40 protein-coding genes (1 of these 40 running past the window's edge) are annotated in these 57,671 nt (G+C 47.9%); 25 read left to right on the forward strand and 15 right to left on the reverse strand.

Annotated features, from left to right (window positions below):
• Positions 1 to 2,376: ligand-binding sensor domain-containing protein (locus Q369_RS0122010; protein WP_031529894.1), on the reverse strand; the 2,376-nt coding region annotated here is incomplete at its 3' end.
• A gap of 737 nt (positions 2,377 to 3,113) precedes the next feature.
• Here Q369_RS0122010 and Q369_RS29120 point away from each other — a divergent pair.
• Positions 3,114 to 3,251, forward strand: a complete 138-nt coding sequence (locus Q369_RS29120) for a hypothetical protein (RefSeq protein WP_157488282.1) — start codon at positions 3,114 to 3,116, stop codon at positions 3,249 to 3,251.
• A gap of 244 nt (positions 3,252 to 3,495) precedes the next feature.
• On the opposite strand, the gene aqpZ is transcribed toward Q369_RS29120, so the two are convergent.
• A complete protein-coding gene (gene aqpZ, locus Q369_RS0122030; RefSeq protein ID WP_031529896.1) occupies positions 3,496 to 4,176 on the reverse strand; it encodes an aquaporin Z in 681 nt (226 codons plus the stop codon).
• 827 nt (positions 4,177 to 5,003) lie between these two features.
• Between aqpZ and Q369_RS0122035 the strand changes: the two genes are divergently transcribed.
• From Q369_RS0122035 to Q369_RS29605, 7 genes are all read left to right on the forward strand, one after another.
• A complete protein-coding gene (locus tag Q369_RS0122035) occupies positions 5,004 to 6,215 on the forward strand; it encodes a tail fiber domain-containing protein (RefSeq protein WP_084165819.1) in 1,212 nt (403 codons plus the stop codon).
• 86 nt (positions 6,216 to 6,301) lie between these two features.
• Positions 6,302 to 7,654, forward strand: a complete 1,353-nt coding sequence (locus tag Q369_RS28525) for a T9SS type A sorting domain-containing protein (RefSeq protein ID WP_051664215.1) — start codon at positions 6,302 to 6,304, stop codon at positions 7,652 to 7,654.
• 158 nt (positions 7,655 to 7,812) lie between these two features.
• Positions 7,813 to 9,153 (forward strand): tail fiber domain-containing protein, encoded by a 1,341-nt coding sequence (locus tag Q369_RS0122045; RefSeq protein ID WP_031529899.1) that lies wholly within the window; start codon positions 7,813 to 7,815, stop codon positions 9,151 to 9,153.
• A 40-nt stretch (positions 9,154 to 9,193) separates the two neighbouring features.
• Complete coding sequence (locus Q369_RS29340) at positions 9,194 to 10,543, forward strand: T9SS type A sorting domain-containing protein (RefSeq protein ID WP_051664216.1); 1,350 nt, start codon at positions 9,194 to 9,196, stop codon at positions 10,541 to 10,543.
• A 198-nt stretch (positions 10,544 to 10,741) separates the two neighbouring features.
• Positions 10,742 to 11,071 (forward strand): transposase, encoded by a 330-nt coding sequence (locus Q369_RS0122055; RefSeq protein ID WP_031529901.1) that lies wholly within the window; start codon positions 10,742 to 10,744, stop codon positions 11,069 to 11,071.
• A gap of 53 nt (positions 11,072 to 11,124) precedes the next feature.
• Complete coding sequence (locus Q369_RS29600) at positions 11,125 to 11,568, forward strand: IS3 family transposase (RefSeq protein ID WP_229206920.1); 444 nt, start codon at positions 11,125 to 11,127, stop codon at positions 11,566 to 11,568.
• A 4-nt stretch (positions 11,569 to 11,572) separates the two neighbouring features.
• Positions 11,573 to 11,764, forward strand: a complete 192-nt coding sequence (locus tag Q369_RS29605) for a DDE-type integrase/transposase/recombinase (protein ID WP_157488283.1) — start codon at positions 11,573 to 11,575, stop codon at positions 11,762 to 11,764.
• A 71-nt stretch (positions 11,765 to 11,835) separates the two neighbouring features.
• Here Q369_RS29605 and Q369_RS28535 read toward each other — a convergent pair whose 3' ends face one another.
• On the reverse strand, positions 11,836 to 14,187 hold the full coding sequence (locus Q369_RS28535; protein WP_051664217.1) for a PAS domain S-box protein: 2,352 nt from the start codon (positions 14,185 to 14,187) through the stop codon (positions 11,836 to 11,838).
• A gap of 841 nt (positions 14,188 to 15,028) precedes the next feature.
• Complete coding sequence (locus Q369_RS29135; RefSeq protein ID WP_157488284.1) at positions 15,029 to 15,196, reverse strand: hypothetical protein; 168 nt, start codon at positions 15,194 to 15,196, stop codon at positions 15,029 to 15,031.
• 438 nt (positions 15,197 to 15,634) lie between these two features.
• On the opposite strand from Q369_RS29135, the gene Q369_RS0122075 reads away from it, so the two are divergent.
• The 4 genes from Q369_RS0122075 (at position 15,635) to Q369_RS0122095 (ending at position 18,765) form a co-directional block, all read left to right on the forward strand.
• On the forward strand, positions 15,635 to 15,850 hold the full coding sequence (locus Q369_RS0122075; protein ID WP_031529904.1) for a helix-turn-helix domain-containing protein: 216 nt from the start codon (positions 15,635 to 15,637) through the stop codon (positions 15,848 to 15,850).
• Complete coding sequence (locus tag Q369_RS0122080) at positions 15,847 to 16,191, forward strand: HipA N-terminal domain-containing protein (RefSeq protein WP_031529905.1); 345 nt, start codon at positions 15,847 to 15,849, stop codon at positions 16,189 to 16,191. Before Q369_RS0122075 ends, Q369_RS0122080 begins: the two co-directional genes overlap by 4 nt.
• On the forward strand, positions 16,172 to 17,158 hold the full coding sequence (locus Q369_RS0122085; protein WP_031529906.1) for a type II toxin-antitoxin system HipA family toxin: 987 nt from the start codon (positions 16,172 to 16,174) through the stop codon (positions 17,156 to 17,158). Before Q369_RS0122080 ends, Q369_RS0122085 begins: the two co-directional genes overlap by 20 nt.
• A 692-nt stretch (positions 17,159 to 17,850) precedes the next feature.
• Positions 17,851 to 18,765: an SDR family oxidoreductase gene (locus Q369_RS0122095; protein WP_031529907.1), complete on the forward strand. Its 915-nt coding sequence runs from the start codon at positions 17,851 to 17,853 to the stop codon at positions 18,763 to 18,765.
• Positions 18,766 to 19,021: 256 nt separating this feature from the next.
• Here the strand turns inward: Q369_RS0122095 and Q369_RS0122100 are convergent, their stop codons facing one another.
• The 5 genes from Q369_RS0122100 to Q369_RS0122120 all read right to left on the reverse strand — a co-directional run bounded on the left by Q369_RS0122100 (position 19,022) and on the right by Q369_RS0122120 (position 26,969).
• Positions 19,022 to 20,443 carry an efflux transporter outer membrane subunit gene (locus Q369_RS0122100; RefSeq protein WP_031529908.1) on the reverse strand — a complete coding sequence of 474 codons (1,422 nt, stop codon included), beginning with the start codon at positions 20,441 to 20,443 and terminating at the stop codon, positions 19,022 to 19,024.
• Between the two features lie 49 nt (positions 20,444 to 20,492).
• Positions 20,493 to 23,651, reverse strand: a complete 3,159-nt coding sequence (locus Q369_RS0122105) for an efflux RND transporter permease subunit (protein ID WP_031529909.1) — start codon at positions 23,649 to 23,651, stop codon at positions 20,493 to 20,495.
• A gap of 127 nt (positions 23,652 to 23,778) precedes the next feature.
• The gene (locus Q369_RS0122110) at positions 23,779 to 24,957 is read right to left on the reverse strand and encodes an efflux RND transporter periplasmic adaptor subunit (RefSeq protein ID WP_031529910.1); all 1,179 of its coding nucleotides are present in this window, start codon (positions 24,955 to 24,957) and stop codon (positions 23,779 to 23,781) included.
• Between the two features lie 93 nt (positions 24,958 to 25,050).
• Complete coding sequence (locus Q369_RS0122115; RefSeq protein WP_229206921.1) at positions 25,051 to 25,611, reverse strand: TetR/AcrR family transcriptional regulator; 561 nt, start codon at positions 25,609 to 25,611, stop codon at positions 25,051 to 25,053.
• Positions 25,612 to 25,811: 200 nt separating this feature from the next.
• Positions 25,812 to 26,969 (reverse strand): acyltransferase family protein, encoded by a 1,158-nt coding sequence (locus tag Q369_RS0122120; protein WP_031529912.1) that lies wholly within the window; start codon positions 26,967 to 26,969, stop codon positions 25,812 to 25,814.
• A gap of 309 nt (positions 26,970 to 27,278) precedes the next feature.
• On the opposite strand from Q369_RS0122120, the gene Q369_RS0122125 reads away from it, so the two are divergent.
• On the forward strand, positions 27,279 to 28,175 hold the full coding sequence (locus Q369_RS0122125) for a helix-turn-helix domain-containing protein (protein ID WP_051664218.1): 897 nt from the start codon (positions 27,279 to 27,281) through the stop codon (positions 28,173 to 28,175).
• A gap of 95 nt (positions 28,176 to 28,270) precedes the next feature.
• Positions 28,271 to 29,092, forward strand: a complete 822-nt coding sequence (locus Q369_RS0122130; RefSeq protein ID WP_031529914.1) for an SDR family oxidoreductase — start codon at positions 28,271 to 28,273, stop codon at positions 29,090 to 29,092.
• Positions 29,093 to 29,112: 20 nt separating this feature from the next.
• On the opposite strand, the gene Q369_RS0122135 is transcribed toward Q369_RS0122130, so the two are convergent.
• The 4 genes from Q369_RS0122135 to Q369_RS0122150 form a co-directional block, all read right to left on the reverse strand.
• Complete coding sequence (locus Q369_RS0122135) at positions 29,113 to 32,733, reverse strand: ABC transporter permease/M1 family aminopeptidase (protein WP_035333766.1); 3,621 nt, start codon at positions 32,731 to 32,733, stop codon at positions 29,113 to 29,115.
• Entirely contained in the window at positions 32,730 to 33,653 is a 924-nt protein-coding gene (locus Q369_RS0122140; protein ID WP_031529916.1) for an ABC transporter ATP-binding protein, read from the reverse strand. Before Q369_RS0122140 ends, Q369_RS0122135 begins: the two co-directional genes overlap by 4 nt.
• Before the next feature lie 415 nt (positions 33,654 to 34,068).
• A complete protein-coding gene (locus tag Q369_RS0122145; protein WP_031529917.1) occupies positions 34,069 to 34,977 on the reverse strand; it encodes a helix-turn-helix domain-containing protein in 909 nt (302 codons plus the stop codon).
• 12 nt (positions 34,978 to 34,989) lie between these two features.
• Positions 34,990 to 35,343, reverse strand: a complete 354-nt coding sequence (locus Q369_RS0122150; protein WP_031529918.1) for a hypothetical protein — start codon at positions 35,341 to 35,343, stop codon at positions 34,990 to 34,992.
• A 955-nt stretch (positions 35,344 to 36,298) separates the two neighbouring features.
• On the opposite strand from Q369_RS0122150, the gene Q369_RS0122160 reads away from it, so the two are divergent.
• Entirely contained in the window at positions 36,299 to 36,940 is a 642-nt protein-coding gene (locus tag Q369_RS0122160; RefSeq protein ID WP_031529920.1) for a 3-keto-disaccharide hydrolase, read from the forward strand.
• Positions 36,941 to 36,956: 16 nt separating this feature from the next.
• The gene (locus tag Q369_RS0122165; protein ID WP_031529921.1) at positions 36,957 to 37,436 is read left to right on the forward strand and encodes a YdeI/OmpD-associated family protein; all 480 of its coding nucleotides are present in this window, start codon (positions 36,957 to 36,959) and stop codon (positions 37,434 to 37,436) included.
• 105 nt (positions 37,437 to 37,541) lie between these two features.
• Here the strand turns inward: Q369_RS0122165 and Q369_RS0122170 are convergent, their stop codons facing one another.
• Positions 37,542 to 38,306 carry a hypothetical protein gene (locus Q369_RS0122170; RefSeq protein WP_031529922.1) on the reverse strand — a complete coding sequence of 255 codons (765 nt, stop codon included), beginning with the start codon at positions 38,304 to 38,306 and terminating at the stop codon, positions 37,542 to 37,544.
• 200 nt (positions 38,307 to 38,506) lie between these two features.
• Between Q369_RS0122170 and Q369_RS28020 the strand changes: the two genes are divergently transcribed.
• From Q369_RS28020 to Q369_RS0122210, 7 genes are all read left to right on the forward strand, one after another.
• Positions 38,507 to 40,996: a PAS domain-containing sensor histidine kinase gene (locus Q369_RS28020; RefSeq protein ID WP_051664219.1), complete on the forward strand. Its 2,490-nt coding sequence runs from the start codon at positions 38,507 to 38,509 to the stop codon at positions 40,994 to 40,996.
• 138 nt (positions 40,997 to 41,134) lie between these two features.
• A complete protein-coding gene (locus Q369_RS0122180) occupies positions 41,135 to 45,289 on the forward strand; it encodes a hybrid sensor histidine kinase/response regulator transcription factor (RefSeq protein ID WP_031529924.1) in 4,155 nt (1,384 codons plus the stop codon).
• A 288-nt stretch (positions 45,290 to 45,577) separates the two neighbouring features.
• Positions 45,578 to 48,796, forward strand: a complete 3,219-nt coding sequence (locus Q369_RS0122190) for a SusC/RagA family TonB-linked outer membrane protein (protein WP_084165820.1) — start codon at positions 45,578 to 45,580, stop codon at positions 48,794 to 48,796.
• Between the two features lie 46 nt (positions 48,797 to 48,842).
• Entirely contained in the window at positions 48,843 to 50,468 is a 1,626-nt protein-coding gene (locus tag Q369_RS0122195) for a RagB/SusD family nutrient uptake outer membrane protein (protein WP_031529927.1), read from the forward strand.
• Positions 50,469 to 50,487: 19 nt separating this feature from the next.
• Positions 50,488 to 51,654, forward strand: coding sequence for a glycan-binding surface protein (locus Q369_RS0122200; protein ID WP_031529928.1), 1,167 nt, complete (start codon positions 50,488 to 50,490; stop codon positions 51,652 to 51,654).
• A gap of 135 nt (positions 51,655 to 51,789) precedes the next feature.
• Positions 51,790 to 53,673 carry a glycoside hydrolase family 44 protein gene (locus Q369_RS0122205; RefSeq protein WP_031529929.1) on the forward strand — a complete coding sequence of 628 codons (1,884 nt, stop codon included), beginning with the start codon at positions 51,790 to 51,792 and terminating at the stop codon, positions 53,671 to 53,673.
• A gap of 91 nt (positions 53,674 to 53,764) precedes the next feature.
• Positions 53,765 to 56,086 (forward strand): TIM-barrel domain-containing protein, encoded by a 2,322-nt coding sequence (locus Q369_RS0122210; RefSeq protein ID WP_229206922.1) that lies wholly within the window; start codon positions 53,765 to 53,767, stop codon positions 56,084 to 56,086.
• Here Q369_RS0122210 and Q369_RS0122215 read toward each other — a convergent pair.
• On the reverse strand, positions 56,067 to 56,588 hold the full coding sequence (locus Q369_RS0122215; protein WP_051664225.1) for a GNAT family N-acetyltransferase: 522 nt from the start codon (positions 56,586 to 56,588) through the stop codon (positions 56,067 to 56,069). The two genes, Q369_RS0122210 and Q369_RS0122215, sit on opposite strands and share 20 nt — an antisense overlap.
• Before the next feature lie 155 nt (positions 56,589 to 56,743).
• Here Q369_RS0122215 and Q369_RS0122220 point away from each other — a divergent pair, with 155 nt between their 5' ends.
• Both Q369_RS0122220 and Q369_RS0122225 read left to right on the forward strand, forming a co-directional pair.
• On the forward strand, positions 56,744 to 56,974 hold the full coding sequence (locus tag Q369_RS0122220; protein WP_031529932.1) for a DUF4287 domain-containing protein: 231 nt from the start codon (positions 56,744 to 56,746) through the stop codon (positions 56,972 to 56,974).
• Positions 56,975 to 57,065: 91 nt separating this feature from the next.
• Positions 57,066 to 57,671: the start of a hypothetical protein gene (locus Q369_RS0122225; protein ID WP_031529933.1), read on the forward strand. Its footprint extends 861 nt past the window's final position; the window shows 606 of its 1,467 coding nt (coding positions 1–606); it begins with the start codon at positions 57,066 to 57,068; the stop codon falls past the right edge of the window.

A 57,671-nucleotide genomic window follows, 5' to 3' on the forward strand; every position in this document is an offset into this window, starting at 1 on the left:
TTTCGTCCGATATTCAATCTGGCTTTCAAGGGCTAAATTTCTTCTTTTGACTGAGCTTACTCGTGCCTTTAGAATGGCAGAAACAATCAGGAAACTGCCGATTCCGCACAACAGAAAAAACCACCAAGTCTGATACCATAGTGGTGGGACCGTTATCTCTATACTCACGTACTCGTTATTGCCTCTTCCAAAGCCATTCTGCTTGCGAACATGTAAAACATACTTGCCGTGTTTCAACTGCAAAATGTTAATAACGTCACTGGAAGCTTCGATAGGCAACCATTCCTGGTGGCTGGGCGTAGTGTTCGGGGCAGTCAATGCGTAAGAAAAGTGGATATTTTCCGGACTTCCAAAATATGGTGTGGTTACAAAGACCCTTAACTCTCTTTGGTCCTGCCGGAAAGTGACGTTATTATCTTTTAGTGAAGCAGCCTTGCCATTTATTTCAATCCGGTCAACAATAATCCTTTTATCGGGCAACTCGGTAGAGATTTGCTCGGGTTTGAACCAAACCAAACCTTTGATCGAAGGTAAAGATACATACCCGTTGGCTAGTCGTACTGCACAGGGCGAGCAGCCACCATTAAATTCATTGGTGTAGAAGCCGTCGGCCTTGGAGTAATAATGATAATATGGTTTTACCTGTGTTTCCGAATAGTCTAAGAGGTCTTTTTTGAGTATTTGGAACAGGCCCCGGTTTGTGGAAATCCAGAAAAATCCTTTCTCATCTTCAACAATGCAGTGCGCATTGGCAAGGTGCCTGTTTCTATCGAGCGGAAAGCTCGTTAGTTTCCCATTTTTAAGCAGGAAAAAACCATCCTTATAAGTTGAGATCCAAATCTCATCGCTGTTACCTGGGATATGTAAGCTACGGATATGAGAGTTCTCCAAGCCTTTGATGTAAGATACCCTTCGGGTCGGAATATGTATCTTGTACAATCCCATGCCAGTCCCCACCCAAAGTATGTCTTCGGTTTGCTGCTGGATCCAGGAAGCGTGTGTCATGGGGCCTGCCAGGAAAAGCTTGGGCTCGGCGGCAGGGTCGGCGGGATCCAGCGTGTATAACCCGGCAGATCTTAGCCCAATCCAGATTCTTCCATCCCTTCCCTCGTACAGTTGGGTTATTTGCGCTGGCAAAGTCCACTTCCTTTTGACTCTACCACCTGGTTCCGTTTCAAAGATGGTGTAACGCTTTTCAGACCACATATTACCCCTGCTGTCAACGAGTAAAGCTGTAAGATCCGTCTTACTAAGACTTTCTATTTGACGGGCTGAGATCTCATCACTTGATTCATCGTAGGAAAACACGGTTCCGTAACTTGTAAAGACGCTGTTATTAATCGCCACCTGACTATAGAAGACATTATCTGCTCCTTCAAAACGTGCATAGACAGGCCGGAATGGCTTTTTCTTCAATACGAACAAGCCGTTTATTAAAGTTCCCAGGAAGATCCGGCCTGTTTGCTGATCGAAGTGTACCTTCGTAATTTGATTGGCCTCAAAGTCGAAACCTTCTAGTATGAGACTCGTTTTAAGTTCACCTCTTGATCCCTCATGTACCGTATACAGTGATTTCCCGAGCTGGATATATACTTGGTCTGTACAGTTATTCCAGTGAATCACGCCTTTGTTACCTTGGACATGCAAGGGATGATCGAGAATGTCACCTGAAAGGCTTACATACTCAGGGAAGGAAGGTGACGTATCTGCAAAGCGAGAAAACGCGCCGTTCTCGAAAAGGTATAAGTTGTTCTTCAATCGGAAAAACCCCCAGAAATCCCTATCTGCTAACGGAAAAGATTTGATTCGTCTTTTGCCCTTGAAGAACTCCACGTTCTTTTTGTCGTATATAAAGAAGTGATTATCACCAGTTGGAATGACGAGCTTCGAAAGGAAAATGTGGTCTCGTCCAAGACTAGGCAAACCTTCTGTCAAATAGAATTCAATGCCTTGCTGGTGGAGGGGTAGTGGTGCTATTCCTTCCTTGTACCAGCTGCTGTCCACAGTGGCTTGACCATTGATAATCCGGATATAGGTTCTCTCGTCATTGGCCGCAAAGAAGCTCCCGTCAGAATGTGCGGGATTTATATGAAAGGATGCGATACTCCGGTCGAAATGGCCTTTTCCGAAATTGTCGAAAATTTTAAATTTCCTCCCGTCAAACCTGGCCAGTCCACCGTCAGTCGCTAGCCAAACATTACCCTCAGCATCTGAGGTGATCGATTTGATACTATTTTGAGGCAAGCCATTCTCATCGGTATATTGACGCACCTCGTATGCAGAAAGACCGCCCACCTCTGCAAACTGAGCTTGGCTGATAAAGAATTGAAAAGACAACGCAAACGCTAAGAGATATGAACTAACGGTAAATTTCACTTTAACTACGATTTCAATTGTAAAGAATTCCGGAGACCAAATATAGAAAGCGTACTACAAGGGAATGTTATGAAAGCGAGAAATGTGACTCAAGATTGAGATCCGGGCAACAATTAAGCACCAGGTTTCTTGGGTAAATCTTATTTGGTAATTAACATTCGAGGCCTTGCTGCGGGACTTGGATTAATGATGAGCTTGAGGTAAAACGGTGGCGTTAAGTGCATCGTTTTTAAGCAATGATCTGGACATCAACATATTATAAATCCATTCCGAGCGGGATGAATGGCTTCAATTCCCAGTCAGCCGCTGTAAAGAAGCTTGCGAAAGGATTGAGGAATAAGTTTGAATAGAAGCTGAACGCATCACTAACTAATCCAGCTTTCCTACGCATTGGATACCGGCTATGAAGTGACGCATTGCGTTGGGATCCGTGAAGGTGCTGGCATGATGTCCCAGCGCGGTATGGAACATTCTTGCTTTTCCAGCCGCGTGCGGTGATAAGCCCCGCGCGTGGGTATGAACGGGAAAAAAAGTATGATTTCGAAATCTCGTCTCCAGCATCTGGCCTTACTAGTCCCAGTGATGCTCAGTATCGCAAGCCGAATGGGCCCGTTTCTGGGTGGCAGTCAGGATTTCTCCCGTTGTGGAAAGGAATACAACAACTTCAAGCTGTGTCAGGTATGTGGAATTGATCAGCGTGGCGAAAGCCGGCAGTTTTGCTGAAAATTAGTATGCTATTGGCTTTATCCACAGTTGGCAATGCAGATTCAGGCAGCAAGAGACACATGTACATCTCCGGGCACCCATCGCTGCACGGCAGGACATTGTTTGCCAATACATTGAAAGTGTGCAGCTTCCCGTCCATAGAGGTGTGAAAGGATCTCGATCTATTGCACAACTGGATTTGCAATCGCCGCCTTTTCGACGGCTTGCGAATCCAGTCGTGCAATAAATTCAAATCCGTGTAACCAGTATTCAGCCTGGTGCGGTGATGACGGAATTGTATGCCACATTTCTGACACGAAGTACCGCAATGACATGGATAAACTGGCTAAACAGATGACCTTTTGAACTGGTGAAGACATTGGCAACAGCAGCGTGCTCCGAAAAACGCAGGCTTCAATCTTTAGCCAGAACAAGCTTATAAAACGTTCCAGCCAGAAACGCACCCGCCAGGGGCGCCACTATAAAAAGCCAAAGCTGCTGTGTAGCCCAATCGCCCACGAAGAGTGCCTGACTGATGCTCCGCGCCGGGTTCACCGAGGTGTTGGTGACTGGGATGCTAATGAGGTGGATCAGCGTGAGACCAAGCCCGATCGCAATGCCGGCAAAGCCGAATGGTGCCGAAGGGTAAGTAGAACCCAAAATGATGATCAAAAACATAAAAGTCATTACGAATTCGGTAACAAGGGCAGCTGTCATACTGTACTTGCCGGGCGAGTGCTCACCATAGCCATTAGCAGCAAAATCGCCGATTTCGGCTCCGTTGCCGGTAACGATCACATAAAGCACGGCAGCACCGCCAATCGCACCTGTTACTTGTGCGATAATATAAGGCAAAAGCTTTTTGCCATCAAAGCGGCCTCCTGCCCAAAGGCCGAGTGAAACTGCGGGGTTCAGATGCGCCCCGGAAATATGGCCGAGCGAATAGGCAATGGTAAGTACCGTCAGGCCGAATGCCAGCGAGACCCCTAACAGGCCGATGCCAACCTGCGGGAATGTGGCCGACAAAGCGGCGCTTCCACAGCCACCTAAAACAAGCCAAAAAGTTCCGATAAATTCTGCAACGTAGTTTTTCATTCAAATATGGATGGTTAGGTACTAAAAGATAAATGTCTGGCGATAGCTATGTCCTGGACAGGTACACGAGCATGAGAAGAACAATGAATACCAAAGTATATGTCCAGTCTTTCCTGCCAAAACCAGGAGGATCTTCATGGGTCATTTTTTTGCGAGGTGTGCGATTCAAATAAAATAGTGCGGACTGGATTCCCGGTCGGGAGTGGTAAACGTTACTTGGTAACGGCTACTTCGTGTGTGCTGAGTGCGGTCAAGATCAATAAGATCGAAATCATCGCCTCTGAGATGTGCGAGCATTCTTTCAAAGATTAGTGGCTTCAAGGATCTGAGATTTGGGGTACAGGTCAATTATTACAAACTTCATCTTGGCGTGACCAGATAATGGTTCTGAACAATCAAAATCTTCGTCATAAGGTGATTTTCATAGGTACTAAGGATAGGGTCTGCACCCGTAAGAAGCTTATTTGGCGCAGATCAGATACATGCGGCAAAACTAGAAATAGTTTCTATGCGCTTCAAGAAAAAAGCCCTGAGTTGCAACTACTTTATTGTAGTATTTAATCTACATCTGGGCTTCATCATATAGCGGAATAGAACGGGCTAACTGGATCACTGCCAGGGTTCTCATACAGGGTATCCAGGTAAGTGCCCCGAGAACTTCTGTGTCGTCTTCCTAAAATTATTTCCTGCGCACGCCTGTGTAAGTGCAGTTTGAACTTTGTAGAAGTATCCCTACAAGTAGCGAAATATCGCGGCTCGAAATAGCAAAGTTAATTACCTTAGTAGGGTTAAATATCTCTAGTAGAATTCACTTAATCATCTTATCTATGAAACCAAAACAACTACTACCCACTACTCTTTTTGTTGTCCTTACGGCGTTGTCAACCTCTTTTGCCCAAGTGAAGATAGGCGCAAACCCGACGACTATCACCCCGAATGCAAACCTGGATGTAGAAGGCAACAATAACGAACACATGGTGGTATTGAATTCGGGTCATGTGGGTATCGGCCTCCAGGCGCCAAGTGCAAGTCTTCACGTTCAGGGCATCACGAATGTCAACAGGCCGCCATTTGCATCTAATGTTGTTGCGATTTTCGACCCAGCAGGAGGGAACAACGTAGGGACTCCGACTACCATTATGCTCAATGGCGGACGTGCGATGTTTGGTTACGAAATCGATAATCAGGTCAACAAATATCTTTTCTTGCGGGGCAATCAAGCAACAGACATTCGCTTGCAACCAATGAATGAAGTATCCATATTAGATTCGAATGCATTCGTTATGTCAGCTTCTAGCGGCAGGCATGGCTTCATAGGTCTTAACACAGAAGTCCCCCAATCACGGTTAGATGTTCGCGGAACGACTAAGGTGTTGGCTGGAACAGGGGTGCAAACCGGCAACGTTTGGAACGGAACTTCAAATATCAATGGATTTGAAGCGACCACTACGCCGACAGGGGATGCGTTTGTTGGTATACAGCGCTCCGGAAATGGTGCTCCCCTGCATCTTACTAAGCCTGCTGGCACCGTTGCAGGTCAGCAGTTGTTAGTTTTCGCAGTAGCTGGCACTTATATGGGAACAGTTACATACACTGGCGCAGGGGTACAATACAACACCACTTCTGATCAGCGTCTGAAAGAAAACATCAAGGCGACGAAATTCGGACTGGAATCCTTGAAAGCAATCAATGTGTACGACTACAATTTCAAATCGGATTCCAAAAAGGCGCTTTCTACTGGCGTTCTGGCTCAGGAGCTACACAAAGTGTACCCGCAGGCTGTTAGCGTTGGTGGTGCTGACGAAAAGACTTCTCCATGGCAGGTAGATTACAGTAAACTTGTTCCGATGCTGGTAAAATCAGTACAGGAGCTTAGCGATAAGGTAGAGTCCCTGGAAAGCGAAAAAGCACAGTTGAGCGCGGAAGTTGCAGCATTGAAAAAGGGAGTTAGTGGCCTTAATGAACAGGAAATACAGGCGTTGAGACAAATACTGGTTTCAAAAGAGGGGCAACATGGTGGAAAAACAGTGGCTAAATAAGTTTGAAAAGACTTATGACGGAAACGGCAAGTAATCACTGATGGCCGGCCATTAATTGTCTCATCATTCACTTTTTCAAATATGCTATGAAAGATATTCATGTAAATTCACTGTTAGCAAAGACCTGGGTAAACATCCTGTTGGCGCTGGCAGTCATATGTGCCCCGTGGGCCGCCCGAGCCCAAGAGGGCAGCCAGGGCAACACCACCATCTTCGGTGGCGCGCAGATGACCTTTTTCAGTAACCACAATTTTGCAACCGGCGGTGGGGGTGCACAGCCTGGGGTGATCCTTACCGAGCGTGCAGCAGGAAACTTTGGGGTCCTCAATTTTGCAGGTGCCAACCTTGTTTCCACAAACGCATCTGATGCGGGGTATGTGGACGGTTACGTCCGAAAGTATGGGACGGGACAATTTATCTTTCCCGTGGGTGATAATGGCAACCTGGGCCAGTTCGCTGCTTCCGGAGATGGAACTATGGGGGCATATTTTCATTCAGACCCTAATACTGCGACTACCAGTAACCTTTTCACAGGGTCAGATTATACGGCGCTTCCCTCGGGTGGACCATTTGCCACCAGCAGCATGGGGCCCAATGTCGATGTGGTAAGCACGGTAGAATACTGGGATATTGATGGGAGCAGCGCAACCCCGCTGACGCTGACCTGGGATGCAGGCAGCGCAATTGAGGCACTAACGAGCAGCCAGCTTAACAAACTGACCATCGTTGGCTGGAACGGGACGCAATGGGTGGCTATTGATTCTAAAATGGACACAACCTCTGTTTTAGGTGGCACAAGCGAGCTGACAGCCGGGTCGATTACGACAACAGCAGCTATTGTACCAAATACCTATACCGCTTATACGTTTGCCGCACTGACAATCCCGCTGCCTGTTACCTTGGTCAGCTTCAATGTTACAAAAGAAGGGCAGGCCGCACAGTTAAGATGGTCTACCACTGCTGAAACCAACAGTGACCGCTTCGAAGTAGAGCACAGCCTGAATGGCAAAACCTGGAACAAGATTGGGATCGTGAAATCTCATGGTGAAAGCAAGGTTTTGAGGGATTATCAATATACCGATTATGCGGCTGCAAGTGGCGGTCCGTCGCACGGAGAAAACCTGTACCGGTTAAGAATGGTGGACAATGACGGGACCTTTGCATATAGCCGTATCCGGAGTATTAGATTTGACGGTGGCGCCTCAGACTTGTCTATATACCCGAACCCTTCCTCTGATAAGCTCAACATCAGGGATTATGCCAATGTAAAGGAAATGGTTATAAGCGACCTGAATGGCCGCTCAGTATATCATTCCGCATCATTTTCAAAGGGCAATGGGACAGTCGATGTCAAGAACCTTGCGCAAGGAATGTACATTGTAAAGATAACCCGCCTAAACGGCGAATCTTCTACACATAAAGTTTTGGTTAACAAATAATCCGGCCGGCTATCCTGATCTAAATGCATCACGAGAACTAATGGAGCTAGGGTGTGCCAAGTGGTGCACCCTAGCAGTCGAAGTGTTTGTATTCATGCTATACCACGTCCTTTAAACAAGTAAGTAATCCACTTAAAATCCACTTAATCATCTTTTTTATGAAACCAAAACAACTACTAACCACCACTTTTTTTGTTGTGCTTACGGCGGTGTCAACCTCTTTTGCACAGGTGAAAATTGGAGCAAATCCCACGACAATTTCTGCTAATGCTAACCTTGATGTTGAAGACAACAGTGGGGGGCATATGGTGGTTTTAAAAAATGGAAATGTAGGTGTGGGTATTGCTGCACCTACCGTCAAATTAAACGTTCAGAATGGCAATCTTTCTGTCAACCAGGGGCCGGTCAACACATTCGGCACGGGCGTACAAGCTGCGGCATCCTTTGGAACAGGAAATGCCAATAATGGCTGGTACAGCATTAGTGTCGGACAAAATAACGTCGCCTCAGGACAGAATTCCTTGGTCATAGGCTTTGACAACTTCACAAGTGCAAATGGACGCAACGCTTTTACTTACGGCAGCAGCAACCAAGCCATTGCTGGTAATTCCTTAGCCGGAGGAACAAGTTCTTATGCAGCAGGTAACAATTCAGTGGCATTAGGACAAAGTACTCAGGCGACAGGCGCCGCAGCTATTACATTAGGGTATAATAATCTAGCTAGTGGAAATAACTCTGTCGCAATCGGGCATACAACACGCGCGTCAGGTGCCAGTGGTATTTCGATTGGATACAATACTACAGCATCCGGTGCTAATTCAATAGCATTTGGCCACAGCTCGACGGCCAGCGGGCCAGTGTCCTTTGCGGTTGGTTATCTCGCAGTAGCAGACGGAAATAACTCTTTTGCTATCGGACGTCAGGCACGAGCACTCCATGATGGAAGCATGGTAATTAGCGATGGGTACGTAACTGACGTCAATTCTTTTGCAAATAACAGCTTGCATATGCGTTTTGTCGGAGGCTATACACTCAGAACGGCCGCTAACAATGTCGGCGTCAGATTACAAAATGGTGATGTGACCTGGTCTAGTGTGTCCGACATTCGCGCTAAGAAAGATATCACCGATATTCAGGACGGATTGGCAGCAGTTATGAAATTACGTCCTAAAAAATACCATTACAAGGAAACAGATGAAAAGCACTATTCATTGGGTTTTATAGCGCAGGAAGCCATAAAAGTATTACCAGATGTAGTGAACACACCAGAAGACAAGAGTGATTTCATGTCGATCCGCTATACAGAGATCATACCTGTACTTACGAAGGCCATCCAGGAGCAGCAAGCAGAGATTGAAGCATTGAAGTTCGAAAATCAGGCGCTTAAAACTCAGGTTGAAAAAGTAGACAACCTGGCTGCAAAGCTGGTAGATATCGAAGCAAGACTACAGGGAATATCTGTTGTTAATGGGTCCACGACTCTGGAAAAATCAAAATGAAATCCGAGAGTGTGCTTATGAGCATTAAACAGACTTTACAATGAAACAAAAATATACCGCTTCATCCCAAAAAGGATGGATCAGCATGGCAGTTTCTGTGACGCTGCTTTTATTAGGGCATCTGGCCCAGGCGCAGGAGGGGTCTCAGGGCAATACCACCATTTTCGGCGGTGCGCAGATGACCTTTTTCGCCAACCACAATTTTGCAACCGGCGGTGGCGGTGCGCAGCCGGGGGTAATCCTGACCGAGCGTGCAACAGGCAACTTCGGCGTCCTCAATTTTGCAGGTGCCAACCTTGTTTCCACAAACGCATCTGATGCGGGGTATGTGGACGGTTACGTGCGAAAGTATGGGACCGGACAATTTATCTTTCCAGTGGGCGATAATGGCAACCTGGGCCAGTTCGCTGCTTCGGGGGATGGGACCATGGGGGCGTATTTTCATGCAGACGCTAATACTGCCACTACCAGTAATCTTTTTACTGGCAGCGATTATACGGCGCTGCCCACGGGCGGACCATTTGCCACCAGCAGCATGGGACCCAATGTCGATGTCGTAAGCACGGTGGAATACTGGGATATTGATGGGAGCAGCGCAACCCCGCTGACGCTGACCTGGGATGCAGGCAGCGCGATTGAGACACTAACGAGCAGCCAGCTTAACAAACTGACCATCGTCGGTTGGAACGGGACGCAATGGGTGGCCATTGATTCTAAAATGGACGCAACCTCGGTTTTAGGTGGCACAAGCGAGCTGACAGCCGGGTCCATTACGACAACAACAGCCATTGTACCTAATACTTATACCGCTTATACGTTTGCTGCACTGGCGGTGCCGCTGCCGGTTACCTTGGTCAGCTTCAATGTTACAAAAGAAGGACAGGCCGCGCAATTAAAATGGTCTACCACGGCTGAGACCAACAGTGACCGCTTCGAAGTAGAGCGCAGCCTGGATGGCAAAACCTGGAACAAGATTGGGATCGTGAAATCTCATGGTGAAAGCAAGGTTTTGAGGGATTATCAATATACCGATTATGCGCCTGCAAGTGGCGGTCCGTCGCACGGAGAAAACCTGTACCGGTTAAGAATGGTGGACAATGACGGGACATTTGCATATAGCCGTATCCGGAGTATTAGATTTGACGGTAGCCCATCGGATTTGTCTGTTTATCCAAACCCTTCTTCTGATAAGCTCAATATCAGGGATTATGCCAATGTAAAGGAAATGGTTATAAGCGACCTGAATGGCCGCTTAGTCTATCAGTCCGCATCACTTTCAAAGGGCAATGGGACAGTCGATATCAGGTACCTTGCACAAGGAATGTATATCGTAAGGTTAACATGTCTGAATGGCGAATCATCTACGTATAAGATATTGGTTAACAAATAATAAACTGGTTAACAAATAATAATTTGATAGCCTGGCTTTCGTGGTAGTGGAGTGAAGAGGGCACTGGTAATAGGTGCCTTCTTCATATAGCAATGTTTTTTGACATAGTATTAGGCTTATACAATTGTAAGCTCCTCCTGGATGATGGGTGAGGTGGCTCCGAAAAGCGGGACACATTTTTGCTCAACATGATGCAAAATGAAAGACCCAAAGTTCGTGAAAACTCGTCGGAGTTACGATCCTGAATTCAAACAAGAAGTGATCAGAATGCTCGTTTCGGGCAGAAGTGCTAGGGAAACTTCTGAGGCTTTTGGAATTGCCGAGAATGTTCTTTATCGTTGGAGAAGAATGGCAACGAAAAAGACAAAATCAAATAGCGGCGAAAGTGGCAACGAGAAAACAGCGAAGCTAGCTGCAGAAGTTGCTAAGCTCCGTGCTGAAAATGAGCGCCTGAAAACCGACCGTGAGATCTTAAAAAAGGCATTAGGTCTCTTGAGCCAGTCCGACTCAGGGACGTCTATGAGCTGATATACTCGCTTTCTCGGACGCACAAGACCAATTATTTATGCTCGCTCTTTGATGTGAGCAGGACGGCATACTATCGTTACCGTCAAGGGAAGAGCCACAACGCCGATAAAAAATACAACCGGCCGAAGCATGAAATTAGGAAAGAGTTTATTCAAAATTTCAAGCGATACGGTAGCAGGCGTATTAGAGAATCCTTGAAGCAAAAGGGGATAAAAATCGGCCGTAGGAAGATTGCTGAAATCATGCGTAAAGAAGGATTGAGAACTATTCAGCCCCCGAAATTTATTCCAAGGACGACAGATAGCAGTCATGGGAAACGGGTGTCTCCCAATCTTTTACTGGATCAGCCCAAGCCGAAGGCCCCAAATTGTGCATGGGTTTCCGACATCACGTATATGCCTCTTAAAGGGGGCAAATGGGCGTATTTATGCGTATGGATGGAGTGGTACGCCACCGCGGCTATTCTCTCGTCAGGTAGTTGGCTGGCAATTGGCTGATAATATGCAGGAAAGCCTTGTCCGGGAGCCATTGGAAAGGGCTCTTTTGAGGCGCAAGGTAAAGCCAGGGATGATCATACATTCTGATCGTGGTGGTCAATATCTGTCGCACAGAATGAAGAAATTAATAAAGACCTTCAAACTGAAACAGAGTATGTCCCGCGCGGATGATCCGTACGACAACGCCTGGGCTTAGTAACGCGGCTGCGTCACTAAGGTTTCAGTTCTAGTGCTATTTGTAACCCAAAGGGCAAGCACGTCCAGAACTTATTCTGGTAGGAACAGTTTAAAGGTTGCACCTTCTCCCGGTATCCCGTTTGCCTTTATGTATCCATTATGGTTTTCTATAATTTTTTTAACAATTGCAAGACCCAGGCCTGTGCCGGCAAACTCACTTCTGTTATGCAGCCTGCGGAACGGCTGAAAAATCTGGTCAGCATATTGTTGGTCGAACCCGATGCCATTATCCCTGACTTCAATCATTTGGAACCGTTTTTCGCCCTCACGACGGGATAAGCCTAAACCTTCCTGGTTACCTCTTACGATCTGCGATGAAACCTTTATGACGGACGTTCTGCCGGGGACAGTGAACTTTAAAGCGTTGCTAATCAAATTTTGAAACAACTGCCTGACTTGTGGCGCATAGCCATTGACAGGTAAAAGCTTGCCTACTTGTATATCTGCACCTTTTTCTTTGATGGCCGTTTCAAGGTCCATTAATACTCCTCTTACTTCCTCTTGTAAGTCCACCTGGATCTTCTGGTGTGCGCTCGATACATGGGAAAAGCTGAGCAAGTCATCAATTAACATTCCCATGCGTTCCGACGCAGACTGCATCCTTCTAATCAGATCCGCCCCGGCTTCCCCAATAGTGTCCCGATGTCTTTCTACGAGCAAGCTGCCCAATGATTTGATTTTCCTTAAGGGCTCTTGCAAATCGTGGCTTGCAACATATGCAAAGCCCTCCAACTCTTTATTAGACCTTTCCAGCTTGTCATTCGCATCCCGGAGCTGACGTGTCCTTTCCTGCACATGTTTTTCTAGTACCTGTTTACGCAGCCTTTGCTCGTGGATATCAATGACAGTGCCGATATAGCCCGCAAAATCACCGTCTGGGGTATACCGTGGCTTTCCCTGCGAATGTACCCAGCGATAATGACCTGTATGCCTGCGAAGCCGGTACTGGATTTTGTACTCCGATTTTGAAGCAAAAGCTGAGTCAATTACGTTTTCAACATAGTCAAAATCATCGGTGTGGATACCCTGCATCCAACCTGTGCCCGCCTGCTGCTCGGCACCGCGCCCGGTAAATTGAATCCAGCAGCTATTAAAAAAATCACGGTGCCTGGCTGTCTCTCCCATCCAAATCATTACGGGGGCCGTATCGGCTGCATTCCTAAAACGGTCTTCGCTCTCCCTGAGCGCTTGTTCAGCCTGTTTTAAAACCGTTATATCAACAAGCATATTGACCGCACCTGTCAAATGCCCGTCAGAAGTAAAAGTCGGACTTGGGTACGGCAGTACATGCTTTTTTAAACCGTCAGGCCTTTCTATGATGATCTCTTCACCGTAAACCGGCCTCTGTTCTTTTAGTGCTACGGCCATGGGGCAGCTGTCAAGCGGCATCGCTGAGCCGTCGGGACGGAAAATTTTCCATGACCCACACCAAAGGTCCTGACCAAGCACCGGCTGGCGCCCCCACAGGTCAACCGCTGCCCGGTTGAACATGTTTATATAACCGTTTGCATCTGTTGTGTAAAACGCTGCGGGCAAGCCCTCTACCAGCTGGCGGTAACGGTACTCACTATCCTGCAGTTGCAGAAAGAGCTGTTTGTTTGCCGTGACATCTACTGTAAAACACCTTGTGTGGATAAACTTTCCGTCAACGCGAAAAACATTGGAGCTGATATGAACAGTCCGTATACTGCCATCCTTACAAACCATTTCAGATTCATACTGGTTAAGTGCCTGGTCTGCCTTTAAACGTGTTAAGATATCGTCGATTTTGTGTGCATGCGCGTGGAACTCCGAAATGTGGTGGCCGATATATTCTTCTTTACTGTAACCGAGCATATTCAGCTCGGCCTGGTTCGCCCATTTTACAATACCGTCAGCATCAACCCAGTGAAGACCAACAGTTGCGTTTTCGAGATAGTCTTGCATCTCATCTGCATCTTTCTTCAAAGCATTCGAAGCAGTTTTTTGTAATGTTACGTCACTCAAGCAGTTGATCGCCCCTGTTATTTGCCCGCTCGGGTCATGGACAGGGACGACACTAGCGTTTACATGGATCAACGAACCATCTGGCCTTTCTATGATCATCTCCCACTGCTGAATGGGTTTCTCGTCTTCCAGGCAACGCGCAACTGGCGAGCTCGTGTGTGGAAGTAGCGATCCGTCGGAATTGTAAAGGCGGTACGACCCACAAAATTTTTGCAGGGGACTTTTCGGAGCATTTCTCCAAAGCTCTTGCGCTTTCCGGTTAAAGTAGGTAATCGTGCCATGCTGATCACAAATGCAAATCCCTACCGGCAAATGTTCCACCAAAGGCAGTTGGGCAGGATGCTGGCTATTCTCGACTTGAGTTGGTAAGGCAGACCATTGTTTTCTGTTATTCATCGCGAGCTTTTGGGGCGGTTAATGTTGTGTGCCGTCAACTTGAGAAGAGCTGACCGGCTAAGCAGACAACCGATCCGTTGACCGATATTACACAACAAAATTGAGCCGGGCAAGTAATGTAACAACAACATCACCTGATCTCTTACTTGATACGGAAAGCGGCCCGTGCAGAAAGGTACTTATTAGTTCTTTAAAGTATAATTATACCTTAATTTGTTATTTCTATACAATCTTCAAGTGTGGAAATGCTAGGTTGAGTAAAAGGAAGTTCATGTAAAAAGCCAAAATTAAAGAGGCTTAGAGCAGTCTGAGAAATATCCATCTTTCTAAGGCAAAGCATCATCACAGCGTCTGACCATGGTCAGGTGTGCCTTATAGCAGGCAGCGTAGCTGAGCGCGTCGCCTACAAAATCCATTGCGGCGTCTACTCATGCAATGCCCAATTGCCTCGAACTCGATGCATAACTAATAACCCGATAATTGGCCATCAATATTGGACTTGGGGAGAAGTCTCTTAGGGCCGAATACGTAAATATTACGTATTCGTTCAGCAATGAGCATATTCTTAGCACTACTTCTTCGTTGTCGGGTACTTCGGTCTTCGAAAGCAGACGAAGGGGTGGTCAGACTTTCTTGCGTCCATACCTTATTTTGGTATCTTTATGATGCTGTAACCGTATCAATCGAATTTGAGCAACTAAAAGCCGCTCGTCATCAGCCCGTCGATCTTTGCGTCTATGGCTTCATACCATGCCTGGCGGCCATACCCAATCGGACCGCCGACGCGGCAGCTCGCATAATGTTTTCATCGCCACTAGGGGACGCTGGTAGCTCAACTACGTTACTGCTTGGGCTCAGACTTTTTTCGGATTGGAACGTCAAACTGCTTTTCAGCGATATTGATCATAATTTCCAATCCTCCATTCTTCAATTTAAGTCGTTCGTTTTCCTTTTCAACAGCAGCCAGTTTGTGCTTTAATGCTAAGAGCTCATCAGATTCTTTTTTCATTGGAACACGTGGTTTACTCCTAAGCCAGCGGCCAAGGCGATAGCGCATGTTTGGACCATGAACCAGTATTTCTGCCGGAATCATTTTAAGTTATGATTGTTTCTGGCGCAATGCCCTCAAGCCACTCGTAGTCTGATCCAACAATAGGATCATACCAGTCTGCTCTCCTTCTGGCCCAATCAAGCCAGGCAGAGTTTTACTGATGCATCAACTTCAAAATCGTCTACTTTCCGATATGCGTATGTATCTAATACAGAACATGTCTTTTTTATCAGCTTAAAGATTGAGCCTTCCTCATTTCAGAAAGTACATTCAGGTGTACTTTCCTGTGCCATGCTTCATTACTACTAACCTTTTACGCAAAAAAGTATATTATAGAATACTTTTTCTTGGTACGTAGAATAAAAGCACTATTTTTGCGTCAAAAAGAACACTTTAATGGACTTTTTACCCATAATTAAGGCGATCAAAGCTAGGCGGGAATCTCTGCGGGTTACGCAACAAGGACTATCAGACTTATCTGGTGTAGCGCTGGGTGCTTTAAAGAAATTTGAGTCTGGCAAAGGCAATCCCACTTTATCAACATTAAAAAAACTGTGTGATGCCCTGGGCCTTGAAATTACCCTGAGTGTCAAAAAAACAATTAACCCATGAGAGCTGCAAAAGTTCTTTTTAGAGGAGAAGAGGCTGGCATTCTATCGCAGGATAACACAGGTAGGTTTGAATTTCAGTACCACAAAAAATGGGTAGAAGACAGTTCGAAACCTGCTATTAGTCTGACTTTACCAAAAACGATTCAGGCTTATCGGTCTGAATACCTATTTCCTTTTTTCTATAACATGCTACCCGAAGGCTCCAATAAACAATTGGTCTGTCACCTGAACCGAATAGATCGAAACGACTACTTCGGCTTGCTGCTCACGACTGCAAAAAGCGACACGATTGGAGCCGTTACAATTATTAAAATCCAAAACAATGAGCTTACCAGTTATTGAATTTTGCCCAGGCACATTGGCGCCCGGCTATGACACTTACAGCAAGAATTGCCTCAGACGGGTCTTTGATGGCAAGCGAGTAAGCCATATTCTAAGTTATGGTTCGCCGGCGACCAATCAGGATACTGATCAGCTTTTTGAAGAGAATCGCAGACGGATATCAATATCGGGTGTTCAGGAAAAGTTCTCGGTAACCCTTGACAAGAATAAATTGCGATTAATCCAAGAAGACGAGCAAGGTACTTATATCTTAAAGCCAATACCGGCCGCAGGCCGCAGGCCGGACCAGATGCCGGCCAACGAGCATCTGACTATGCAGATCGCCAGGCAGGTTTACGGTATTGAAACAGCGGAGAACGCCCTGATCTTTTTTGCTGACGGCGCGCAAGCCTATATTACGAAACGATTTGACAGGCATGCCAATGGCAGGAAACGTGCGCAGGATGATTTTGCATCATTGGCAGGACGTATGCCCCAAACCCATGGAGAACACTACAAATACTTGGGAAATTATTTAGAGATTTTTGAGCTGATGCAAAAGTATGTCCCTGCTTACACAGTCGAATCACCAAAGTTGCTCCGCATATTGATGTTCAACTATCTATTTTCTAACGGTGATGCCCATTTCAAAAACTTCTCGCTGCTTGAAACTGACCAAGGGGACTATCGACTGAGTCCAGCTTATGATTTGCTCAACAGCCGTATACATATTGGCGATAAAGAATTTGCTCTCGACGACGGGATTTTACCAAAAAAACTAACCCAGGGTAAGGTGATGCAGCAATTTACATTATTGGCTCAGATAGCAGGAATCAATTCGAAAGTATTTGAAGGAATAGTCTCACGTATGCTCAGCGGGTCCCAGCAAGTCGAGCAGCTAATCTCTGCTTCTTTCCTGGACCAGACAACAAAACGCAATTACCTACAGGCTTTTCAGGGCCGGCTGAGGCAGCTTATGAAAAACTAGTCATATCTGTGCATAGCTCAATTAACATGTATCTGCATCAACTTAAATGAAACTGTTGGAAAAACCTCGTGCGTCGGGCTATTAATATCATAGACTTCTGGTATCAAGGGAGGCAATCTAGGGACCTTAGCCACTGCCTGGTAATAATACTTCCCTTAGGCAACAGATGTCCAAGCAGCCTTCTTCAACCTGGATTGCTTGGCATATTTATGAGATTGGCAAATGACGGCGACCATCACCGTGAAAACAGAGACAAATAAACAAAGGAGTTTACCAACTCCCGATTTATTCAATCCTCGCCGATGCTCAATAAATTAACCAAAAAGAAAAATGACATTTCAGCTCGCTGCAGGGCACTGGATGGTTATTACCAATATCTATTTATCATGCGATTATTTTGGTAAAAGCTGTGCCTAAGTTGGCTTTCTGATATTCTGTGTTAATCATTGATTCCCTATTAAATTTTGCTTCGAAGCGATAGCTCGATGTATTAATTTATAAACATGTATTTTGTAGAGCGATTATTTGGTAGCCCATTTTGGTGTGTTTGTCTCCAACAAGCTGATCCGGCGGAGATAAGCGATCCTAGGAAACAAAGGACTTTTCACTACAGCAATACGACTTTCAGCTACATCTGTTTTTTTAATGTTACCCACCTTTGTATCAACAAAAAGCATTAAAAACAGACACAAATGAAAAATTGGACAACAGCTAATATTCCTCAAAGAAACGGTGGATTGGCTATCATTACAGGCAGCACAGAGGGTATCGGATATGAAGATGCACTGGCGCTTTCGTCAGCAGGATGGAACGTGATATTAATGGGACGGAATCCCAAAAAAGGGGCGGAATCAATTGCCAGGATTCATCAGTTTAACCCCATAGCCAAAGTGAGTTTCGAGCAAATAAACCTTGCGGACTTGTCATCGATCAGAGCCTTTGCTTCGAGAATGATTGCAAAAGGGCAAGCCATCGATCTTCTTATCAATAACGCTGGCGTAATGACGCCACCAAAGCGACTCGAAACGGCCGATGGCTTTGAATTACAGTTCGGCACAAACCACATTGGTCACTTTGCTCTGACCGCACAACTTCTTCCATTATTACGCAAATCGCCAAAATCCCGGGTTGTGACCGTTTCAAGTGTAGCAAATCGCGAGGGAAGAATCAATTTCGATGACCTTCAATCAAAATCTTCGTATTCTCCCGGGAAAGCCTACAGTCAGTCCAAACTCGCAAACCTGATGTTTGCCATTGAACTTCAGCGGCAAAGTGAAAAGCACGGTTGGGGTATCACAAGTATAGCTGCTCATCCGGGTGTTTCCAGAACAAATCTGCTTATTACAGGTGCAGGACGGTGGAGTGTCGCAGGAATGGCGCGGACTTTTCTTCCGTTTTTGTTTCAGCCGTCTGCACAGGGAGCCTTGCCAACACTATACGCGGCTACATCTCCGGACGCTAAGGGAAGCGCTTATTATGGGCCAGACAGAATGATGGAGACTCGGGGATTTCCGTCTGTCGCGAAAATACCTGCACAAGCAGAGGATGTAAGTGTTTCTTCGAAATTATGGGAGATATCCCAAGCGTTAGCCAAAGTTGAATTCTAACAAAAATAACACCTCTTATCAGAGTGCCTAATTTTATACCGATGAAAAATTCCAAACCACCGGCAATACAGCAGTTATTGTGGTGAAGTAAATGCAGAAAATATAGAGCGAGGGATAGAACGGGCAGCTCAATCCCTCGCCTGCTAATAAGTGTATGTTACAGATTCATATTCATCCAGGACCCCTTGTAATGCTAATGTTCGCAAAGGATCTGGATTGAACTCCCTCAGGGTTAATAAATGATCATCAATGCATATCATTTCCAGCCACCGCCCAGGCTGCGGTAAAGGTCTACGCGTGCAATGAGCGATTGGCTGCGTATAAATGCCAGGTTTAGCTCAGCTTGCAGCGCATTCCCTTGCGCCGTGATGACTTCCAGATAATTGGCCATATCGCTTTTGTAAAGCAGCTGCGCATTGGTAATAGCTGCCTGTAAGATGGTAACCTGGTTGTTGGCAATGGCTTCTTGTTCTTTTAATTTCTGGGTTTGGATCAAGGAATTGGAAACCTCCCCAACCGCATTCAGCACCGACTGACGGAATTCAATGACCGATTGTTCGCGCTGAATTTTTGCAACTTCCAGATTTGTCTTCAGCTCCCTTCTTGCCAGAATGGGGCGCGCTATGGTCCCCGCTGCAAGACCAAACAATGAACCGGGAATGTTGAACCAGTTGCTGGACTTGAAAGATTCAAGCCCGCCCCCAGCGGTGATAATCAACGACGGATACATACTCGCCTGCGCGACGCCAAGCTGCGCATTCGCAACCAGCACAGATAATTCGGCGGCGCGGACATCCGGACGACGGCTTAGCACCGCGGCAGGCACGCCCGTTGCCAGACTGTCGTTAGCACTAAAGTCAGACAGCTGGACCTTCCGCGCAATACTGTCGGGCATTTGTCCGGTGAGTATCTGGAGCGCATTTTCCTGGATGGCAATGTCCTGTTCCAATTGCGGTATCAGCAATGCAATCGATTCGCGCTGAGCTTCCGACTGCTGGATGGAGAGCGAGGTCACTTCACCGGCATCTTTCAGCAAGCGCGTCAGGCGCAATGTATTTTCACTTAGTTCCAGGTTGCTTTTGGCAATTGCAAGCTGTTTATCCAGCATTAACAAATTAAAAAATCCCTTCGCAATGTCCGCAACGAGCTTGGTCTGGACGGCTTTGGAGGCCTCAAACGTCTGCAAATATTGGCCGAGTGTAGCCTGTTGTTGCCTGCGGATCTTTCCCCAGATATCTGCTTCCCAGCTTACATCCACGGCGGCAATGTAGTTTTCAATGTGTTTTGAACCCAAAAAGCTGCTTGCGCTGATTCCGTTCAAACTGTTGCTGGAAGGGCGGTTGTAAGTGCCCGTTACCCGCAGGTTCAGCGCTGGGATTTGCAAAAACTTGGCTTGTCTAACTTGCTGCTGCGCAATGTCAATGCGTTTCAAAGCCAGTTGCAAATCATTGTTATAGGACAGCCCGCGCTGGATAAGTGCCTGCAATGTCGTATCCGGAAAGAATTTCCGCCATTCAATGTCCGCCGCCGTTGCCGTGTCAGCAAAAGCGACATTCCGGTATTGCGTCGGCACAGCAAGCTCCGGTCGCTGGTAATCTTTGCTTACCTTGCAGGATGCGATGAGCACCGACAATAGCAGTAAAAGCGGGATATATATGTGAGTTAATTTCAATTTCATAATTGTGGTTCTTTGTTAATAACAGTCGGTTTGGCAATTCAAAGACAGGTCAATGTTCCAGGCCTTCGCGCAGCTCTTTTGGCTTACCGACTACTTTTTCCTGCAAATATTGGAAAATTACATATAGCACGGGGATCACGAAAATACCGAAGATCACGCCCGTCAACATGCCGCCCACAGCACCCGTTCCGATAGAGCGGTTACCCAAAGCCGATCCGCCCGTGGCGCGCATCAATGGCACCAGACCAACGATAAATGCAAAAGAGGTCATCAAAATGGGTCTTAGCCGCAACCGAGAAGCTTCCATCGCCGACTCCACAATGCTCATTCCTGCCTTCCGTCGCTGCACCGCATATTCAATGATCAGAATGGCGTTTTTCGCAAGCAAACCAATGAGCATGATCAAACCAACCTGCACGTAAATGTTGTTTTCAATACCTGATAAATTGATAAACAGCATCACACCAAACACACCCAGCGGAATGGTCAGGATTACGGCAAACGGCAGGATATAGCTTTCATACTGAGCAGCCAGCAAGAAATAAACAAACACAAGGCTCAAAACGAAGATCAACAGGATCTGCGAACCGGCGTTGATTTCTTCGCGAGTCATACCCGTCCATTCCGTGCGGTAATTGTTGGGCAAAACTTCCGCCGCCGTTTCTTTCACTGCGCGAATGGCATCTCCCGTGCTGTAACCGGGCTTAGGCGTTCCGTTGATCGCAACCGCGTTATACAAGTTATTTCTCGTCACTGTCTCAGGGCCGAAGACGCGTTTCAATGTCACCAGCTGGTTGGCCGGCACCATTTCGCCTTCCGTATTTTTGACATGAATGTTATTGAGGGAGGCAGGATTGGCTCGGTAAGAAGCATCTGCCTGTGCCATTACACGGTAATATTTACCGAAACGGTTGAAGTCGGACACAAAGCTGCTGCCGTAGTAGATCTGCAAGGTTTGCAAAAGCTCATTCACCGGCACATTCAACTGCTTGGCTTGGGCATTATCAACTTCGAGCATATACTGCGGATTACCCGTTGCAAAGGTTGTGAATGCATAAGCGATCTCTTTTTTCTTCATCAATGCTGCCAGGAACTGGTTGGTGGTCGCACTCAATTTTTCAAGAGAACCATTTCCACGGTCTTGTAACATGAATTCAAAACCGCTGACATTACCAAAACCATCTACGGTCGGGAAGGTGAAGAAAAACGCATTCGCATCATTAACAGCCCGCACTTTCTGCGACATCATGGCCACGATCTGATCGAAATTCTTCACATCACCGCGTTCAGCCTGCGGTTTCATGCGGATGAACCCGACACCATAAGGCGATGCATTTGAATTGGAGATAATGTTCATCCCTTCTACGATATAGCGCTGCTCGGCAATTGGTGAGCTCTTTACAATGCTATCCACCTGTGCCATAGCTTTTTGGGTACGATCCAACGAACTCCCCGGAGGTGTATTCAATGCGTATAGCAAGAAACCCTGGTCTTCTGTGGGAATAAAACCCGTTGGTGTTTTCAATGTGAGCCAAAGCGTTGAGCCTGTAAGCACCAGCAAGCCGACAATCGTGATCCATTTGCGTTTCACCAGGAATTGCAGACTGTTGATGTACTTGTTCGTCATCGTCTGGAAACCCGTATTGAACGCCGAGAAAAAGCGCGCCGAAAATCCTGCACGCACCAGATGGCCGTTATGCGATTGTTCTGCATGTGGGTTTTTCAAAAACAATGCGCATAAAGCAGGGCTCAATGTCAAGGCGTTAAGCGCTGATATTAAGATTGCAATAGCCAGCGTGAAGGCAAATTGCCGGTAAAAGACCCCGGCCGGACCTTGCATAAAACCAACCGGAACAAACACCGCCGCCATCACCAGCGTAATCGAAATGATCGCTCCCGAAATTTCGTTCATCGATTCCTTGGTCGCCGCAGCAGCAGGCAAATGTGTGAGCTCCATCTTGGAGTGGACGGCCTCGACGACAACAATGGCATCATCGACCACAATCCCGATTGCCAGCACAAGTGCAAAAAGCGTCAGGAAGTTGATTGTAAACCCGAAAAGCTGCATAAAGAAAAACGTTCCGACAATGGCCACGGGCACCGCAATGGCAGGGATCAATGTAGAGCGGAAGTCTTGCAAGAAAATAAATACAACAATGAAAACGAGAATGAATGCTTCGATCAAGGTCGTACGTACCTGCCCGATCGACTCGTCCAAAAAGTCTTTGGAGTTGTACATAATCGTCGTTTTCATGCCCTTAGGAAGGGTCTTTTCAAAATCCGCCAGCAACGCCTCTGCCTGGATCAGGATTTCGTTCGCATTTGTTCCGGCAGTCTGGAAAACGGCCACACCAGAGGATGCGTCACCATTCAGCTTACCATTGGATGAGTAAGTGTAAGATCCGAATTCCACCCGCGCCAGATCTTTCAGCCTGATTACCGAACCATCGCTGTTTGCTTTGATAATAATATTCTCATATTCAGCATTCTGCGTCAGTTTCCCTTTGTATTTCAAAACATATTCAAAAACCTCTTTGCTGCTTTCGCCCAAACGTCCCGGCGCAGCTTCCAGACTTTGTTCCCGAATGGCTGCAGTAACTTCCTGGGGAGACAATTTGTAAGCCGCAAGGCGATCGGGTTTCAGCCAGATCCGCATGGAATAATCACGTGTTCCGAAAGGCTGTGCCTGTCCGACCCCAGGTATACGTTGCAGCTGGGGCACCAAGTTGATTTTGATATAATTCAGCAAGAACGTTTCGTCATAAGTGCTGTCCTCGCTTGACAATGCCACAAACATGATAATGCTGTTCTGCTGCTTTTGCGTGGAAATTCCTGCCTGAACCACTTCCTGGGGAATCTGGCTTACCGCTTTTGAAACGCGGTTTTGCACGTTAACAGCCGCAATGTCCGGGTCGGTGCCTTGTTTGAAATAAACATTCAGCGCCATTGTGCCGTCATTGTTGGACGACGACGTCATATAAGTCATGTTTTCAACACCGTTCACGGCTTCTTCGATGGGCGTGGCCACCGCGCGGGCAACCACTTCGGCGTTCGCTCCCGGATATACGGCAGTAACCTGAACGGTGGGCGGGGCAATATCGGGGAACTTGGTAATGGGCAATGTTGTCAGCGCGATACCCCCCAGCAATAGTATAAGGATGGAGATAACGGTCGAAAGAACAGGCCTTTCTATAAATTTCTGAAACATAAAAATGCTGTTTTGCTCCGGAGTGTCAGAGCATGATAGGGTAAATTTGTTTTTGCATACGGATAGCGTTCCATAGCATGGGTAACGCTATGGCGCTATTCGTCAGCTGTAAGTTTATCAGTTCAACTTAGATAGGATTGGCAAGCAGCAGGCTGTCCATCGACATCTTTTGCGGGGCAATCGCCATTCCGTCACGCAGCCTGTCCAGGCCGTTGTAAACAATCTTTTCGCCCGGTTTTAAACCTTTGGAAATCAGATAGTATCGTCCGCTTCTGTCGGAAACAGTCACGGGGCGGCCTTCCACTTTATTGCTGTCCAGAACGGTGTAAACAAACACTTTGTCTTGCAGCTCAAATGTGGCTTCCTGCGGGATGAGGACAGATTTGGTAAGTTCTCTTGGAATCCTTACCCTGCCGGTGTTGCCTGAACGTAGCAGTCCGTTCACATTCGGGAATGTTGCCCGGAAGTTGATAGCGCCCATTGTTTTATCAAACTGGCCTTCCACAACTTCGACTTTTCCTTTTTGTGGGTAAATGCTGTTGTCGGCCAAAACCAGCTCAACTGGCGGAATTTGCTTGATCTTTTGCTCAACGGTGTTGCCGGGAAACTGATTTTTGAATTCCAGGAAGTCAAGCTCACTCATCGAAAAGTAAACGTGAATGTCCTTGGTTTCAGAAAGCACAGTAAGAGCTTCCATTGTTGCTTTGCCCACAAGACTCCCCGTTTTGAATGGAATGGTGCCTATGTAGCCGTCGGCAGGCGCTTTGATGGAAGTGTAGCCAATGTTGATCTTGGCAGCATCCACAGCAGCTTGTGCCTGCGCGACATTGCCTTTTGCAGCCTCGTATGCGGCTTTTGCTGATTTTAGCTGCACGTCAGAAATCACATTGTTGGCAACCAGCGGCGCAAGTTTGTCGACATTAATGGCTGCACTCTCCAAGGCCGCCTTTGCAGATTGCAGACTGGCGTTGGCCGTATTAAGCTGCTCGGCATAAGGGCGCGCATCAATGTGGAACAGCACCTGACCCTTTCTTACATACGCACCTTCGTCAACAGAGATTTTATCCAGGTAACCGTCTACTTGCGGGCGGATCTCGATGTCGCGGCTTCCTTCGATGGACGCTGTGAATTCCCTGTGCGCTGTAACCTGATGGTCACTGACGGTGAGTACGGGCAATGATTGAGCTGGCATTTCGGCCGGCGCGTTGGCTGTGGTGGATCCGCAGCTGTAAAGTGCGCCCGACAAAGTAGCTAAGAGTACAAATGGAGCAAGCTTTTTTGTTTTGGTTAAATGTTCGATTGTCATGGCCTTGAAGGTCGTTTTTTGTGGTGGAGATAGACTTTTATAAAAGATAGGGGAGTTATTATTACTAACAGTGTTAGCTTGTTCTGAAAAAAATTATAAGTTTTTAATGAATGCTTCCACAGAGTCGTCCATTACCTTTTTGTTCATTTCTGAGTCATCAATGTCGGCGCAGCGCATCATTACGATTGAGATAAGGCCATGCAGTACCGACCAGAACGCGTAGATTTTAAAGCAGGTTTCCTGGTCGGTCGATTTTTTTTCTTTTACAATTTTTTCAATGGCTTGTCCTATATAATCGCGGAACACATTGAACTCCGGCTTGATTTTTCCGGCTCCGGAGCAGGGCATTCCTAGTCCGTACATAAGCTGGTAGTATTCAGGATTCTTGAAAGCAAAGTTCCAGTAAGCCTCTGCGTGCGCTTTTAGCAGCTGCGTGGGGTCGGCGTGTTTCTTTTTGTTCTTTTCCAGCGTTCTTTCCAACAGCCGAAAACCATCTAAAGAAAGTTCAAACAGGATAGCCTCTTTGTTTTCAAAGTGGTCGTAAATCACCGGCACGCTGTACTCAATAGCATCAGCAATCTTGCGGATAGATAAAGATTGCCAGCCTTCATCCTTGACGAGCTGCAAAGCAACAGCCAGAATGTTAGTCCGCATGTTTTCTTTCTGTCTTATCCTTCGTTCAGCAATGCCCATTTCTCAAAAATAGCTAACGGTGTTAGCAAAGGTAGGGGCGTTTTCTGATTTAGTCAAGAAGTATTTCAGAATGTTGTTTATCGACGTGCCGGGCTTTATCTGCCGATGAAATATATGCGCTCTGCGTGCCAGCAGCTTTCTACTGGAATAAATATTCGTTTCTAGACAACTTTATTCACGCCTGGAATTTTCTGAATAAGGCGACCCAGCAAAAAGGTAGACAGGACGGCAAGTGGCGCAACGAACAGTAATTTAATCGCCGGATCGACGGCCCAGCTTTTTAGCGCAAGCGAGGACACCACTAGCATAAATGGATGCAAAATGTACACGGCAAAGGCACAACGCGACATTTTCTTCATGAAGTCGGACGAGGTATTCAGCTTCTTCTTCCCAAATGCAAGCAGTGCGGCCATGATGGAAATGCCCAGGATCTGTTCCCAGCATGCATAGAGAAATGCAGCGATATGCCAGCCTCCCACAAACCATTCAAGCGGCTGGCCAAAGACGATTTTAAGGGAAAAGATAAGCGGAAAGGCGATAACGATCATGCCAAGGATAAATACTCTCAGCCGCTGATAACGTTGCTGATCAACCTGCTCGATCCACTTGGCTTGGGCGGCAACCAATCCGAATATAAATGCAGCAATGTACTGTGGAAAATGCCCAAGCTGAAACCCCACCGGCTCTAACACCCAGCCCACCGGAAAAATCGTCCTGATTAAAAAAGTGGTCAATCCAAGCATAAAAGCGAAGACTAAGGTTTGTTTTATAGAAGGTAATTGATATTGTTTTAAATCCTGTTTGGCGAAAATTGTCCAAGCGACGTAACACAACGTGAACAATAACAACGCGACAACAAACCAAAGTACTCCGACATTTATCCAGCCATCATAACCCGACAAGAACTGCATAAACGAAATCTTGTGCTCTCCACCATAGCGGTAAACCAGATAATTCATAATCGTCGCCTGGACAAACGAATAGAATATCAGCGGAATGCCCAATCTGAAAAAACGGTCTTTGATAAAAACGGCAGTTCCTTTGCGTTTTAGAGATGCTGGAATAAAGAGCGCAGAAAGAAAAAAGAAGAAGCCCATAAAAAAGGACTGGTCTACGCTGACGACCATTGTCATCGGAATGACGGCGGCTTCCAATTCTGATTTCTCGTAATAGTACCAACCACCGGGCGCACCGTAAGTCACCAGCGCATGATGCACGATCACGACCGCAGTGAGCAGTACTTTCAGATTATCAATATAAAGGATTTTGCTTTTGGGAGATTCGGAAATCAATGCCGACTGAGTGCCAGGAAGAGCCATTTATTTCATAATTATAGCTAAAATACCAAATTACAAAAACCTGCTAATCTCTCGCAACCTCATTTCATCAGACGGATGCGCAAAAACCAAGGCAGCTACCGGTTCAGGCGGATGCCTTTTTACTTGATGTTTCAGGGCGATCATGGGCCGGTGGCGATTCGGGATATCAAGTACATATTGTCACGATAAAAGTAGAGTCGCAAAAGCCAGGAAGTCGGATCAGAACAAGCACCAGTGACTTTGAAGGATGTGAATTGTTTTATTTCAAAATGCGTTGGGAACAGGCACATTGTTTTTCATTAGCTGAAAATGATCGAAACACAACCTATACAACTATTTGCACCTGAACTTTCAGAGGTAAAAGATCCGACTGCCGGCTATTTTGTGGCCGTAAGGCTGGATGATTTTTCCGAAGAAAGCCTCGCTGCAAGCTTGGTTTACAGCCGAAAGGATTTTTATAAAATCACATTGGCCACCGGTCCCTCGGAATATCATCATCGGGGGCAGGTATACTCGATTGGTGGCGGGGAGTGGGCTTTGGTGTTTACGAACACGGAGGTGCCGTACAGATGGGAGTTGGCCCAGAAGAAATGTCAGGGTTATAGCTCTTTGTTTACAGCAGATTTTTTACCCTTACATACGCACCTGCGTCCCTCCGATTGGGGTGTTTTTAATGGGAGTTTAAAATCGGTTTTTAAATTGACAGAAAAAGAAAGATGCCTCTTTGAAAGTATTTTTCAGAAAATGCTTGACGAGCAAGCCTCCTCCTACCTGCATAAGTACGACCTGCTTTTCTTGTATGTTTTGGAATTTATTCATCATGCGATGAAGCTTCAACCGTCGTTAGAACATCTACCACAAAATGCCGCGGCTACGCTGGTTAAGTCTTTTAAGGATTTACTTTCAAGTCAGTTTCCAATAGCCTATATACACCAGCAGATAACCCTGAGAACCCCGCAGCAGTTTGCCGACAAGCTTTCGGTGCACACCAACTATCTCAATCGGGTCGTGAAAGAGGTGACTGGCAAAACGACATCACAACTGTTAGCGGAAAGGTTGATGCAGGAAGCACATACTTTAATTATTCATTCCAACTGGACTATAGCGCAGATCAGCCATAGTCTTGGATTCGACGAGCCCACCCATTTTTCCCGGGCATTTCGCAAGCACACGGCTGTAGCGCCATCCTCTCTTCGGACGGTATGAAGGTTTGATTCGGGTCAGCATTGGTTTGATCAGGGTTAATTCATTTTGTATTTCAGATATAGTTTTGCTCTCATTATTACAAATGCATTACTACTATGAAAACATGGTTCATCACAGGCTCATCAAAAGGCCTTGGCAGAGTACTTACCGAGAAGTTGTTGGAAAAAGGGGATCGGGTGGCAGCAACCATCCGGCAGGCCGATTCACTTGCTGATTTGAAATCGATCTATCCGAATCATTTACACATCTACGTGCTTGACGTTACTAATAATGCGCAAATAAAATCTGTTGCAGATCAGGTTTTTAGCGACCTTGGAAATGTAGACATCGTAGTGAACAATGCCGGATATGCGTTGTTCTGTGCAGTGGAAGAGGCGGCAGATGATCAGATCCGTCAGCAGATTGATACAAATGTAATTGGCTCGATTCAGGTAATCAGGGCTTTCTTGCCTTATTTCAGAGCCCAGGGGCATGGCCGCATTCTACAAATTTCATCAGCCGGCGGTCAGACGACTTACCCCAATTTTAGTTATTACCACACCACAAAATGGGCCATTGAAGGCTTTTGTGACACGATCGCCCAGGAGCTCAAACCACTCAATATCGGTGTGACGATTGTGGAGCCCGGCGCACACCCAACCTCTTTCGGGGCAGGAATGGTTACGGCTCCGGTCATGGAAGCCTATGATCAGACGCCGGCAGGAGACACAAGACGTGCCATCGCCGAAGGGGCATTTCCGATTAAGAATGATGTAGACATATCGGTTCAGGCAATTATCGATTGCGTTGAGCTGACGCCGGCACCGCTGAGGCTCGCGTTGGGCGGAGATGCATTCCGTGACGTCCGCGCATCCCTGTTGGCAAGATTGGAAGCACTTGAAGCGCAAAAAGAGATTGCATTAGCGAGCGAAAAGTAAGACTGACCCCGGGGCTCTTCTCAATTTGCAATTTCCCGGATGTTGTCACCAGGGCCCTGTTCCCAATCGAGCAAGTGGTTTGGGTCAATGCCTGCGCGTGCGGGTTTTTCCGGGACAATAATGGTAATTGTCTGGTGCCCGGAACGGATTCGGTGCATTTGCTTGTAAAGCGATTTACTCAAATCATCGCCCTTTGGAGAGTCGGCAAATACACTGATCTGTACGAAATCATTCATTTTCGGCTTAGTTACTACACCTGCGCTGTCGTAAACGGTCTTAGCTGCCTGCACGCTGAGTGTAACTTCCCATGCGCCGGATTTGGTCTTTCGGGAAGTAGCGTTTTCAGCTTTGAATTCCCAATAGGTGTTGACCTCAAAAAAATCGTGCAGCAGATACCTCAATGTGTCAGGCGTGACCGCTTTCAGCTCACGATAAAGGTCGAGGGTAGTAACCAGGGGGGCGGTGGGTGCGTCATGTTTTTTAATCAAATTCCGAAGTGCGCCATTTACATTGCCAGATCCCAGGTATTCACTTAGTGCATACATCGCGAAAGGTCCCCTGCGGTAACCAAGGTATGGATCAAGCGCACGTAGCAGTGGCTCGCCGCGACGTATCGGAGCGTGCGGATGGTGTTCGCGTAGCTGTTGCAGAAGCCGTTTGAGCTGATGTTCGCCGCGGGATGCTTTCACTGCCTGCATCCCCGAATAGGTAGCAAGTCCCTCACTGAGGAAGCTTAAACCTTCCACGATAGCATAGGGAAGTGTCCATTGGTGCGCCACTTCGTGGGCTATCACATAAGAAGGAAAATCCAGGCTACCTTGCTCATCTTTTGGTACCCAGTATTCAAAGCCCTGCCCATAAGAAATAATACTGGCGTCGGCATGGGCGCCAATACCTGGCGCCCCAGGATGTTCGACAAGTGTGAGGTGGCCGTACGGATATGGACCAAATTCTTTGGTGTAATAATTGAGTGAAGCCTGTACGCTTCGCGACACGCGGTTTACGTGTCCGGTGTGCGCGGGGTGATGGTAAATGCGGACCATTACATCGTTTTCAGAATCAGGATTGTTCCATTGCGCTTCATGGACAGCGAAATTGGCAGAGAAAAAAGCCCACTCGCTTCCAACAGGAGCATCTACCGCATAGTGAAAGTAGCTTCTGTCGCCTTTGGTCCAGCTTCGCAGCAATGCTCCCGGCGCAACGGCGACCTGACCTTTGTCGGTTCCGATTACCGCTTCAAAATCAATACCGCCACCCCGCGAGCCGGGCTCTTGTCCTTCCACTGCATAAAGTGATGCAATTACCGGGCGTGGTTTCAGCCCAAATTTGCGCCGGTCGCCAGAGGTGATCAGCTCACGCCGCCTCTGATAGCCGATAAAAGGAAGCAATTTGTCACTGGTAAAATAGCTGCTGGTTTCTGTCAGCGAAGGATCAATGCCGCGGTTGCCAAAGCCGCGGCGCTCTACACGTACGGTAAAGTTGAGGTTTAATGTATCGCCAGGCCCGAGCGGCTTAACCAGGGCGTAAATGCGGTAACCATGCTTGTTATCTTCCTGGATTGGCCGCGCTTTCCGGTCAAAGCGCAATGCGCGCATTTCAACATTTCCTAACGGGATCGATACATGGATTGAATCGATGGATCTTCTCGTATCATTGACCATAGCATACGAACCGTTGATCTCCAATGCCCGCTGGCCGGGATAAAGTTCGACGTGCAGCCTGGTTCCAATCAATTCAGGTTGCGAATGGGCTGCATATTGTCCGTAGCGCTGCTCGTATTCAGCTTGCAGCTGCTTGGTCTCCGCAGGCGTCATGTATTTGTTTAATATATTGGTATTGTAAAAGATAAATCCTCCGATTGCAATAACCATTGTGATTGCCAAACTACCCACCCAAAATGTAGGCTGGCTAAGACGAAGGCGCGCTATCTTCATCCTGACCTTAAACTGTTTCTCCAAGCCGCGAACCCAAAGCAGCTTTGCGGCCGCTGCAAGAAAAAGCGCCCAGGCTGCCCAGTAGAATTTAAACCATGACCAGGGCGCGATCGAAGCGCCAAATCCACTCATTTCGGTATACGACCATTCAGGACCAGCTCCATAAATGAGCAGCTTATGCTCAATTCCGAGCATTCCGGCGAGTAATGTGATAAATATAAAACAGAGGATCGCGACCAGATGCCCCATGTATTTTTGATTAACCACAACATGCACAACCAAAGCCAGCAATGCAAAAATCACGTATTCGGTCAATTGCAGACCGAATAGAATTCTGATGTATAAACCAATTTCAAAATGATGGTAATCCGACAAAATCTGAGATAGGACACCAGCCACAATCAACGAAGCCATAAACAAAGCAAGTGTCAAAACCAGCCCCAGGAATTTGCCCAGAATAGGAGCCCAGTCCGAGCCAGGCATCGTGTCCGTTAGCTCGCTAATTCCAGCATCGCGCTCGCGCCAGACCAGTTCACCGGCAAAGAAAATAATTAAGAATGGAATGATCACCCAGCGGTTTAACTCATCGGACATCGAGCCGGTTAGTTCTGTGATAACGCGGGAAGTGGTAGGTATAATCGGTGTTCCCATTGCGCCTATCTGGTCAGTGATAATGAGAATGGAGAGCATTGGGATACATACCAGCATGACCAGACCGGCCCGGCTGGTGGCGATGAACCGGAAGGATGTCCAAGCAAACGAGCAAATTTGTCTTGCCTGGAAAGTTAAACCAAAAGGGGAGGGCAGCTCTGCCACAGATAATGACTTGCCGGATACTGGGCTATCGTTAGTAGTTGACGAGTCGGCATTTGCTGAGCGCCTGCCGAACCAGCGACTACGAGGGGCACTAATTCGATGTGAAAACTGAAAGCCAAAGTACGTAGTTATGATAGCCAGCACGCCAATGCAGAGCCAGAGCAGCCGGTTTATCATTATCGGACCACTTAAGGCGAGTAAACGGGTATTTTTTTCAATCGGCGTCCACAAACGGGCGATGTCTTCTACAAGAAAACGAATCCCGATCGGATCTATGAGCGTCCCAAAGCTCTTCTTGAAAAACAACAATGAGGCTACAAAGAAACCCATGAAGAAGATAAAGAAACTCCCCAGGTAACCAGCCATAGACCGGCCGCTCCTTAATGCAAGACAGAACTGAATTGCGGTCGCAAAAAAGGCATTAATAAGCGAAATGAAGGCATAAGCAGTCAGAAACGCAGCCGGCCGGAACGGACCGATCAGTTCGGCATCGACCCCGGGCAAGTATACGCCCAGCAGAATGCCCGCCTGCACGGCCAGTAGAATACATGCATTTAAAATGAATGCAGCAAGAAATCGCCCTCCTAGGTAGTCGACCTTATGAATAGAAGTGGTATAAATCAGCGGATACATCCCAGTACTGGCATCCCGCGCGGCAGAATCCCCGGCTATTGATGCGGAAAGTAACAGCCATATTAAGGTGCCAAATACAGTTACCAGGGCAATCCAAAAAGGGGAATTAAGAAAATGTTCCGCATAAAGCACCTCTGAAACAGCACCGTCCCTGGTCAGCAGAAAAGAGAGTACAAGCATTACCAAGGAGAAAATCCAAGGCCAGGGACGGCGTACCTGATAGGCGAACTCAAAGCGAAAGATTTCCAAAAACTTCATGGTCGTGCATCTGGTTCTGGCGTGGATTTGCCATTAATATTTTTGGCCATTGTCGAAAAGTAAACGTCTTCGAGGTTGGGCTCCACGGGTTCAAAGCTGCTGCCGGGACGCTGATCGCTATGAACGTGCACCATTGTACGTCCGCTCAGTAATCTTGTCGAAATCACCTGATACTCTCTTTCCAGGGCCGGTAATGTATTCTTTTCAATCAGCTTTCGCCAGATTTTTCCTTTCAGCTCCGACACTGCCTGCAGCGGCTGCGCTTCAAGCAGAATCCTGCCTTTATTGATAATGGCCATATTGGTGCAAAGCTCAGATACGTCTTCCACAATGTGCGTGGACAGGATTACGACACTACTTTCGCCAAGCTCACTCAGCAAGTTCAAAAACCTGACCCTCTCGGCGGGGTCCAAGCCGGCGGTAGGCTCGTCTACGATCAATAGCTTCGGATTGCCGAGCAAAGCCACTGCTACGCCAAATCGCTGGCGCATACCACCCGAAAACCCGCCCAGCTTCTGTCTGCGTACCTCCCAAAGATTTGTTTTGCGTAGCAACGCCTCTACCACTTCTTTCCGCGAGGCTCGCTGTGAGAAACCTTTGAGTACGGCGAAATAATCCAGTAAATCTTCTGCCCGCGCTTTGGGATACACGCCAAATTCCTGGGGTAGGTAGCCCAGCGTCCGCCGCACCCGCTCCTTGTGATTGATCACATCTATGTCGCCCAAGCGCACGCTGCCCGTATCGGGCTCCTGCAGCGTTGCCAAAATGCGCATAAAGGAAGACTTGCCAGCGCCATTTGGCCCCAGCAGACCAAACATACCGTTGGGAACGGTGAGCGATACATCCGACAAAGCATGAACCTGGCCGGTTCGTCCGCCGTTTTGATACGTTTTAGAGAGATTGTTGACTTCCAGTACCATTTGTAAAATGATTGTCAGCTGTATTGATATTCTGAAAAGTACTTTGTGTCTCAAAGTAAAGGAACTGAACTTGCTTTTCCTAAGGGACTTCTAAAAACATTTTTAAGATGATCACCTACCTTCCAATTTTCTGGTAAATATTCGGATCTATGCCGGCCTTCGCTGGTGTTTTTGGGGCCGTCGCAGCCAGGTGATGGCTGTTGTATTCGGGGAATTCAATCCCTAGATTCGGCAATGTAGGGTGGTATTTGTTGACGCTAGATTTGCAGAACAAAAGATCTGTTTAGGTTAGTAAAAAGTTGCGACGTATATGGTTTATAGATCATCGCAGAAAATACTTCTTGACTATCGCATTTAGTATCAGATATGAGATCCCGTAATAATCATGTTTACCAGCGAGCCCGGTCTAATAATCTCATCTAAATGCCTGCCGGAATTCCAGCGGACTTTGGCTTGTTTTAGCCTTAAACAGTTTGTTAAAAGACTGAGCGTGTTCAAACCCTAAGCCGTAAGCAATCTCGCTCACAGACAGTTCGGTTGTCGATAACTTTTCCTTGGCCTTTTCTAATAATTTCTCGTGAATGTGCTGCTGGGTCGAAAGGCCGGTCAGCTGTTTTAACAAGCTGCCAAGATACTTGGCAGAAATGTGAAGCTCGTCGGCGACAAATTTGACGGTAGGTAAGCCTTTGGACAATAAATCATCATCATTAAAATACGTGGTCAATACTGTTTCCATACGTTCCAGGATTTTTGTGTTGGTTATTTTCCTGGTGATGAACTGGCGTTCATAGAACCTTTGTGCGTAGGTAAGCAATAATTCCAGTTGTGCGATAATTACATCTTGACTGAACTTGTCAATGTTTGAGCGATACTCATTTCTGATATTGTCAACGATTCCGTTGATTACCGCCTCTTCGTGGCTGGAAAGGAACAATGCTTCGTTAGCCGAATAACCAAAGTAGTCGTATCGCCTAATTTTTTTTGCCAGTGGGCTGTTCCATAAGAAGTCCGGATGAATGAAAAGCATCCAGCCCTCCAGGTTGTGGGGGACACCATTGTCCTCGCCGCGCAGAATTTGTCCTGGTGCCATAAAGGCCATCAGCCCTTCGTCGAAATCATACTTCTGCTGCCCGTACCATAATTTATCACATCCGCGCTTCATCGACACCACATATAGGTCAAATACTACTGCGTCAATGTCTGGATCATCTTTCAGCCCCGCTAAATCAACAAGGCCAATTAGCGGGTGATGTGGTTTTTCAAGACCCATCAAACGATGGATTTCTGTAATAGACTGTATTCTGTAAGGTTTTTTGTTTGCCATAATACCAGATTGTCAACTCTTAAATGGATATTTCAACCATATCATAATCAGGGGCATTGCCAAAAAGGGAATCTCCATGAGTGCGGTTTTATAGTTGCCGGCGTGGAGCGAGAATGCCATTATCAAAAGTATGGAAAACGCGCTAAGCAGATTACCTAGGAAAAATGTTTTAGGTATCGTCAGCAGGATACCTGTGAGAATAGTCAATGCCCCAAGCCACGGTATAGCCGGTTCGCTAATCCCCAAATCAGCCATTATTTTGGTTGACTGAGGATTGTTTTTATAATTAAACGTATCCCAGCCATGCTTGAAACTGAGTACCACAGAAACGACCAGCAACGTGAGGGCAATGACATTTTTGATCATAGCAGCTTGTATCTTTTAAATTGTTTAAAGTGATACCCGAACGGCGAAATACCGACATACCCAAAAAAGTCGCCATGATCAGGACGGTACTGTTTTTTGGATCCAGTTCTGACTAATGTTTTGTTGTTGCAAAGTTCATTAGCTATTACAAACCAGGTTTAGCCAAAAGTCGTACTCTCGTAGCCAAACAGGTGTATTTTACAATTGCAATGGCTCGTCTGTGGAATCAATGATCAGTTTAAGCTGAAAGAAATCCTGGAAAGTTTCACTTTATTAAGTGCTTATTTTTTATCCGATAAACCTCAAAACGAAGGCTTGCCTGCGGCAGCTTATTGCGCCGAAGCTTTGCATGTGTCACCCAAATATTTTGGTGACCTGGTAAAAAAAGAAACCGGCAGCCCCTCCAAAATCAGCCATAAAGTTGAGCTTTCTTCAATTGCAATTTCAATGCTTTCAGTTCTACTGCCTGCTTCAAGAGCAGTTCAGTTCGTTTTTTCTGCAACCGTACTTTGTACCGTGCCATTTGCAGGTGTTGTTTTCTGATTAGCAAGACCTTGTCTATGTAGCTAGCCCGGTCGGCTGTGGCTTCAAGTCGTTTAAAATGACGGTAAGATAACCTTTGTTTTCTCTCTTCTGCATCAGCATCATAGGCCGATATCTGTATTTGGTGCTTCCTTAATAATTCGACGATCTCGCGTTTTATATCTCCCTCGCTTAGCATTAGTTCTACATTAAATTAGTAACTATTTTATTTGTAACTAATTAATTATCAATGGGGTAAGTTCTCAGTTTGCCTGTCAGAAAAAATTGTGCCCGCATTTGCTGAAAGGTGGATAAGCTGGTCGGTCCGCTTGCCTAACTGCGCAAGTAATTTGGATCAGTAGTTTCCTATGGTCCTGGTGCTTTTTTGCAAAATCATTTATCTCACGTATTCAACTTGACAAGAATAACCAGTATGAAAAAAGGTACACATCTGCTTGGATTGACATTTGCATTATTTCTGTTCACCACCCTCGCCGCCCACGCCCAGGACGGCTGGATCTCGCTTTTTAACGGTAAAGACCTGACCGGCTGGAAAGTAGGAGCCAATGCGAGCTCTTTCACGATTGTCGACGGTACGATACAGGTTGCCGGGCCGCGTGCGCATTTGTTTTACGAGGGGCCTGTGAAAAACCACATGTTCAAAAATTTCGAGTTCAAAGCGACCGTGAAAACAAAGCCAGGATCTAACTCGGGTATTTTCATTCATACAGCTTACCAGGAAGACGGCTGGCCTTCACAAGGGTATGAAGTGCAGGTCAACCAGTCGCACACAGATTACAAGCGCACGGGAAGCTTATATAACGTTGTCGATGTGAAAGAAACCTACGTAAAAGACGACGAATGGTATACAGAGTACATCAAAGTGGAGGGTAAGCACATTACTATCAAGATCAACGACAAGGTGGTTGTTGATTATGAAGAGACGGATGTGGATAAAAGACAGGGTGATATGAAAAACAAATTCCTCAAATCCGGCACCTTTGCTTTGCAGGCGCATGATCCCAAGAGCATTGTTTTCTACAAGGATATCATGGTAAAACCTTTGACAGAGTAAATCATCCGCACAGGTTATGCCTGACTTTGTTCATTTCGAATCGGTACTTGATCGCCTCCCCAAAAAGGGAGGCGAATTTTATATGATCGTACCTGATGAAGTTGCATTGCAGTTCGTCGAGGGGCGCAAGCCGGCGCGTATAAGATGTTTGTTGAATGGGCAGATAGAATTTCAATGCGCTGTCAGGCCCAAAGGTGGGGGAGGTTTTTACATAAATATCGGTACACCGATCAGACAGGAGGCTAAGCTCCAACTTGGGCAGCCGCTTTTTGCCAAAATATGGAAAGACGAAAGTGAGTTTGGACGGGATATCCCGGAGGAACTTGCTGAGCTGCTTGAAATGGACCCGGAAGGGAAGAAGGCCTTTTACGACCAGCTTCCGAGTCACCAGCGCGGTATGATCTATTACATTGCCGGTGCCAAATCAATGCAAGTTCGTATAGACCGCGCAATCAAGATGATTAACCGGCTGAAAAACGGACGTATCTCACAATAAAATACACGCTCTTAATCTGTCTGCTCAGATAAAGAAATAGCCTGGCGGGTTGTTGATTCACGAACCGGCCAGGCCACTGTTGACTACGCAAGGTAACGAGACACCTCAGGAAGGTCTCTCCGAAAAACCGTCCGGTTTCTTTCCTTCATTATCAACAATATCGTTGATCATCGCGTCGCGCTCTTCAACTGTCTTGTTCAGGATTTCCTGGTTCTCCAAAGTATTGTCATGATCTGCTCCCGGTACCTGCGCGTTTGGCTGTGTGTTAATCCCGCTCTCAACCGGCTCGGTGAATTCGGTAGTACCAATGTGGTTCACGGGCATGGTGCCATAGCTGTTTTGCTGCTGGCGAAGGCGCAGACTTTCTTCAACTTTGCGCTCGACAATGCGGCTTCGTACCCGCGCGCTTGCCTCGCGCCGTTCGCTGTCACTTCCCCAGTCAGCAGCAGACACTCCTGCATCCTGTTGCTCTGAAACGCTCGGTGGGTTCACGATCGGATCTTCATACTGCTTACCGATATTCTGGCTTGCGTTTACGTCCTGCGCACCAAACTCGTCCATTATCGCAGCTGCGATCTCCGCCTGCTCAGCACTTGATGCGTGTACAGTTACAATAGTTCCACGCTTTCCGGCCTCTGTGTACCGCTCGGTTTCATGGCGGTCGCCATTGAAGAGATCCTGGAAGAAGTGTCCGAGGCGATCGAGCCAGTCTATTTCCGGCTCGGGAACCGATGTTTCATCCGGCGCAGTTTTGTAAGAAGCGGTTTTAATATCAACCTCTCCGTCTGTAAATCCGTTTGCCAGCAAATTATCCTGTGCATTTCTGGCATCACTTTCTGATTCGAATATTCCGATTACTGTTTTTGACATCTTGTTTCTTGTTTGCGTTTAGCTTTGCTGATGCTGCATTTGCATCAATATCTATGCCGGGCGTGTGAGCTGTTGCGGCGCAGTGATACGCAACGCCTGGCAGCAGTTTAAACAGCGCAATTGGCATGATACTTGCAGATGCGCGTTTGTGAAAACCTTCGGCGCATTGTTTATCTTGCCGCTCTTAATCAAGTATTCTTTTGGAAGAATTATCGAAAACTAATGCAAACGCGCTATCGGCTGGCGGAGGCCGGATGGGTGAGTTTATTCGAAGTTATAACTGGTCGGCTTCCGCATTGGGAACACCCGACCGCTGGCCGGTAAGTCTGAGGACACTGGTGCAAATGACATTAAATTCCCGCTTCCCCACGGTGTTATTTTGGGGGAAAGACCTGATTACTTTTTACAACGACGCTTTTCACGCCAGTTTTGCCGGTAAGGAAGGTTTACCAGTAATCGGAAAGCCGGGTCCGGTAAGTTTCAACGGCTCCTGGAATCGTATTGCAACGCAAATAGCGACGGTAATGGGCGGCGGCGAGGCGCTCTGGTTTGAAGACGAGGTCTTCCCGCTAGATCTCAATAAACAGGCTGATTCCAGCCACTGGACTTACAGCATAAGTGCAGTTCATGATGACAGCGGCGCGATCAATGGCGTGCTTTTCACCTGCCTGCAAACGACCAGAGCAGTCGAAACAGCGAACAGGCTCCGGTTTTCGGAGCAGCGCTTTCAGAATCTCGTGCGCGAAGCATCGGTCGGGATTATCATGCTCAGCGGACCTGAAATGCGGGTTGAGATTGTAAATGAAGCCTACGCGTCGCTCATCAACAGGAAAGCCAGCCAGTTGCAGGGGCAAAAGCTCTTTGACATTGTTCCCGAAGGCCGCGATCCTTTTTATGCCCTCATAAACAAAGTACGGCTTACCGGAGAACCATTGTACCTGTATGCGCAGCCCTATCACGTGCTTCTTGAAGAAGGCAGGAGAGAAGGCTTTCTTGACCTGGTATATCAGCCGTACAGAGAGCTCGACGGACAAATCACCGGGGTGATCATTCTTTGCCAGGATGTAACGCAGCAGGTATCCGCGCGCCGGCAGCTGGAAGAAAGTGAAGCCCGGCTCCGCAGCGTGGTAGAAAGCGCCCCTTTCCCGATCGGCCTGTATGTTGGTCCCGAAATGCGCATTCAGCTGGTTAACCAGTCGATTATAGATGTTTGGGGAAAAGGGCCCGACATTGTGGGCAAACGCTATGCCGAGGTACTGCCTGAACTGGCTGGAAAGGGAATATACGAGCAGCTCGACGGTGTTTACCGGACAGGTAAGACTTTCAACGCTTCCAATCAGCGGGTAGACCTGATGATTGAAGGAGAGCTGCGCCGGTTTTACTTCAAATATACTTTTACACCCCTGTTTGATTCTGACCGGAATGTTTACGGGGTCATGAATACGGCGGCAGATGTGACAGATCTTGTACTGGCGCAGGAGCAGCTGCAGGAGGCAGAGGCAAGCCTGAGAGGCGCCATTGAACTGGCCCAACTGGGTTCCTGGGAGCTCGATGTAGCCACAGGGAAGGTCAGCTACTCGGACACGATCAAATCATGGTTTGGTTTTGACGAGGACCAGATCGTGCTCGGAGAAGTTTACAACCCCATTCATCCCGATGATCGCGCTGCCGTAGCGGATGCTGTCAACCGGGCACTCGCATCTGGTTCTTCGGGCGTGTATGATGCCGAGTACCGGCTGATTGCATTCGGATCAGACCAGGAGCGCGTTGTGCATGCGCTGGGTAAGGTGATCTATGATGAGCACGGCCAGCCTTACAAAATGCTCGGTACCGCGCAGGATATCACATCGTCCCGCCAGCGGCAGGATGCGCTCGAACAGCTTGTGCAGCTGAGGACCGCCGAGCTTGCCGCGCAAAATGAGGAGTACTTCGCCATCAATGAAGAACTGGAAGAAGCCAACCAGCTGCTTTTACGTACCAATGAGAATCTGCAGCAATTTGCTTATGTCGCCAGCCACGATTTGCAGGAGCCTCTCCGCAAAATTCGCCAGTTCAGTGACCTTCTGAAGTCGCAGAATGCAACGGCCAGCGGTAACGACTGGCATTACCTCGACAGGATCCAGTCCGCTGCAAGCCGCATGTCGGTGCTGATCCGGGACCTGCTCGACTTTTCAAGTATTACCACAGAGCTCGAAACGGCACATTTTGTGTCATTGGATACCGTTGTCAATACAGTATTATCGGACCTGGAATTGGTAGTTATCGAAACAGGCGCTCAGGTTGAAATGGACCCATTACCTGGTATTCAGGGGAATGCGTTGCAGTTGGGCCAATTGTTTCAAAACCTGATCAGCAATGCATTGAAGTTCCGGAAGCCGGGCACAGCTCCGCTGATCCGCGTCACCAGTACCCAGGTTGCGCAGAGTGAGCTGCCCAGCGCTGTAAAGCCGGTGCGGAATTCCAGAATGTATCACCGCATTGAAGTGACGGATAACGGGATCGGGTTTGACGAAAAGTACCTCGACCGCATTTTCCAGGTATTCCAGCGGCTCCATTCCAAGCACGAATTCAATGGAACCGGCATTGGTCTGGCTATCTGCGAGAAAGTGGTGGCCAACCACGGCGGGGCGATCACGGCTGCAAGCCAGCCTGGCCAGGGCGCGTCATTCCAGATCTTTTTCCCGGTTTAGCCTAAATAGGATCCATTGATAATTGAGGCAGAAAACACAGCAGACTGGCCTGGAAAACAGAAGATAAATCTTGATAAACAGTAAAATTTGAACGAAAACAAGTTTAAATTAACTTACAGTAATGATTGTATTCCATTCATGCGAAGTTGGTTTGTAGCTTGTTTTCTGATTTTAGCCGGTTTATTGAGCGGGACGAGAATGGTAGTGGCGCAGTCGAGCGATTACCAGTTTTCGCGCTACAATGCAGAGAAAGGATTATCACATAATCAGGTCAATTGCTTTTTAAAAGATAGCCGCGGCTTTGTCTGGGTAGGCACGGCCGACGGGCTGAACCGTTTCGATGGTTATTCGTTCCGCGTCTTTAAGCATGATCCGGCCGACACAACCAGCCTTTCCGACCATTTTATCAACTCAATTTTTGAAGATCCGGAAGGTTATATCTGGATCAACACCCGCAAAGGGTTTAATATTTACGATCCTTCCACAGAGAGCATTGACCGCAATGCCAGCAAAGCTGCAAAGCGGCTCGGGCTGAGCGACGCCGACTTTGGCGCCATCATCAAAACGCATGCAGGTGATTACTGGATCAATCACAATAAACTCGGATTGACTAAATACCTGAGCAAGACTAAAAAACTACTCAGAATTCCATTAAAGCCGCTACTGGATCCTTTGAAGGGGATCACGCGGGCTATTACCGATTTCAATGAAGATGCCCGGGGAAATCTCTGGATCGTGTGCAACGACGGGCTGATTGCCCGCATTGATGCGCATTCCAACCAGGCTGGGTTTCAAAGCGCGTTGCTGAAAGTCAAAAATCTTGGTATATCTCCCAACTACCGCATTTTTGTGGACGAGCAGAGACAGCCTTGGGTGTATGTTGTCAAAGCCGTATTTGGCGCCTTCTATTTAGATACTGAACGCAATCGACTGCTGGTTGCAAGCACGACAGGGCCGGACTTCCGGCTGAGCAACAATGCAGTAAGCGCCATTGTGCAGGGCCCGGAAGGGAAGATCTGGATCGGGACAGATCATGGCGGCATTAATATCCTGGATAAACAGACCGGGAAGGTTTCAACGTTGCTGTCAAATGCAAATGATCCCCGCACGATCAGTCAAAACAGCATTCTTAGTCTTTACAAAGATCCGACGGGGATGATCTGGGCGGGTACTTTCAAAAAGGGCTTTTCGAGCTACCATCAGAATATCTTCAAGTTTTCGCTCATTCGTCACCTGCCCGCGGTGCCGGGAAGTTTGCCTTTTGAAGATGTAAATGTGTTTACGGAAGATCCTTCCGGCAATATCTGGCTGGGTACCAACGGAGGCGGACTGATTTACTACAACAGGAGCAAGAATACTTTCCGGCAATACAAGAACATCCCCGGCGACCCCAGTAGTCTGAGCAACAATGTGATCGTCAGTATGTTCTTGGATAAAAGCGGGTTGCTGTGGATAGGTACCTACTTTGGCGGGCTTAACAGTTTCGATGGAAATACTTTCACCCGTTACCTGCACAATCCGGCGGACTCGACAAGTTTGGTCGACGACAGGGTTTGGGAGATTTTCGAAGATTCCCAGCGGCGGCTTTGGGTGGGTACCCTCGCGGACGGCCTGGATTTGTTTGACAGAAACAAAAAAACTTTTAAACATTACCGCCGCCTGGCGCCTAACTCAGTTAGCTCCGACTATATTTCTGCTTTGCTCGAAGATAAAAACGGCGACCTGTGGATCGGGACCGCAAACGGGATTGATGTATTAAAACGAAGCACAGGGAAGTTTATCCATTACATGTACGCCGCCGGCGACCCGCTGAGCCTGAGTAGCGACGGCGTCACTTCTCTTGCATTGGACAGTCTGGACAACATTTGGGTAGGTACCTCGGAAGGGCTGAACCGCTATGACAGAAAGCGCAACGGATTTGTTTCATACAGCACAAGGCACGGTCTGCCCGATAATTCAATATTGACCATTGTAGTCGATAAAAAGCAGAATCTCTGGCTCGGAACGCCGAAGGGGCTTGTAAACCTCCGTGTTACCAAAAGAGTTGCCGGCATTCCGGCACGGTTTGAAGTGAGTACTTACAATGAGATAGACGGATTGCAGGGCAGGGGATTCAATGAGAATGCGGCATTGGTACTGCGTTCGGGTGAGCTGATCTTCGGCGGTGCAAACGGTTTTTCCATTTTCGATCCTGCCAAGATCCGCGATGAAGCGGTGCCTGCGCCGGTAACGCTCACCAATTTTCAGATTTTCAATCAAAGTGTGTTGCCCGGCGAGCTAGTTGCTGGTAAGCCGGTGCTGAGCAGGTCCATTTCCGAAACCGAACGGATCGTTCTCAAACACAGCCAGAATGTGTTTTCCATTGAATTTGCCGCATTGAATTTTTTACACCCGGAAAAAAACCGGTACCTCTACCAGCTCGCAGGCTTTAACAACCGGTGGTTTGAAGCAGACAATACAAGGAAAGTAACTTATACCAACCTGGACCCTGGAACCTATGTATTCAAGGTGAGAATGAAGGGCGGCGGCCCATCGTCAGAGCGTCGCCTGGAACTGGAAATTTTGCCGCCGCTCTGGCGTACATGGTGGGCTTATATGATCTATGTATTGCTGGTGATCGGTGCATTGCTGGTCGCGCGCTGGGTTTTGATCGAGCGGGAAAAAATGAACTTTGAGCTCGAACAGGAGCGGAGGCACGCACAACAAATGCACGAGCTGGATTTGATGAAGATCAGGTTTTTTACCAATGTCAGCCATGAATTCCGGACTCCGCTGACGCTGATGCTGACGCCGCTGGAAAATCTGCTGCACAACATCCAATCTGACCATTCTGTGCACAAACAGCTTTCGCTCATTCACCGCAACGCGAAACGCCTGCTGAACCTGGTAACCCAGATACTCGATTTCAAGAAGCTGGAAGTTGAAGAAACCCGCTTTAATGCAGAGTCCGGAGATATTGTACAGTTTATCAGGGAGATTGCCCATACATTTTCAGACCTGTCCGAGCACAAGCATATCAGCTACCTCTTCGAAAGTGAAGTTGATTCCCGCTACGCCGACTTTGATCAGGACAAGCTTTCCAAAATCATGTACAACCTGCTGTCCAATGCATTCAAGTTTACTCCTGAGAATGGCCAGGTAGCAGTGCGGCTGCGCCTCAACAGGGATAATGCGCCCGAGGAGCAGCTGGAAATCAGCGTGCAAGACTCCGGTATTGGCATTCCTGAACACGCTCAGCAGAAAGTTTTTGAGCGGTTTTACCAGCACCCGATGCCAGACCACATGATCAATCAGGGCAGCGGGATCGGTCTTTCCATTGCTGCGGAGTTTGTGAAAATGCATGGCGGCAGCATTGACCTGCAAAGCAGTGAAGGGCAGGGGAGCACTTTTACAGTCACATTACCACTACGGGAAAGCACGTCCAGGGTACTGCCGGTGGAAACACCTGAGCCTGACACAGCAGCCCGGCCCGGCATTGATGTGGCAGTGACACCAGGAACGCCCGCACGAAAAAGGCCGGTGGTACTGTTGGTGGAAGACAATGACGAATTCCGTAACTATCTCAGGGAAGTACTTGGCCAGGAATATCAGATCCTGGAAGCAGCCAATGGAAAGCTCGGGCTACAGGTAACTCTGGAAAACATCCCCGACCTGATCGTAAGTGACGTTATGATGCCCGAGATGGACGGGATCGAGCTTTGCAAAACCATTAAAACCGATCGCCGCATTTCACACATCCCGGTTGTCCTGCTGACTGCCAAAGCCGAAGAGGAGCAGCAGTTACAGGGTTATCAGACCGGCGCGGATGCTTACGTAACAAAACCTTTCAGGCTGGATATCCTGCAGGTGCGCATCCGTAACCTGATCCGGCAGCGTGAGCAGCTGCAAAAACAATTTCAGCAGCATATTCAGGTGCGGCCAAGTGAAGTTCAGGTACGCTCGCTTGATGAGGAGTTTATCAAAAAGGCCATTAAAGTGGTAGAGGATAATATCTCCAATCCGGAGTATACCGTCGAGGAGCTCAGCGACGCCATGTCAATGAGCAGGGTGTATCTGTATAAGAAAATCAATTCGCTGACAGGCAAAACACCCATTGAGTTCATCCGCATTATCCGCCTGAGAAGAGGCGCCGACCTGCTTGAAAAAAGCCAGCTTTCCGTGTCGGAGATCGCCTATCAGGTAGGCTTCAATAATCCCAAATACTTCGCCCGGTTATTCAAGGAAGAATATCAGGTACTACCCACAGAATACCGCAGGCAGGGCAGCCAGTTGGAGCGGAATAATTCAATTTAATGATCTGATGTTCTAAAAAGGGCAGACAATGCATTGGCCGCATTGCCTGCCCCTTTTTTGTTGCTGATCGGAGTTAAAACTGTAAAATACTACGAAAAATCAGCTGAAAGTACCTCATAGTTTACAAATGATCCCCCAACTGTAAACATTTGAATACCTCCGATCATGATTTTATAAGACACATTTGTCCAACTATTCATTCGATTTGTCCCATACACGCGGCCGCTTGAAGCAGTCACGGAATTGTCTAAATCGGGGTGAAGAGGCAGGCTTATAAAACCAAACAACATGCAACAAAATTTGTACGAAGACAGGCAGGTGAAGCAAAGCTTACGATTCTTGCCGGCATTATTTCAGTCCCTCCTCATGCTGGCGGCGGTCATCTGTTCAGCCGGTGGGGTATTGGCGCAGGCGGACGCAAAAAGAACAGTGACGGGTGTGGTGCTTTCCGATGATCGCGGTGACGGAATCCCGGGAGCGAGCGTGGTGATTAAGGGAACATCCAATGGTACAACCACCAACACCCAGGGCGAATTTACTATCGAAGCAGCAGCGGCAAATACGCTCGTGATCTCATTCATTGGTTACGAAAGCCAGGAGCTTCCGGTGGGGAACAGGACCAAGATCGAGGTGCGCTTAAAGGAGAGCATTTCCAGTCTGGATGAAGTAGTGGTAGTAGGATATGGAGAGATGAAGAAAACGGACGTGTCCAGCTCACAGGTAACGGTATCAGGAAAAGATCTGAGCAAGACCATTAATACGTCGCTGGAACAAGGCTTGCAGGGCCGCGCTGCCAACGTAATGGTACAGCAAAACTCGGGACAGCCCGGCGCAGCGCCTTCGGTACTGATCCGCGGATTGAGCTCGCTGACTGGTACTACGCAACCATTATATGTAATCGACGGTGTGCAGATCAAGCCGGACAACATGCGCGATGATCCGAATAACCGTCCAACGGGATTTTCCAACATCCTTTCCAGCATTAACCCCGACGATATCGAAACGATCAACGTTTTGCAGGGTCCATCTGCGACTGCTATTTATGGTGCGGTAGGTGCAAACGGCGTTGTTATGATCACCACCAAGCGCGGAAAGGCGGGAGAAGCAAAGGTTACCTTCAATTCACTGGTAACAATCCAGTCTGAGCCAAAGCACATTGATGTAATGAACCTGCGTGAATATGCGCAGTTCAGAAATGAAGCGGAGGCAGTGGGCGGAACCGCAACAGACCCGAGCTTTGCAGACCCTTCGGTATTGGGTGAAGGTACCAACTGGCAGAGCGCACTTTTCCGTCCTACTACATTACAGAAGTACTCAGTGGGACTGAGCGGCGGTACCGAGAAGTCAACGTACTATCTTTCAGGAGAATACTTCAATCAGAAAGGGATTGTGGAAGGCTCTGGGTTTAAGCGCTATAACGGGCGTTTAAACCTGGAAAACCAGACGCGTAACTGGTTGAAAATCGGTGCGAACATGAGCGTGGGTATCACCGAAGAGAAGGTAAATACCAACAATGGGGGCATTATCCAGCTTGCATTGGACCAGAACCCAAGCGTACCGGTGACCAACCCGGACGGAAGCTGGGGCGGGCCTACAACTACCCAGTTCCAGTTTACCAACCCGGTAATGATCTCGCGGATTTACAATGATTACAACCGCCGGACTTCCATCCTGGGAAGCTTGTTTGCAGATGTAAAACTGGCTAAAAACCTGGTTTGGCACACAGAGGCAAATGGAAGCGCAGAGTTCCTTAAATATTATTCATTCCACCCATCGTATACAATCGGCGGTTTCGTGGTGTCACAGGATGCAGCAACTTCAACCAGGTCGGTGAATACCAATACTTGGTGGAGCTTGCACAGCCGGCTTACCTATGATCTGAAACTGAACAAGCACGGTATCAACATCATGGCAGGCCACGAGGCGCAGGAGTTTACTTACGAGTCGCTGACTGGTACCCGCAAGAAATTTATCACCAATACCATTGAAGAGCTTTCCGGCGGCGACGGGTCGGTGATTTCCAATGTAAGTAACAACAGCGGCAAGGGCGCAGGTTCTCGCGAGTCGTATTTTGCCCGTGTGAATTATAGCTTTAACGAGCGCTACTTTTTGCAAGGTACTTACCGGATGGACGGTTCGTCGGCATTCCGCCAGGGACGTCGCTGGGGCAACTTCCCTGCTGTATCGGTTGCATGGAGAGTGTCGGAAGAGCCGTTCCTGAAAAGTGTCAACGAGATCAACGACCTGAAATTAAGATTTGAGATCGGTCGCTCAGGAAACCAGGGAAGTGGCGGAAACGCGGTATTCTCAACGCTGCAAAGCGTGCCGACGGGTTGGGGAACGGGCTTTCTCGCATCCAACTTCGCCAACGAGTTCCTGACCTGGGAAAAGGATGATGTAATCAATGCCGGACTTGACCTGCACATGTTCAGCAACCGTTTGGAACTGATCGTAGATGCTTATATCAAGAATATTACCAGTCTGATCACGGTAAACTCTTATCCGTTTACCTACGGCGGCGATATTGCTTACTCTCCGGGGTATCTGAGCTGGCCCGCTGTGAATGCAGGATCGATGAAAAACAGGGGCGTGGGGTTCACATTGAACACAGTCAACATCGATAAAGGCGGTTTTTACTGGAAAACAGGGCTCAACCTTTCCTTCGACCGTAACAAAGTAACCTCGCTTCTGAACCCGATCACACCGGTCTGGAATGCTACTTCGGTAGGTTTCAAAACAGAAGTAGGCCAGCCTGCCAGTATGATCACTGGCTACATTGCAGACGGTCTGTTCCAGGATGCCAACGATATCAGGAACCACGCTGTCCAAACCTCTAACAACGAGTTGACGATCAATCCGGCAACAGGTAGCTGGGTAGGGGATACCAAGTTCCGTGATTTGAACAACGACGGCGTGATCGATGCCGAAGACCGTACTGTGATCGGAAACCCATGGCCGAAGTTTACGCTGGGTTTCAACAACAACATGACTTACAGGAATTTCGAATTAAATGCATTCCTGACCGGAAGCTTCAAGAACGATATTCTGAACTATCCACGCTACCGTGCTGAAATCCCCGGTAATGGCGGGGTATTCGGTAACCAGTGGTCGTCAGTAGCGAACTACGCAAGACCAAGCAGCTACGAGCCGGCTGATGCTGAAAATGTAACCCTTACCAACCCGGGCTACGCAATCCCGCGTATTGCGCCTGGTGACCCGAATGGTAACAACAGGATGAATACCAACTTCATTGAAGACGGCAGCTACGTACGTTTGAAAAACATCACGATCAGCTACAACTTCCCAAAGAGCATTCTGAAAGACACTTTCGTAAGAGGGTTAAGAGCTTCGGTGGGTGCGCAAAACCTTTTTACAATTACCAAATACAAAGGGTATGATCCTGAAATCGGGATGGTTAACTACGGAGGTACTGTAATGGCAGGTATTGATACGGGACGTTATCCTTCGGTGCGCATGTACTCTTTCGGTCTGCTGGCTGATTTCTAACAAACCAGGTTTTTTGACTTAATACCCAGATTTTAAAATACTCAATATGCAATTCAAATTAAAACTCATAGCGGCAATAGGGGCATTAACGCTCATGCAGGGATGCAGTGAAGACTTCCTGGACCGTCCGCCGCTGGACGCGCTTACTTCCGGTAATTTCTATAAAACAGACGAAGAGATCCTGGCCGGCACTGCGCCGCTGTATAACATCGTTTGGTTTGATTTCAACGACAAAGCAGCGATGTCATTTCAGGAAGCACGGGCAGGAAACCTGAACTCCAATGACCGTACTGCTTACGTAAAGCACGCAATTCCGTCTACAGACGTGAATACGCTGTTGCCTGGTTATAAGTCTTTTTACAAAATCATCGCCCAAAGCAATAATGCTTACAAAGCGATTAAGGAGGCGACAGGAAGTACCGCTTCCGCTGCTGTAAAAGGGCAGGGATTGGGTGAATGCCGGTTTATGCGCGCAACAGCCTATTACTACCTGGTTACCAACTGGGGCGCTGTGCCGATCGTGTACGACAATGTGGCCCAGATCAATGAGCCGCCGGTTCGGAATAAAGTGGAAGATATATGGAAACTGGTTATCCAGGATTACCGTTTCGCGGCAGCAAACCTGCCTGCGACCACAGTACAAGGCCGTTTGACAAAATACTCGGCCGAAGGAATGCTGGCGCGGATGTACCTGATGCGTGCGGGTTTGAACCAGAATGGTACACGTAACCAATCTGACCTGGATAGCGCGAGATACTATGCAGAAAGTGTGATTACCAAAAGCGGACTTTCGCTTGCACCAACTTATGCTGAGCTTTTCGAAAGTGCAAACCACAATGCGACCAAGAACAATCCGGAAAGTCTGTTCTCTCTGCAATGGATGCCGATCAGCAATCCCTGGGGTATCAATAACTCTTTCCAGGCTTACTTCGCTTACGATGCCAATATTACCGGAACAGGTGACGGCTGGGGGGCAGCGCAGGGCGTTTCTGCGGATCTTGTAAAATATTTTACCGAAAACCCTGCGGATTCTTTGCGCAGAAAGGCGATCGGTATGTTTGACGGCGATGTTTATCCGAATATCAACAAAGCCAATGGTGGTCTGAGATATGTAAGACCGGCTGCATTGGCGGCAGTCAAGAAGTATATCGTAGGTTCGCCTGCGGATAATGGCGGACTGGGCGGATTTATGTCAGCCAACATCAATTCCTACATGCTGCGCCTCGCCGAAGTTTACCTGATCTACGCAGACGCCGTATTGGGCAACAATGCAACTACTGCCGATCCGAAAGCGCTCGAATATTTCAATGCAGTGAGGAGAAGAGCGGGCATGCCGCTGAAAACCTCCCTTACTTTTGAGGATATATTCAAAGAAAGAAGGATCGAGACTGTGTTTGAAGGTAACTCCTGGAACGAGATCGTGCGGTGGTACTACTTCAATCCTGCCAAAGCGATAGCTTACACAGCGTCGCAGCACAAGGAAAACTACACCATGAGCTATGTAGCGGGCTCTACCAATCCGCGGAAGTACACGGTAACCTATTCGCCAGCCGAGTATTATCCATTGTCGGACGCGACGTTGTACCTCCCGTTCCCGGAAGCTGAGATCATCAATGCGCCTTCCCTGAAAAACGAGCCGGTCGCTTTTGATTTTAGCAAATTGAAAGACTAACCTCTAATCTAATTAAGATATGAAATTCAAGGATTTATATAGAACAGGTCTGACAATATTGGCGGCCGCAGTGATGCTGGTTTCCTTTCAGAGCTGTAACAATGATGATATCGACGGCGCGCCTGTGATCAGTAACGTGCGTCTGCTGGACCCCACGAAGGCTGATAGCTCGCTGACAGCGGCGGAGCCTGGCAGCTTGATCGTGATCCAGGGTCAGAACCTGGGCAGTGTGTTGAAGGTGTACTTCAATGATTTTGAAGCTACATTCAACTCTGCCCTGGGCAGCAACTCTAATATCGTGATCGCGATACCTGCCAATGCACCTACCAAAGCGGTAGACGCTGGTGTTTCGAGCAAGATCAGGGTAGTTACCAATGGCGGAGAGGCTACTTACGATTTTGTACTCACTGCGCCGAGTCCTGTTATCACCGGCCTGTATTCAGAATTTATCAAGCCGGGCAACAATATCGTGATCAATGGCGACTACTTCTACAATGTCAAATCTGTGAAGGTAGGAGAGACCAGTCTGCAGATCGTGAGCAGCTCAGTTACGTCGATCACTGCCAAAATGCCCGCTACTGCGGCTGTTGGTGCAGTAACCGTCGAAGGAGAATTTGGCACAGCGAAAACAAACTTCAAGGTCAACGACAATGAAGGTAATATGATCAACTTCGACGTACCTGCGACGAGCTGGGGATCGGAAGTTTGCTGGGGCGCAGCGCCTATCATGCCTGCCAACGATCCTGGCGCTATTTCAGGCAAATATTCCCGCATTAAGTCTACCAAGCTGCCCGCTACCGGCTACAACGACGCCTGGGTATTCTCGACCTGTTCATTTGATTTCAAACTGGCTCCGGGAGCCGCTGCTGACAGACAGTTCAAATTCGAGCACAACATCGCAGAGCCCTGGAAAGCTGGTAAGTACGACATTACGATCACGGCAGATAAAAGCGAGTACAACTACTCATTTCAGCCTTGGAACTCAACAGAGTACGCCGCTACCGGCTACCAGACAAATGGTTGGAGAACTGCAGTAATAGAATTGTCCGAGTTTAAAAATGCAGCAGGTAACACCATTACTGACGTTTCCAAAATCACGGACCTGAAAGTACTGTTCAACACACCGGACGTCGTAATCGCATCTTTCAATGGCAGTGTGGATAATTTCCGGATCGTGAAGAAGTAACACTTCGACCGCCCGGCGGCCCGGTGCGCTCTACCGTTCGACTGCGCTCAGGGTGACAAGGCTAAGTTTGTCACCCTGAGCGCAGTCGAAGGGAGGGGGGCGCGGTCGAAGGGCAAATGCGATAACTACCTATCAATGCAAAAAACACTCGCATTCCTGCTCCTATATCTGCTTCCGCAGTACTTACCTGCGCAGATCGCGATTGACATCGATGCTGCTGCGGAGGTGAGGGAGGTCTCGCCTTACCTCTATGGACGGAACAATTCTTTCTCTTCCACGGACCCCAACTGGACTTTGCCTGGGGAAGAATTGATCCGCTTGCGTGATGGCGGCGTGCGGTTTTTTCGGGAGAGCGGCGGGAATAATTCCAGTAAGTACAACTGGCGCAAAAAACTCAGCAGCCACCCCGATTGGTACAACAATGTATATACCAACAATTGGGACCAGGTTGCCAAATCACTGCAAATGCATTTTCCGGCAGCGCAGGGGATGTGGGCTTTCCCGCTTTTGGGTCATGCGGCCAAAACCAATGAAGCCAACTTTGCCGATTGGGATTACAATCAGTCCAAATGGTGGGAGGGCGTTAATCAGAATCTTGCCGGCAATGGGATCCCCAATGCAGCTGGCGTGAAAGCCAAAAAGGAAGGCGACATTAACCTGTACCTTGAAAAGTGGGAAGCCGATTCGTCTGTGGCAATACTGGATCATTGGTTTGGAAATGGTGGCCTGGGTTTGGACCGGGATCAGATCCGCTACTGGAATATGGACAATGAGCCGGAGATCTGGTCGGGAACGCACGATGACGTCATGCGCCAGCAAATTTCGCCGCAGGCTTTTATGCAACGATACATCGAACTCGCCAAAAAAGCCCGCGCTAAATTCCCCGCCATTAAGCTTGTAGGTCCGGTCACTGCCAATGAATGGCAATGGTACAATTGGGACGGAAAGCCGGTTAGCGAGAATGGGAAGATTTACCCGTGGCTGGAATATTTTATCAAAACAATTGCTGAGGAACAGCAGAAAAGCGGAGTCAGGTTACTGGATGTGCTGGATATTCACTTTTATCCCGCTACAAAAAATACAGCCGAGGTTACTCAATTGCATCGCGTGTTTTTTGATAGAAATTACATTTTCCCCGAAGCGAATGGTGTCAAAACCATCTTTGGAGGTTACGACAACAGCATTAACAAAGAGTACATATTTGCGCGCTGCAACGATTGGCTCGACCAGTATCTGGGAGCGGGACACGGAGTGACACTCGGACTGACCGAAGCAGGAATTGACCAGAGTATATCAGCGCCCGTTACCGCGGTTTGGTATGCTTCAACAATTGGGGAGTTCATGAAAAACGGCGTGGAGATCTTTACGCCCTGGACCTGGAAGCCGGGTATGTGGGAAACGCTGCATTTGCTCAGCCGCTACAATCAGACGCGTTCGGTAAAAGGTACTTCTGCCAATGAAACGCTGGTATCTGCTTACCCGAGCATCAATGCTGCCGAAGATTCGCTTACCGTTATTCTGGTAAACCGGTCGCCGGAGCAAAGCCAGTCTGTGCGGATCAATGTAGCTAATTTCATTCCAGGTCAGGGGAATGCGCCGGTGTATACGCTTTCACAGTTGCCCGCTGCGGAAACTTTCCGGTCACATACACAAAATGCATTGAAAAAGTCCGAAATGGCCGTAACAGGAACCATGTTGAATGCGACTCTGCCTGCCATGTCAGTGACTGCCGTGGTGCTGCGCAGCGATGGACAAATTTTGGGTAACGGCCAGGTTAATGCATCTGAAATCAAAGTTTTCCCAAATCCTGCCTGGGAGCGCGCGACGGTTCAATGGACAGAAAAGGAATTCTCAAAACTTGAAATATTTAACCTGAATGGTACACAGGTTTTTAAACAAAACCTGCAAAAAACACAGCGGGAAGCTTCCATTAATCCCCGGCTCACTGCGGGAACATACCTGATCAAATTAACGGGTACAAATGGACAATCTGCTGTAAAACAAATTATAGTCCCTTGACAGAGGGCACCTAACTACTTTTATCGAAATGCATTTAACTTCTTTTTCGGGAAAATGGCGTGCTCTGCTGTTTTCTTTGGTACTGTGTCCAATGGGATTCAAAGTATTGGCGCAGCATTCCAAACTCGTCAACGAACCTGTTGATGTCAGCGGCGATTTTCGTGATTTTTCCAACACCATATTCTTTGCAGACAGTCTGGCCGCGTTTGATCCGCAAACAGGCGCGGGACAGATCAGGTGGAAGCGGCACGAAGCATTCTCCGCCCACAATTTTGACAACTCCATGCTGAGCTACAAGCGCGCTTACAGCAACGAGTTTCCTGCAACAGAATACGCACAGGACCCGGTGCTGCCGTTTTTCATTGAATTTACCTCACCGCGCACCATTCGAATCCGTGCCAAAACGAGTACACAGAAGCAGGTTTCAGAACCGTCGCTCATGCTCTTGGGCGAACCTGCGCAGGATAAGTCGTGGAAGTACAGCAAGATCAGCGGCGGGCATCAGTATACAGGCGCGCACGGTTCTGTGACGATTTATGAAAATCCATGGAAAGTGCTTGTTCAAGATGTAAATGGTAAGGTACTAACCCAGACCCGCAGTGCTGCTGACGGCAGGGCTTCATTTACACCTACATTGCCCTTTTCCTTTGTACGCCGCGCATCCGATTACTCACGCAGTGTAGCCGCCGTTTTCTCGATTTCTCCCGATGAAAAAATATATGGCTGTGGCGAGTCTTTTACCAAGCTGGACAAAAACGGCCAGAAGCTGGTGCTGTGGACCCACGACCCGAATGGGGTAGAGACGCAGACCATGTACAAGCCCATCCCTTTTTACATGAGCTCGCGCGGTTATGGAATGTTCATGCACACCAGCTCACCTATTACCTGCGATTTCGGAGCCACTTATGGTGAATCGAATGCCATGCAGATCGGAGATGAAAACCTGGACCTGTTTGTGTTCCTGGGCGAGCCGAAGGAAGTACTGGACGCGTACACGGACCTGACCGGAAAAGCGCCAATGCCGCCTTTGTGGTCGTTTGGATTGTGGATGAGCCGCATTACCTACTTTTCCGAAGCGGACGGGAGAAATGTAGCAGCGAAGCTGCGCCAGAACCGGATTCCGTCGGATGTAATCCATTTTGACACCGGCTGGTTTGAAACAGACTGGCGCTGCGACTACCGGTTTGCGCCAAAACGGTTCCAGGATCCTGCATTGATGATCACGGATCTGAAAAAGCAGGGTTTCCACACTTCACTCTGGCAGCTGCCCTATTTTGTTCCACAAAATGTGCTTTATCCCGAGATTGTTGAAAAAGGTCTTGCAGTAAAAAATGCGAACGGTACCATTCCCTACGAAGACGCGGTGCTTGATTTTTCCAATCCCAATACCATTCAATGGTATGAAGATAAAATCTCGGGCTTGCTGAAACTGGGTGTATCGGCAATTAAGGTGGATTTTGGCGAGGCAGCGCCGTTTTCGGGCGTTTATGCATCGGGGCGCACGGGGTTTTATGAGCATAACCTATATCCGTTGCGTTACAACAAGATCGTTTCTGATCTGACCCGCAAGCTGAATGGAGAAAACATCATTTGGGCGAGAAGTACATGGGCGGGCAGTCAGCGGTATCCCATTCACTGGGGCGGCGATGCCGAAACGACCAACAAAGGCATGGAGGCGCAGCTGCGGGGCGGATTATCTCTCGGCTTGTCGGGCTTTACTTTCTGGAGTCACGATATTGGCGGTTTTACAATGAAAACACCGGAGGACCTGTACCGCCGCTGGCTTCCGATGGGCTTGCTGAGCTCACACACGCGCACGCACGGGCAGGCCCCCAAAGAGCCGTGGGAGTATGGTACCGAATTCCAGGACTATTTCAGAAAAGCGGTGGAGCTTAAATACAAGCTGATGCCCTACATCTACACGCAGTCCAAGCTGGCTTCCGAAAAAGGACTGCCGATGATGCGTGCATTGCTGGTGGAGTTTCCTAATGATCCCGGCGCGTGGCTTGTAGATAACCAGTATATGCTCGGCTCGGATCTGCTGGTTGCGCCGTTTTTTGAGCATGGGAAAACGCGGCAGGTTTATTTGCCCAAAGGTACTTGGGTAGATTATCAGACCAAAAAAGTATATGCGGGCGGCTGGCACGAGATCGCGGCTGGCGAACTGGAAGTGATCCTGCTCGTCCGGGAAGGAGCAGTGCTGCCGCAGGTAAAGGTAGCGCAGTCCACGGGCGAGATCGACTGGAACAACATTGAGCTCCTGAGTTTTGCAAATACACCGCAAAAAGCAGAAGTAAAGCTGTTTTTGCCCGGACAGGATGCCGTAAAAAGCATCGAGGTGACAAGAAAAGGTAATAAATCTGTGGTTAGCAAAGATCCTTTTGCAGGTAAAATCAAATGGGTTTTGCGTTAAAATGCTCGGCAGCGGAAAGTAATTTTTCCATCCGGTAATTGCTTATCTCGATGCCCCTGACCAGGTTTAAATTTGTTTTAATAATCGTAAATCTCTGCTTTTCAAAGAATGGACGCGCAGTCAGGCTCACATCCGATGTAAGTCTGGCTGCGCCATTTTTCAGCGCCTCGGCTTCAAGCAAATTGTAGATTGCGCCTGCAACACCTTTCCGCAGGTGTAAATTGCTGGTATACATAAAGTCAATGTAGCTGCTGTCCAGCAGGGAGCCAAACCCCGCGATATCCCTCCCGATCTCTGCCACCAGAAAATACTGGTTTTCTATTGCGTCAATCCACCGCTGCTCATTGCGGATTCCCTGTTGCCAGGCTGTTCGCTGGGCTTCATCGTAGTCTTGCTTACAGGTATGCTCAATGGTTTGACAGTAAAGCTGCTGCAAAGCAGCCATATCACGCCTTCCGACCGGCCGGATTTTAATTTGATCTTGTGCAGTTTGAAACGCCATTCTTTTTCAATTTTCTCGCGAAAATAGCCAGCAGGCGTAATTACCGGAAGCAACTGCCGCCATTCTGACTAAATGGTAACACGGCGCGGCAAATAGATTTTCCGACTTCTGGACTTATGTAGTGGTTTAAAGTTGAACAAATAGATTACTTCGTCATGTCATTTCAGGGATATTTAAAAACGATCAAAGCAAAGACAGGAAAAGGCCCGGCGGACTTCCGGCAGCTGGCTCAGGAAAAGGGTTTTACAAGCGACGGTGTATTAAAAAGCGAAGTCAAAGCCGGTGAAATAACCAAGTGGCTCGCCGAAGATTTCTCCCTCGGGCAGGGACACGCAATGGCGATCTATGCGTTGCTGAAAGGCATTAAGAATGAAGATAGTGAATAGGTGAGAGGTATCTCAACCCGTAAAGAGTTAGCGGTTTATAGAAACGGGTTCGCCGTTTTGGAATAACAGCTCATCTTCAACGATAAATCAAATGGAGGCAAATGTCTGTAAATCAACAATGCGGCTCCTGATCGCCACGGTTCTCTTCATTTTGTTGGTGCCCTGCCCTGGGTATTCGCAGCACGAGGCAGATCATTGGTTTTTCGGCAGGGGTGTTGGTCTTTCATTTGCAACGGGCAAGCCAATGCCGGTTTATGGTAGCCCTATCAAGCATGTCGAAGGTACTGCGGTTGCGTCGGATTCAAAGTCGGGGAAGCTTTTGTTTTATACAGATGGAAGAACTGTCTGGAATGCGGCTCATGAGTTAATGAGCAATGGCGAGGGACTTGCTGGTAGTTTTACGTCAGCACAATCGGCACTTGTGCTGCCTTATCCTTCCAAGCCCGGGCTTTTTTATCTCTTTACCACCAGGTCTTACGCCGACAATAAGGGTGGTTTAGCCTACTCAATTGTCGACATGCACCAGTCTGAAAGAATGGGCGCCGTTGCAGCCGACAGGAAGAACATCCCACTCGAAAAATTTGGTTCCGAAAAGCTCACGGCTGTTCAGCATGCTAATAAGAGGGATTTTTGGCTGATTTCACATAAGTGGGATAGCGACATTTTCCTGGTTTATCTGGTTTCTCCTTCCGGGATC

The sequence above is a fragment of the Dyadobacter crusticola DSM 16708 genome (genome assembly GCF_000701505.1).
Taxonomy (GTDB): domain Bacteria; phylum Bacteroidota; class Bacteroidia; order Cytophagales; family Spirosomataceae; genus Dyadobacter; species Dyadobacter crusticola.

Coding starts and splice junctions, on each gene's coding strand:
- Q369_RS0122080 (WP_031529905.1), top strand. CDS start 15,847: ATGAGAGCTGCAAAAGTTCTTTTTAGAGGAGAAGAGGCTGGCATTCTA.
- Q369_RS0122165 (WP_031529921.1), top strand. CDS start 36,957: ATGCCTGACTTTGTTCATTTCGAATCGGTACTTGATCGCCTCCCCAAA.
- Q369_RS0122130 (WP_031529914.1), top strand. CDS start 28,271: ATGAAAACATGGTTCATCACAGGCTCATCAAAAGGCCTTGGCAGAGTA.
- Q369_RS0122115 (WP_229206921.1), bottom strand. CDS start 25,611: ATGCGGACTAACATTCTGGCTGTTGCTTTGCAGCTCGTCAAGGATGAA.
- Q369_RS0122100 (WP_031529908.1), bottom strand. CDS start 20,443: ATGAAATTGAAATTAACTCACATATATATCCCGCTTTTACTGCTATTG.
- Q369_RS29340 (WP_051664216.1), top strand. CDS start 9,194: ATGAAACAAAAATATACCGCTTCATCCCAAAAAGGATGGATCAGCATG.
- Q369_RS0122120 (WP_031529912.1), bottom strand. CDS start 26,969: ATGGCTCTTCCTGGCACTCAGTCGGCATTGATTTCCGAATCTCCCAAA.
- Q369_RS0122200 (WP_031529928.1), top strand. CDS start 50,488: ATGAAATTCAAGGATTTATATAGAACAGGTCTGACAATATTGGCGGCC.
- Q369_RS0122215 (WP_051664225.1), bottom strand. CDS start 56,588: ATGGCGTTTCAAACTGCACAAGATCAAATTAAAATCCGGCCGGTCGGA.
- Q369_RS0122170 (WP_031529922.1), bottom strand. CDS start 38,306: ATGTCAAAAACAGTAATCGGAATATTCGAATCAGAAAGTGATGCCAGA.
- Q369_RS0122085 (WP_031529906.1), top strand. CDS start 16,172: ATGAGCTTACCAGTTATTGAATTTTGCCCAGGCACATTGGCGCCCGGC.
- Q369_RS0122190 (WP_084165820.1), top strand. CDS start 45,578: ATGCAACAAAATTTGTACGAAGACAGGCAGGTGAAGCAAAGCTTACGA.
- Q369_RS0122160 (WP_031529920.1), top strand. CDS start 36,299: ATGAAAAAAGGTACACATCTGCTTGGATTGACATTTGCATTATTTCTG.
- aqpZ (WP_031529896.1), bottom strand. CDS start 4,176: ATGAAAAACTACGTTGCAGAATTTATCGGAACTTTTTGGCTTGTTTTA.
- Q369_RS0122220 (WP_031529932.1), top strand. CDS start 56,744: ATGTCATTTCAGGGATATTTAAAAACGATCAAAGCAAAGACAGGAAAA.
- Q369_RS0122105 (WP_031529909.1), bottom strand. CDS start 23,651: ATGTTTCAGAAATTTATAGAAAGGCCTGTTCTTTCGACCGTTATCTCC.
- Q369_RS0122055 (WP_031529901.1), top strand. CDS start 10,742: ATGAAAGACCCAAAGTTCGTGAAAACTCGTCGGAGTTACGATCCTGAA.
- Q369_RS0122210 (WP_229206922.1), top strand. CDS start 53,765: ATGGGATTCAAAGTATTGGCGCAGCATTCCAAACTCGTCAACGAACCT.
- Q369_RS28525 (WP_051664215.1), top strand. CDS start 6,302: ATGAAAGATATTCATGTAAATTCACTGTTAGCAAAGACCTGGGTAAAC.
- Q369_RS28535 (WP_051664217.1), bottom strand. CDS start 14,187: ATGAATAACAGAAAACAATGGTCTGCCTTACCAACTCAAGTCGAGAAT.
- Q369_RS29135 (WP_157488284.1), bottom strand. CDS start 15,196: ATGAAAAAAGAATCTGATGAGCTCTTAGCATTAAAGCACAAACTGGCT.
- Q369_RS0122045 (WP_031529899.1), top strand. CDS start 7,813: ATGAAACCAAAACAACTACTAACCACCACTTTTTTTGTTGTGCTTACG.
- Q369_RS0122195 (WP_031529927.1), top strand. CDS start 48,843: ATGCAATTCAAATTAAAACTCATAGCGGCAATAGGGGCATTAACGCTC.
- Q369_RS0122035 (WP_084165819.1), top strand. CDS start 5,004: ATGAAACCAAAACAACTACTACCCACTACTCTTTTTGTTGTCCTTACG.
- Q369_RS0122110 (WP_031529910.1), bottom strand. CDS start 24,957: ATGACAATCGAACATTTAACCAAAACAAAAAAGCTTGCTCCATTTGTA.
- Q369_RS0122205 (WP_031529929.1), top strand. CDS start 51,790: ATGCAAAAAACACTCGCATTCCTGCTCCTATATCTGCTTCCGCAGTAC.
- Q369_RS0122075 (WP_031529904.1), top strand. CDS start 15,635: ATGGACTTTTTACCCATAATTAAGGCGATCAAAGCTAGGCGGGAATCT.
- Q369_RS0122095 (WP_031529907.1), top strand. CDS start 17,851: ATGAAAAATTGGACAACAGCTAATATTCCTCAAAGAAACGGTGGATTG.
- Q369_RS0122140 (WP_031529916.1), bottom strand. CDS start 33,653: ATGGTACTGGAAGTCAACAATCTCTCTAAAACGTATCAAAACGGCGGA.
- Q369_RS0122125 (WP_051664218.1), top strand. CDS start 27,279: ATGATCGAAACACAACCTATACAACTATTTGCACCTGAACTTTCAGAG.
- Q369_RS0122150 (WP_031529918.1), bottom strand. CDS start 35,343: ATGATCAAAAATGTCATTGCCCTCACGTTGCTGGTCGTTTCTGTGGTA.
- Q369_RS0122135 (WP_035333766.1), bottom strand. CDS start 32,733: ATGAAGTTTTTGGAAATCTTTCGCTTTGAGTTCGCCTATCAGGTACGC.
- Q369_RS0122180 (WP_031529924.1), top strand. CDS start 41,135: ATGCGAAGTTGGTTTGTAGCTTGTTTTCTGATTTTAGCCGGTTTATTG.
- Q369_RS0122145 (WP_031529917.1), bottom strand. CDS start 34,977: ATGGCAAACAAAAAACCTTACAGAATACAGTCTATTACAGAAATCCAT.
- Q369_RS29605 (WP_157488283.1), top strand. CDS start 11,573: ATGCAGGAAAGCCTTGTCCGGGAGCCATTGGAAAGGGCTCTTTTGAGG.